This window comes from Niastella soli (assembly GCF_017742245.1).
In the GTDB taxonomy this organism is placed as follows: domain Bacteria; phylum Bacteroidota; class Bacteroidia; order Chitinophagales; family Chitinophagaceae; genus Niastella; species Niastella soli.
On sequence record NZ_JAGHKO010000024.1, the window covers coordinates 1 to 57,671 of the forward strand.

The 57,671-nt window shown below is 44.5% G+C and carries 39 protein-coding genes (1 of these 39 running past the window's edge); 18 read left to right on the forward strand and 21 right to left on the reverse strand.

All coding sequences use genetic code 11. The annotated features are described in order from the left end of the window. The first annotated feature begins 165 nt into the window (after nt 1-165). The gene (locus J7I42_RS32885; protein WP_209144390.1) at nt 166-1,989 is read left to right on the forward strand and encodes a RagB/SusD family nutrient uptake outer membrane protein; all 1,824 of its coding nucleotides are present in this window, start codon (nt 166-168) and stop codon (nt 1,987-1,989) included. Nucleotides 1,990-2,084: 95 nt separating this feature from the next. Next, nucleotides 2,085-3,737, forward strand: coding sequence for a sialidase family protein (locus J7I42_RS32890; protein WP_209144392.1), 1,653 nt, complete (start codon nt 2,085-2,087; stop codon nt 3,735-3,737). A gap of 67 nt (nt 3,738-3,804) precedes the next feature. On the opposite strand, the gene J7I42_RS32895 is transcribed toward J7I42_RS32890, so the two are convergent. The 6 genes from J7I42_RS32895 to J7I42_RS32920 all read right to left on the reverse strand — a co-directional run bounded on the left by J7I42_RS32895 (nt 3,805) and on the right by J7I42_RS32920 (nt 15,604). Continuing rightward, entirely contained in the window at nt 3,805-5,148 is a 1,344-nt protein-coding gene (locus J7I42_RS32895; protein ID WP_209144394.1) for an alkaline phosphatase family protein, read from the reverse strand. Between the two features lie 189 nt (nt 5,149-5,337). Beyond that, nucleotides 5,338-5,709 (reverse strand): DUF4870 domain-containing protein, encoded by a 372-nt coding sequence (locus tag J7I42_RS32900; protein ID WP_209144396.1) that lies wholly within the window; start codon nt 5,707-5,709, stop codon nt 5,338-5,340. A 121-nt stretch (nt 5,710-5,830) separates the two neighbouring features. Next, on the reverse strand, nt 5,831-7,153 hold the full coding sequence (locus J7I42_RS32905) for a RagB/SusD family nutrient uptake outer membrane protein (RefSeq protein ID WP_209144398.1): 1,323 nt from the start codon (nt 7,151-7,153) through the stop codon (nt 5,831-5,833). A 24-nt stretch (nt 7,154-7,177) separates the two neighbouring features. Continuing rightward, on the reverse strand, nt 7,178-10,129 hold the full coding sequence (locus J7I42_RS32910; RefSeq protein WP_209144400.1) for a SusC/RagA family TonB-linked outer membrane protein: 2,952 nt from the start codon (nt 10,127-10,129) through the stop codon (nt 7,178-7,180). 488 nt (nt 10,130-10,617) lie between these two features. Next, entirely contained in the window at nt 10,618-13,044 is a 2,427-nt protein-coding gene (locus tag J7I42_RS32915) for a TonB-dependent receptor (RefSeq protein ID WP_209144402.1), read from the reverse strand. A gap of 187 nt (nt 13,045-13,231) precedes the next feature. Then, entirely contained in the window at nt 13,232-15,604 is a 2,373-nt protein-coding gene (locus J7I42_RS32920; RefSeq protein ID WP_209144404.1) for an ABC transporter permease, read from the reverse strand. Nucleotides 15,605-15,838: 234 nt separating this feature from the next. Here J7I42_RS32920 and J7I42_RS32925 point away from each other — a divergent pair, with 234 nt between their 5' ends. Further along, nucleotides 15,839-16,747 carry an NAD(P)/FAD-dependent oxidoreductase gene (locus J7I42_RS32925; RefSeq protein ID WP_209144407.1) on the forward strand — a complete coding sequence of 303 codons (909 nt, stop codon included), beginning with the start codon at nt 15,839-15,841 and terminating at the stop codon, nt 16,745-16,747. Between the two features lie 157 nt (nt 16,748-16,904). Then, on the forward strand, nt 16,905-17,693 hold the full coding sequence (locus J7I42_RS32930; RefSeq protein ID WP_209144409.1) for a polysaccharide deacetylase family protein: 789 nt from the start codon (nt 16,905-16,907) through the stop codon (nt 17,691-17,693). On the opposite strand, the gene J7I42_RS32935 is transcribed toward J7I42_RS32930, so the two are convergent. Further along, the gene (locus tag J7I42_RS32935) at nt 17,623-17,973 is read right to left on the reverse strand and encodes a hypothetical protein (RefSeq protein ID WP_209144411.1); all 351 of its coding nucleotides are present in this window, start codon (nt 17,971-17,973) and stop codon (nt 17,623-17,625) included. The genes J7I42_RS32930 and J7I42_RS32935 overlap by 71 nt on opposite strands. Between J7I42_RS32935 and J7I42_RS32940 the strand changes: the two genes are divergently transcribed. Continuing rightward, nucleotides 17,972-18,145: a hypothetical protein gene (locus tag J7I42_RS32940; RefSeq protein WP_209144413.1), complete on the forward strand. Its 174-nt coding sequence runs from the start codon at nt 17,972-17,974 to the stop codon at nt 18,143-18,145. The genes J7I42_RS32935 and J7I42_RS32940 overlap by 2 nt on opposite strands. A 13-nt stretch (nt 18,146-18,158) precedes the next feature. Here J7I42_RS32940 and J7I42_RS32945 read toward each other — a convergent pair whose 3' ends face one another. The 6 genes from J7I42_RS32945 to J7I42_RS32970 form a co-directional block, all read right to left on the reverse strand. Beyond that, nucleotides 18,159-18,500 carry a hypothetical protein gene (locus J7I42_RS32945; RefSeq protein ID WP_209144415.1) on the reverse strand — a complete coding sequence of 114 codons (342 nt, stop codon included), beginning with the start codon at nt 18,498-18,500 and terminating at the stop codon, nt 18,159-18,161. Between the two features lie 7 nt (nt 18,501-18,507). Beyond that, the gene (locus tag J7I42_RS32950) at nt 18,508-19,461 is read right to left on the reverse strand and encodes a hypothetical protein (protein WP_209144417.1); all 954 of its coding nucleotides are present in this window, start codon (nt 19,459-19,461) and stop codon (nt 18,508-18,510) included. Nucleotides 19,462-19,607: 146 nt separating this feature from the next. Then, on the reverse strand, nt 19,608-20,441 hold the full coding sequence (locus J7I42_RS32955) for a CheR family methyltransferase (RefSeq protein WP_209144418.1): 834 nt from the start codon (nt 20,439-20,441) through the stop codon (nt 19,608-19,610). Between the two features lie 12 nt (nt 20,442-20,453). After that, nucleotides 20,454-24,041: a response regulator gene (locus J7I42_RS32960; protein ID WP_209144420.1), complete on the reverse strand. Its 3,588-nt coding sequence runs from the start codon at nt 24,039-24,041 to the stop codon at nt 20,454-20,456. Nucleotides 24,042-24,068: 27 nt separating this feature from the next. After that, nucleotides 24,069-25,316, reverse strand: a complete 1,248-nt coding sequence (locus tag J7I42_RS32965) for a sensor histidine kinase (RefSeq protein WP_209144422.1) — start codon at nt 25,314-25,316, stop codon at nt 24,069-24,071. A gap of 4 nt (nt 25,317-25,320) precedes the next feature. Beyond that, a complete protein-coding gene (locus J7I42_RS32970) occupies nt 25,321-25,776 on the reverse strand; it encodes a response regulator (RefSeq protein WP_209144424.1) in 456 nt (151 codons plus the stop codon). Nucleotides 25,777-26,088: 312 nt separating this feature from the next. Between J7I42_RS32970 and J7I42_RS32975 the strand changes: the two genes are divergently transcribed. Continuing rightward, nucleotides 26,089-26,730 carry a SanA/YdcF family protein gene (locus tag J7I42_RS32975; RefSeq protein ID WP_209144426.1) on the forward strand — a complete coding sequence of 214 codons (642 nt, stop codon included), beginning with the start codon at nt 26,089-26,091 and terminating at the stop codon, nt 26,728-26,730. Here J7I42_RS32975 and J7I42_RS32980 read toward each other — a convergent pair. Beyond that, nucleotides 26,717-27,541, reverse strand: a complete 825-nt coding sequence (locus J7I42_RS32980) for a glutaminyl-peptide cyclotransferase (protein ID WP_209144428.1) — start codon at nt 27,539-27,541, stop codon at nt 26,717-26,719. The two genes, J7I42_RS32975 and J7I42_RS32980, sit on opposite strands and share 14 nt — an antisense overlap. Nucleotides 27,542-27,718: 177 nt before the next feature. Here J7I42_RS32980 and J7I42_RS32985 point away from each other — a divergent pair, with 177 nt between their 5' ends. The 10 genes from J7I42_RS32985 (at nt 27,719) to J7I42_RS33030 (ending at nt 44,797) form a co-directional block, all read left to right on the forward strand. After that, a complete protein-coding gene (locus J7I42_RS32985) occupies nt 27,719-31,786 on the forward strand; it encodes a hybrid sensor histidine kinase/response regulator transcription factor (protein ID WP_209144430.1) in 4,068 nt (1,355 codons plus the stop codon). Nucleotides 31,787-32,413: 627 nt separating this feature from the next. Beyond that, the gene (locus tag J7I42_RS32990; protein ID WP_209144433.1) at nt 32,414-34,825 is read left to right on the forward strand and encodes a glycoside hydrolase family 95 protein; all 2,412 of its coding nucleotides are present in this window, start codon (nt 32,414-32,416) and stop codon (nt 34,823-34,825) included. 351 nt (nt 34,826-35,176) lie between these two features. After that, the gene (locus tag J7I42_RS32995) at nt 35,177-38,956 is read left to right on the forward strand and encodes a response regulator (protein WP_209144435.1); all 3,780 of its coding nucleotides are present in this window, start codon (nt 35,177-35,179) and stop codon (nt 38,954-38,956) included. A gap of 14 nt (nt 38,957-38,970) precedes the next feature. Then, nucleotides 38,971-39,384, forward strand: a complete 414-nt coding sequence (locus J7I42_RS33000) for a response regulator (protein ID WP_209144437.1) — start codon at nt 38,971-38,973, stop codon at nt 39,382-39,384. Continuing rightward, nucleotides 39,374-40,186 (forward strand): CheR family methyltransferase, encoded by an 813-nt coding sequence (locus J7I42_RS33005; protein WP_209144439.1) that lies wholly within the window; start codon nt 39,374-39,376, stop codon nt 40,184-40,186. Before J7I42_RS33000 ends, J7I42_RS33005 begins: the two co-directional genes overlap by 11 nt. 10 nt (nt 40,187-40,196) lie before the next feature. Continuing rightward, entirely contained in the window at nt 40,197-40,790 is a 594-nt protein-coding gene (locus J7I42_RS33010) for a chemotaxis protein CheB (protein WP_209144440.1), read from the forward strand. After that, nucleotides 40,784-42,271: an ATP-binding protein gene (locus tag J7I42_RS33015; RefSeq protein WP_209144442.1), complete on the forward strand. Its 1,488-nt coding sequence runs from the start codon at nt 40,784-40,786 to the stop codon at nt 42,269-42,271. Before J7I42_RS33010 ends, J7I42_RS33015 begins: the two co-directional genes overlap by 7 nt. Nucleotides 42,272-42,287: 16 nt before the next feature. Further along, the gene (locus J7I42_RS33020) at nt 42,288-42,743 is read left to right on the forward strand and encodes a response regulator (protein WP_209144444.1); all 456 of its coding nucleotides are present in this window, start codon (nt 42,288-42,290) and stop codon (nt 42,741-42,743) included. A gap of 3 nt (nt 42,744-42,746) precedes the next feature. Further along, the gene (locus J7I42_RS33025; protein WP_209144446.1) at nt 42,747-44,222 is read left to right on the forward strand and encodes a hybrid sensor histidine kinase/response regulator; all 1,476 of its coding nucleotides are present in this window, start codon (nt 42,747-42,749) and stop codon (nt 44,220-44,222) included. A 251-nt stretch (nt 44,223-44,473) separates the two neighbouring features. Next, nucleotides 44,474-44,797, forward strand: a complete 324-nt coding sequence (locus J7I42_RS33030) for a hypothetical protein (protein ID WP_209144448.1) — start codon at nt 44,474-44,476, stop codon at nt 44,795-44,797. A gap of 47 nt (nt 44,798-44,844) precedes the next feature. Here J7I42_RS33030 and J7I42_RS33035 read toward each other — a convergent pair whose 3' ends face one another. Then, complete coding sequence (locus J7I42_RS33035) at nt 44,845-45,531, reverse strand: alpha/beta fold hydrolase (protein WP_209144450.1); 687 nt, start codon at nt 45,529-45,531, stop codon at nt 44,845-44,847. 403 nt (nt 45,532-45,934) lie between these two features. Here J7I42_RS33035 and J7I42_RS33040 point away from each other — a divergent pair, with 403 nt between their 5' ends. Further along, nucleotides 45,935-46,273: a hypothetical protein gene (locus J7I42_RS33040; protein WP_209144453.1), complete on the forward strand. Its 339-nt coding sequence runs from the start codon at nt 45,935-45,937 to the stop codon at nt 46,271-46,273. A gap of 5 nt (nt 46,274-46,278) precedes the next feature. On the opposite strand, the gene J7I42_RS33045 is transcribed toward J7I42_RS33040, so the two are convergent. From J7I42_RS33045 to J7I42_RS33060, 4 genes are all read right to left on the reverse strand, one after another. After that, nucleotides 46,279-47,709: a RagB/SusD family nutrient uptake outer membrane protein gene (locus J7I42_RS33045; protein ID WP_209144455.1), complete on the reverse strand. Its 1,431-nt coding sequence runs from the start codon at nt 47,707-47,709 to the stop codon at nt 46,279-46,281. Between the two features lie 10 nt (nt 47,710-47,719). Then, a complete protein-coding gene (locus J7I42_RS33050) occupies nt 47,720-50,971 on the reverse strand; it encodes a SusC/RagA family TonB-linked outer membrane protein (protein WP_209144457.1) in 3,252 nt (1,083 codons plus the stop codon). A gap of 537 nt (nt 50,972-51,508) precedes the next feature. Continuing rightward, the gene (locus tag J7I42_RS33055; RefSeq protein ID WP_209144459.1) at nt 51,509-52,753 is read right to left on the reverse strand and encodes a FecR family protein; all 1,245 of its coding nucleotides are present in this window, start codon (nt 52,751-52,753) and stop codon (nt 51,509-51,511) included. A 147-nt stretch (nt 52,754-52,900) separates the two neighbouring features. Further along, nucleotides 52,901-53,503 (reverse strand): RNA polymerase sigma factor, encoded by a 603-nt coding sequence (locus J7I42_RS33060; RefSeq protein ID WP_209144461.1) that lies wholly within the window; start codon nt 53,501-53,503, stop codon nt 52,901-52,903. Between the two features lie 797 nt (nt 53,504-54,300). Here J7I42_RS33060 and corA point away from each other — a divergent pair. Then, nucleotides 54,301-55,275, forward strand: a complete 975-nt coding sequence (gene corA, locus J7I42_RS33065; protein ID WP_209144463.1) for a magnesium/cobalt transporter CorA — start codon at nt 54,301-54,303, stop codon at nt 55,273-55,275. Between the two features lie 26 nt (nt 55,276-55,301). Here corA and J7I42_RS33070 read toward each other — a convergent pair whose 3' ends face one another. Together J7I42_RS33070 and J7I42_RS33075 are read right to left on the reverse strand one after the other, a co-directional pair. After that, nucleotides 55,302-56,882: an ArnT family glycosyltransferase gene (locus J7I42_RS33070; RefSeq protein WP_209144465.1), complete on the reverse strand. Its 1,581-nt coding sequence runs from the start codon at nt 56,880-56,882 to the stop codon at nt 55,302-55,304. Continuing rightward, a protein-coding gene (locus tag J7I42_RS33075) for a lysylphosphatidylglycerol synthase transmembrane domain-containing protein (RefSeq protein ID WP_209144467.1) crosses the window boundary here: on the reverse strand, nt 56,863-57,671 show its 3' portion. It continues 115 nt past the right edge of the window; the window shows 809 of its 924 coding nt (coding positions 116-924); its start codon lies off the right edge, out of view — the gene reads right to left on this strand; its stop codon occupies nt 56,863-56,865. The genes J7I42_RS33070 and J7I42_RS33075 overlap by 20 nt, the downstream gene beginning before the upstream one ends.

Below are 57,671 nucleotides of genomic sequence, written 5' to 3' on the forward strand. Positions count from 1 at the left end.
GAAGGCAGAAGGCAGAAGGCAGAAGGCAGAAGGCAGAAGGCAGAAGGCAGAAGGCAGAAGATTTTTGACGACGCAAGATAGTGATTAATCTCAATAATCGCGAGCCTACTCACAACTCACAACTCACAACTCACAACTGACCACTCACAAAAAACATCTTGACAAATGAAATACAACTATATAATAATATTCTTACTGACAACCATAACCGGTTGTAAGAAAGCATACTTCGATGCAGTGCCCAAAGACCTTGTTTCAACGGGTGCTATTTTTAAAAACAAAACAGAAACAGAGAACTGGCTGGCTTCGGTATACAGCTTCCTGATTGATCCCTGGTCAACAACAACTGGCTCGGCACGTTATTGGGCCAATTATACCGAAGAACTGGAGCCTGCCAGCGCAACCCTACAGGCAAGTGGCAGTCTTACTGGCGTAAATGCAGTAAACCTCTGGACGAACCATTACCAGGGAATTCGCATGGCCAATATTTTTATAAAGAACATTGAAAATAGTGAGACCAATCTGTTAAAGGAACCCAATGGCAAAGAACTGATGGACCAGTATAAAGGCGAAGCCCGTTTTTTACGTGCCTACTATTACTGGAATTTAATGAAGCTGTACGGGCCGGTTGTTCTGGTGGGAGATGAGCCGGGTAAGTATAACGATGATTTCCAAATACCCCGCAACACCTGGAAAGAGTGTGTTGATTATGTGCTGGCAGAAATGGATGCTGCTTATAAAGTGGTTCCCGATAAATACCTTACGACTGTTGGCACAGAAGATGCCACCCAGTCTGGCCGCATCAACAAACTGGTGATAGAGGCGGTTAAATCACAGGTGTTATTATTTGATGCCAGTCCGTTGTACAATGGCAATCCTGATTTTGCCAACTTCAAAAATAATGATGGCACCCTGTTGATGAATACGGCGTATGATGCAGACAAATGGACCTTAGCAGCCGAGGCTGCTAAGGTGGCAATAGATCATGCAAAGGTCAATGGCAAGAGTATTTTCGTAATGAAGAATGCCGATCCGTTTGTAGCCGCTATTACTTCCTATCGGGAGTTGTTTCTTAATGGTTGGGCCACAGAAGGCATCTGGACCCGTGCCAATACGGGCTATCAGGCCTGGGAAGCCGAAGCAGCCCCACGGGCGGTGAATGGTACCGGGTTTAATGCGTCGCTGGCTGCAACACAGGAAATGGTTGATAAATACAGAATGAGTAATGGCAAGGCCATAAACGAAGCGGGCAGCAATTACAATGCAAACGGTTTTACAACTACGGCCAAAGCCGGATATTATGTGGCTGGTACCTCGAATATGTATGTAAATCGCGAGCCGCGTTTTTACAACTCTATCACCTTTAATGGCGCTACTATTCCGTTTGTGGCCAAAACAGGACAAACCTATGTACAATTCTGGCCAACGGGTAATTCGGGTAATGCGAATGGTGCTGAAACAAAATTTCCCAAGACCGGTTACCTGGTGCGTAAGCATACCAATCCATCGCGGAACTTTTCGAGCACTTCCGGTAATGTGGCGCGTCCTGCCATGTACATTCGTTTGGCAGAATTATATTTGAATTACGCAGAAGCATTGAATGAATCAGAGCCCGTTAATAAGTCAAAGGAAATTCTTGATCATTTGAATGCCATTCGTGTGCGTGGCGGTCTTGCAGAACTTTTGCCAGGGTTGTCACAAGCAGAAATGCGTAAACAGATCCAGACAGAAAAATGCATCGAGATGGCGTATGAGGGCTGTCGCTTTTTTGATCTCCGCCGGTGGAAGATCGCCAATACTTCTGAAGGCAGACAGGGCGGAGATTTTACCGGTATGAATGTGTACGATGGGGCCAGTTTGTCAGATCCGGCATTTTATGTGAGAACAAGGATCTCCACCCGGGTATGGGATAATAAATATTATATTTTCCCCATCCCGCAGGGTGAATTGAATAAGAACTTTGCGATGGTGCAGGCTCCGGGGTATTAAACCAGTTACAGGTTACAGGGTTTTAATTGGTCTGGCACTTGTAACCTGAATTGAAACATCTTCTTTGTTTACGTATGAAAGTTGATAGGAAAAATATGCTTATTAGCAAGTTGCTGTTATTTTGTTTGATGCCTGTTCTCGTATTGGCGTCTCCAGGTGACAACGTGTTCATCACGCAACAACATTACCAGGTGCCCATCTTGTTGCAGAAGAAAGACAATCCGGTTTTGCGCATTCACTTACATAACGGAAGCGATAATAGTTTGCAACTGACGGAAATGACTTTCAGCACTACGGGAACTACGGACTGGAAAGATTTAAAACAGATCTGTTTGTATTATGCCGGTGCCGATTTGGGAATGCGCAACCTGGGCAGTGTAGAGAAAATACAACTGGTTGGCAGTGTAACAAAAACAGGGGAGCGGTTATTGATAAAGGGAGCGCAGGCATTGCCTCCGGGCGATCATTATTTCTGGTTGTCTGCTGAATTAAACTCCGGTGTTCCTTTAACGCATGTCATTATTATAAATGCTACCAAAGCGGTATTAAACGGCAGGATAAACAATATTGAGGGTGCCATAAAATTTCAACAACGCATAGGTGTTGCCTTGCGGCAACATAACCAGGACAGTGTACATACTTATCGCATCCCGGGCTTGTCAACCGCCAAAGACGGTTCCCTGCTTGCCGTTTATGATGCGCGCCGCGAAAGCGCCCGCGATCTGCAGGGAAATATCGATATCGGGTTGAGCCGGAGTATTGATGGCGGTAACACCTGGCTGCCGATGCAGGTTGCCATTGATATGGGAACATGGGGCGGGTTGCCTGAAAAATTCAACGGCGTGTCCGATGCCAATATCCTTGTTGATAAAAATACCGGCGCCATTTTTATCGCCGGTTTATGGATGCATGGCGTTTTGAACGAACAGGGTAAATGGACAGAAGGATTGACCGACACCAGCACCAACTGGAACCACCAGTGGCGGGATAAAGGATCACAACCCGGTTTTGATGTTAAACAAACGGCCCAGTTTATGATCGTGAAAAGCGAAGACAATGGAAAAACCTGGAGTAAACCGGTAAATATTACCCAACAATGCAAACAGGAAGCCTGGTGGCTTTGGGCGCCAGCCCCCGGTGCAGGGATTACGCTGCATGATGGTACTTTGGTATTTCCTACCCAGGGCCGTGATAAAAACGGAAAGGCATTTTCAAACATTACTTACAGCAAAGATGGCGGCGCTACCTGGCATACCAGCAACCGGGCTTCAAAAGAATCCACCACCGAAAATATGGCGGTGGAGTTGAGCGATGGAACGGTAATGCTGAACATGCGTTGCAATAAAAATAAAACAGATACTGGTGACACCAATGGCCGGGTAATTGCCATAACCCATAACCTGGGTGTGGATTGGACTGAACATCCAACCAGCCGTGGTGCTTTACACGAACCCGTTTGTATGGCCAGTATTTTACGGCATGACTATATAGTAAAAGGGAAAAAGAAGCCGTTGCTGTTATTTGCGAATCCAGATTCAAAGACATTGCGGCATCACATGACCATGAAAGTTAGTTATGACGATGGGCTTACCTGGCAAGCCAGTAAAAAAATACTGCTCGATGAATGGAAAAGTCGCGGCTACTCCTGCATGACCAATATCGATGCGGAAACAATTGGCATTGTATATGAAAGCAGCCAGTGTGACCTGGTTTTTCAACTGGTGAAAATAAAGGAACTATTGCCTTAATATTTGCGTAACAAACAAGGCCGACCATTTGGTCGGCCTTGTCAATGATCGAAGAGCGGGGGTAAAGTTATTTTAATAATCCTTCCAGCAACACGCCATCACCAGCGGGCATGTTCAGGTTTAATAATTTGCTGATCAATGGGGCAATATCAACCAGTCCCATTTGTGGTATCACCACTCCTTTTTTAATGCCATAACCAAAGGCAACAAAACCGGTTTGAATTTCTTTAAAGTCAGGGTAAAAACCATGGGTGCCGCCTTTGCCGGCGCGAATAAATTCACCCTCGGTAGCGCCTGAGAACGCATAACCCTGTTTAGCGGCCAAGGCGAGCGTGGCAGAGCCATCGGCGCCTATGGCATCCATTTCTTCCCTTGTTTTTATCGTGAACATTTTTTGTTGGGCTGCAGGCAGGCTGGTCAGCAATTGCAGTACTTTCTCTTTGGTTTGTTTGTCGTTTTTGTCTTTTAACTGCAGAAATGACGCACCACCGGATTGATGAAAATAAGCCTTCCAGTTTTCTGTTTTTTTCGGATCGTATAAACCGGCTTTTACCAGTAGTACATTGGGAGCAATATTTGTATGGATATCAACGAATCCGTGGTCACCCACAATGATAAAGGTGGTTTTATCGGCAATGCCGGCTTTTTGCACCGCTTCTCTGATGCTTTTTACAGCTCTGTCAACCCCGGCAATGGCAGCGCGTACTTTATCGCCATCACGGCCTTGTTCGTGTTCAAAATGGTCAACTGTAACCAGGTGAACGGCCAGTAAAGCTGGTTTGTACTGACGAATAAGATAGCAGCTCATGCGGGCCAGGTTTTCATCCATACCCAGATAATCGCCATTAAAATCAAGCTCCTCCATTTTGCCGGTGGCATGTTGTTCTACCTCTTCATACAAACCGGGTGGGGTCGCGTTTTCCTGCAGGGCTTTTGACATAACACGGTCCTGACCTTTTTCTTTGGGCAGGTACCAGTATTCGGGAATGTTGTAGGTAGCTGGTCCGCCTACAGAAACGGGCCAGAAGACAGCCGCTGTTTTTAATCCTTTTTCTTTGGCCACGCTGAACAGGGTGGGCACTTTAATATTTTCATATTTCCACAACCAATTGCCGGTTACACCCAGTGGCTCTGAAGGTGTATTATAATAAACACCATGTTTCAGTGGTTTTACGCCAGAGATCATAGTGGTATGAGATGGGTAGGTAACAGTGGGGAAAACACCGTCTACACCATCTGCATAAGAACCCGATTCCATAGCCTGGCGCAAGTGTACCATATTCCAGGATGGGTCTTTGTAAAATTCAGGTCGTAAACCATCGATACTGATAAGCACTACATGCGACTCCTGCGCAGTGAGTGTTGACTGACATAACAGTAACGTGCAGATACCAAAGAGGAATTTCTTCATAATGAGCGCGAATTTAAATGGTCCTGTTTGTGAGTAAAATGAATTTTATGTTATGATTTTATTTGTGCCTGGGTGTTGCACCAGCCGAAACTATAGACTGGTAAAGTGTCTGGTTGGTACTATTTGAAAATAAAAAAGTCTCCCCGGCGGTACCGTCGGGGAGACTTTCATTTATTGGTCACAATTGGTTTATTTGATCAGTCTAAACGCAAACGGATAACGGTATAATTTGCTCTCGCTGGCCTTTACGGTAGCCACAATTACAAATACCAGTATCAAGATGCCCAGTATCCATACCAGCAGGATGCCGATAATAGTAATGAAAAGAATGATGGCGATGATGGTGGCCGTGAGCTGAAAATTCAATGATTCTTTAGCGTGTTCAGCCACAAATTTCGAATCATCTTTTTTGATAAGATAAATGATCAGTGGTGGAAAGATCCAGAAAAACAAGGTCAGTACATGACTGAGAATAGCCAGTGTTCTTTCATCACTTGTTGGTGTGTAAGCTGGTACCGACTCGGTGCCCAGGAAAGAATTAGAAGGGTTGCTACTTGTCATTTTAAGGTGTTTCCATGAAATTATCGAAATAATGTCAATTAATAAATTAGAAAGACCTGCAAGGGGCGCGCCTTACAGGTCTTTTTGATATATTACAATTGTTTAATGTTCGCCCGAAACATCAATTCTCTGTGGCCGGTCTTGGGAACTGTACCCATACATCATCGCCGGGCCTGTCGATAGGTAATTGATTTAAACGCTCATACCGGCGCATGTCTATCCAGCGGTGGCCTTCGCCAAACAGTGAGTAACGCCGTTGAAATAATATTTCTGTAATAAGTGCGCTTTGCGTGATCGCTCCGGCATAAGGAGGAATTCCGGCCGCGGTACGAATTCTATTGATGGCTAAAATGGCATCAGGAAAACTGTTTTGCTGCGCTTTCACTTCTGCCAGCAGCAGCACCAGTTCTTCGTTACGGATAACAGGAATAGGTGCCACGTTAGTGGTATACACAAAAAAGTCATAATCGCTGTTCAGGCCGTCCTGTGTGGCAGTGGCATCGCGTTTGGGTGCTTTGTTTAATCGGGTATCGCCTGGTATCGCATCCGTGATAAAAGAGGGGTGTGCTACCCGTACTTCGGCAGGTGGGGTGTTGCGCGGAAAGTACAACGGGTTTAACAGGTCGCCGCCGCCCGTTGAGAACAGATAGTATGAACCATCGGTAAGGCTGCCGGTAAGGCTCAGGAACGATTCTGAAAGGGCGGTGTTGGCCAGCGGCCAGTCTTTACGGTAAACAGCCACCCTGGCTGCCAGCGCCCGGTTCAATTTAGAGAAGTCACTGGCTTTATTACTATACAGTGTTGTGGTGAATGGCAGTGTAGCGGTATTGCCCTTTAGATCATTGTTGGCGTCATTCAACAGGTTTTGAATGGCATTCAACGATTCTTCCTGCGAAAGAAAGGGGCCCAGTTTGTCAGGGTCTGCCACATCAACCCGGATGCCATTCCCATACTGCTGGTTGAAAACCATCAGCAATTCATAGGCTTGTATTGTTTTGGCATATGCGATCCCGGCCTTTCGCTGTGCGTCGGTAATATCTGCCTTTGTATTTTGTAAAGCCTGTATAAGCACATTGGTGTTTTTCACATCCCGGTACCGGCCATCAAACGGGTTGGTGGTATAAAAAGTATTGTTGTCGAGTGTGGCGCCGCCTTTGCCCAACAGGTCGCCGGTTACCCGGGGGTCTGAAGCGGCAAAGCGATAATATTCCCGGCCTATCATACTAACGTTATCGAGGTAGGTGCCTAAATAAATTCTCATTCCTGCTTCGGTGCCCACTACCAGGTTTTGTAATTCTGCCAATTGGGCATTTTGCGTAAGACCGCCCGTGCTTGGGTTATTGGGGTCAAGAATAGGTTCCACTTTACAGCCCGTCCAGCCCATAGCTATTACAAACAAACCAGTGATCGCAATAAGCTTTTTATATTTATGTTGATATTTCATAATTGATCTTTTGGGGTTGACTGATTAAAAAGTTACTGATACATTAAAATGGAAACTCTTGGCCGATGGATAGGGGGTTACATCCACATTGCTGGAAATAGCATCGACACCAAAGTTGGAGACTTCCGGATCATAACTGTTATACTTAAATGCATTGATCAGGTTCCTGCCGGAAAAACCTAGTTTTACCCGGGCAATATCCTTAAACAACTCTTTGGGTAATACATAACTCAATCCAATTTCCCGCACCCTGAAGTAAGAGGCATCCTCAACAAACGGGCGGGCTGTTTTGCCATACGAAGATGCCCGGTAGTCGCCATTTGACAATTGTCCTTTGGGGTCAAGGTCCCTTTTATCATAGTCGGCAGTAGTACCGGCAAAATCACCCAGTAAAGGGGTGAGGTTGATGTTGTCGCCGCCTTGTTTCCAATGCATCAGCACATTCAATTCAAAACTACGCCAGGTGACGTTGTTGTTGAATGACAGGTTGAAATCTGGTTCTGAATTCCCGAATACAGCCAGCTTGGTCACGGGATCAACTTTATCAAGATCATCGCCAATGCCCACTATCTGCGTAGCGCTTTTGCCTTTTTCAATCCGGTAGGTACCCAGGGATGCGCCAAAAGCGCCTACGTTAAAGGCCGGTACGTCTAACCGGGTTACTTTAGAGGTGTTCTTCCACCAGTTTACCTGCGCATTCCAGCGCCATTCTTTGGTGAGTACCGGAACGGCGCTTAAGCCAATTTCCACCCCTTTATTTTCAATGGCCGCTACATTCTTCCAGCCGGTTGCAAATCCTGTTGAACCTGGCGTTTGCACTTTCAGGATCAGGTCTTCCACATCCTTTTTATACCAGGTAAATTCCACGCCAACGCGATTATTCAGAATGCCGGCGTCCACTCCCAGTTCCAGTTCTTTTTGTCTTTCCGGTTCCAGGTTGGCGGCACCCCTGGTAACATCCACTATAGAACCGGTGGTACCATTGAAATTAATAGGTACCAATGGGGAATAGATAGCACCAAAAGGAGCAAAATTGCCTGCTTCGCCATAAGCCCCGCGCACTTTCAACAGACTTAACACTTTTACATCCATGAGTGGCAGGATATTAAAGGCCAGTGAAAATTTGGGATAGTAATACAATTTATCCGCATTGCCATTCCGGCTCGATTTATCGCCTCTGACACCCACGGTTCCTATCAACATGTCTTTATAATTCACTTCTTCCTGCGCAAAAAAGCCGCGGTCTTTTGAGATGATCCGGTTTTCTTGTACCTGAATAGCGCCGGCCTGATCAAGGTTGGTTTGGGTACCTATCAATTGGGTGGCAGTATTTACTACCGTATTGAGATCATTATTGAGGGCATTCACCCCGGCCTGGGTAGTAAAGATGAAGCCGTTATTGGGGTTTAATTCATATACTGCCAATGCAGAATAATTATCATTGTGAGTAACGGTTGTTCCATAGATCAGGGCGCCATTGGTACCGTTCCCATTTTTTTCAAACTGTAATACAGCGGGGAAGATGCCTTTTGTATTGAGGGTATAATAATCAATACCACCTAATGCAATTATCTTCAGGTCGTGCTTGTCGTTTTTGAAGACTTTCCAGGTCGCTCTTCCGCCCAGTAACGTGCGGTTTACCTTTTCATTATTGGTCGTTAGGTCGCGTGTTTGCATCCAGTTGGAAGGCGCCAATGGGTTATTGGGGTAGTTGCCATTGGCATCGGGATATAAACTCACCCAGGAAGGCGTTGATACATAGGCTACGCCCATTGAGGTGCTGGTATTGTCGTTATTGAAATAGCCGCGGTCGGCGTTCGATTCAACATAATTGGCATTTACCGAGAGGTCAAGGAATTTGGTGAGGGCCTGCTCGAGGTTCATGCGGATAGAAGTTTTGCGGTAACCGGTGTTTTTAACGATCGCGTCATTGTCCTGGTAAGTCATACCGGCATAATAAGAGGTTTTTTCACTTCCGCCGCTTACAGATACCCTGGTATTGTTCATGAACCCATGAACGCCATATAATTCATCTTCATAATTATAGGTCTTGCCACCGTTCGCATTATAGATGTTAAGGCCGTTGGCGCCATAGGATGCCCGTACTTTGGCCGTATCCCAGGAGCGCATACCCAGCTTGTGCAATTGCATCTGCCAGCCAATAGACTGACCCAGCTCAATTTTAGGTTTCCCTGTTTTTCCTTTTTTGGTAGTTACGATCACCACACCGCCTGCCGCTCTGGCCCCATAAATGGCAGCTGTAGAGGCGCCTTTCAGAATTTCAATGCGGTCTATGTCTTCGGGGTCAAGGTCAGCCACCCGGTTACTGGGGTTCTCCTGAAAATTGGTACTGCCCTGATTGGCTGCCTTTGAAATAAAATTCTGTCCGCTATTGATGGAGGAGTTGTCATAATAAACGCCATCAACAATGAACAACGGTTGGGAGTTACCCACCAGGGAAGTGATACCCCGCATTTTTATAGAGATCCCGCCGCCGGGAGCGCCGGAATTGGAAGAAACGGCTGCGCCGGGGAATTTGCCATAGAGGGCGGCATCCACCGTAGCCTGAGGGGTGGTACCCACCAGTTGTTTGGCCGAAACCGTACCTACCGCATGGGCCAGGTTAGCACGTTTGGTAGAAGAGGCCAAACCGGTCACCACCACTTCTTCCAGGTGACCTACGTCTTCCTGCATGGTGATAATAAGAGAAGTTGTTGGGGCGGTTACATTAACAGAGGTAGCCTTGAAACCTACGAAGGTAATATCCAGTACCCCGCCTTTGCCAGGTATGGTTAAACTGAATTTACCATTGGCATCTGTAGAAGTGCCCTGGTTGGAATTCTTGATCTTTACGGAAGCGAACTGTATGGGATTATTCTTACCATCTAACACAGTTCCCGAAACACTTACTTGCGCAAATAGCCATACAGGAGCAGATAAACAGATTAAAAGTAGCAATCGTTTGTAGTTTTGCATTCTGGAAATTTTGATGTGAACAATAATAGGTTGGGCTCGGGATCAGCAGCTATGACATACCAAATACCAGGATAACTTTCATAAGGAATGGATTAATGACACAAGGATATTGCGGATGTTTCATGGGCGATTTGCCAAATCTTGTCAATCAGTAGGTTACAGTTGAAAAAGGTTGCAGCTTACAAGGGAGACAATTGCCCCCCATTAATTGCTGCATAAGGAGTTAGAATGCGTTTTTATACTTTCCGGGAACGTAATTTGTGACAAAAAAATTACACTGATAGCTTAAAGCAGCCAGTTAATATTTAAAAATTCCGGACAATACTATGCAAAAAAAACGCACGGCATGCCTCCTGCAACACTAACGGATAACGAAGAACGCCCCAAGCGGATTGCGCGGGGCGTTTTACTAAGTTAAGCGGTCAGACTTACACGTTAAACGGTCGGTATCAAGGATGGGTACTCGATAATTTTAAATGATATTGCGATTAGAATTTTATAGTCACATTGGCCGTAAAGGTTCGCGGCATTTGCGGGCTCAACGTACCCTGACCTGCAAAATACAATTCATCGGTTGCGTTATCTACTTTCACCCCAAGCCGGTACCAGCGGGCGTCATAAAAAATGGTCCCGTTTAATAATGTATATGAGGGCAGTGTGAACACGCCGGTGGCGGCTGAGTTGGCAGTCAGGTGTTTGTCAACATAGTTGCCACCAACACCGGCGCCCAGTCCTTTTAATTTCCCGGTTGGCAGGGAATAAGTGATCCAGGCATTGGCCAGATTGGCCGGTCCGGCAAAAGCAGGACGTCGGCCATCAATTGCTGCAGATGCTTTGGTCAATTTGCTGTCGTTATAGCTATAGCCTGCCAGTATGTTCAGGCCATTAACGGGGCTTGCCTGTACTTCCAGTTCAAAGCCTTTGCTGTATTGAGTGCCATCCTGCACGTTGATGTTATAGCTTTTGTTATCGATGATAGTAGGTTCGGCCCGTACCATGTTGGTGGCGCTGATATCGTAATAGCTGGCAGTAACATTCAATTTATTATTCAGCAATTCGAGCTTTACCCCGCCTTCAAACTGATTGGCATGTTGCGGTTTCATTACACCGGAAACAGTCCCGGTTGGTATGGCTGGTTGAGCTATGGGTTGCAAATAAATAAAGCCGTTCATGTAATTGGCAAACAGCGATACTTTATTTCTTACCAGTTGATATAACAAGCCGTATTTATGGGAGAAGCTGGTTTGTGAATATCTGGTGTCTTTAATAATGGTATCTGCATAGTGGTTGCGGGTCCCTTTGCTGTCGAAACCATCAACGCGCAGGCTGATCATGGCAATCAGGTTATCGGTCAGGTCCACTACATCCGATATATATGCACTGTAGAGATCAGTTGAGGTGTGGTTTCTGGTAGCGCCATCTGTGGCAGCGGCTATCTTCTGGTCAACCGCATATTTAGAGATCTTTCCATAGTTTTTATCCAGGATGTCTGTACCATTTACAAAGTCAAAGACCACCTGGGTAGAAAGGTCATTGTTCATTCTGGTGTGCACATAGTCAAGTCCTATCAACAGGCGGTGTTTAAGAGCGCCGGTATTGAAATTACCGGTAAAGTTCTGCTGAATATCCAGGGCGGTGTTGATGGTATTATAAATGCTGATGTTACGTTCCAGGGAGTCATCCGTATTCTTGCGAATGAATTCATACTGGTAGTAACCATCAGATTTTCGCGTATTGCTGCTAAGAATAGTTTGAGAGGTCCAGTTGTTGGATATTTTATAAGTAGCATGCGCCCGCATATTGGTAGTGGGCGTTTTCATGGTGAGGTCGTTGGTGGTATAAGAACGCTTCCAGTTAAAACCCAACTCATCGGGGGTATGCGCTACAAATTGACGGGTACGGTTCAGGAAAACAGTAGAAGGACTGGTCATTTCTGCACTATAGAATTCTGCGTTCAGATTTATCCTGAATCTCGAATTGGCGCGGATCTCAACAGCCGGTGCGATCAGCAATGATTTTCTGAAACCGGCATCCTGCCAGCTTTGTTGATTTTGGTAAGCCGCATTCAGGCGGAAAAATACATTGCCTTCTTTATTGGCAGGGCCATAAATATCAGCCGTAAAACGGTTCAGGTTGTAGCTGCCGGTGCTATAGGAAATTTCACCTCCCAGGGTATCGATAGGTTTTTTGGAAATAACGTTGATCATACCGCCTAATGAGGTAACAGCACCGCCATATAAGGTTGTAGAGGGCCCTTTCAGCACTTCAATCCTTTCTACGTTCACCGGATCAAATTCACCATTGGTTTGTGAGGGAACGCCATCTACCATTGATACTTCCGTTCTGAACCCACGTACGGTATAAGAAGAGGCTCCATCTGTATTGATTCCACGGTTGCTTTGGATCTTGTATAGACCAGGAGTATTCTTCAGTACATTTCCAAAATCGGTAGTGAGCTGTTCTTTGATCAGGTTGTTGGAAAGGGAGGTATATACCTGGGGATTTTCCAGACGGCTCAATGGCATTTTAGCTACGGTCTCACTGCCAATGGTAGTTGAACGCTTACTGGCAGCGATCACCACTTCCTCTAAGGTGGCGTGGTTTTCAGTCAGGATAAAATCGGTCACTAAAATTTCCCCGTCGTTAAGGGTAATGGTTTTGTCAACGGGTTTCAGTCCAACTGCTGTAATGCGAATGGTGTAAGCGCCGGGTTTAATACCGGTTAATTTGTATTCGCCCTGCTGATTGGTAGCGGTTGCCCATCTTTTGTTGGCAATGCCTACCGTGATGCCTTCAGCCGGTTTGCCATCGGCGGTGGTCACTTTTCCCTGCAAGGTGCCTTGCTGGGCTATCAGGACAGTTTGCAAACCGGTGACAAGAAATAATAACAGGGTGAAACGTAAAATGATCTTCATTTTTTTTCATTTAATAAGTACAAATGCTACAGGGCGTCGTATGTGTATTTAATCTAAAGCGAATGGCGCAAAGAAAGGAGAGGAAGGTTGCAAACCATTTACGCAATCAGGAAATCGATTTACGAGAATAGTAACTAACGGATGAGGGAAAGTTGTTATAGGTGTTTGTTATTTGAGGCCGGTTAGTTTATTCACTTCGTAAACTCTTTACCGGATTTTTAATTGCAACTTTAACCGCCTGGTAACTTACGGTAAGTATGGCAATAAGTAAAGCAATAAGTCCGGCAACCACGAACACCCACCACTGGATGGTTGTGCGGTATTGATAGTCCTGGAGCCAGGAATGTAATGCCCACCAGGCAACAGGAAAAGCTACTATACAGGAAAGACAAACCAGCTTTAAAAACTCGAATGATAAGAGTCGGGCCAATGAACCAACAGAAGCTCCCAAAACCTTGCGGATACCAATTTCTTTTGTTCTTCTTTCTGCGGTATAAGCCGTGAGGCCAAATAAGCCCAAACAGGAAATGGCTATAGCAAGTACAGAAAAAACAGCAGACAGTTTACCAACCAGGGTTTCACTCTCGAATATTTTATGGAAGGCTTCGTCTACGAATTTATATTCAAACGGGTAGCCAGGATAGCTGGCTTTCAGTACCTGGTCAGTTGTTGCCAATGCAGCTTTCAGGTCAGCGCCAGGTTTGTACCGGATGATCATAAGATTTGTCATCCGCGGAATGCACAGAAGTACTGCGGGACCACAGGGCGCATACATGTCATTAAACACGAAGTCCTCCGTTATACCAACTATCTGTGCCCTTAAAGCAGTGCTTTTCCTGGAAATATAAGCTCCAATCTTCCCCGATGCACCCATTAATTTTGCCAGCGATTCATTTATAATAACGCTATTGCTGTCAGCTACCTGTTGAAGATAAAAATCTCTTCCGCTTTTTAACTTCATATGCATGGTAGCCAAATATCCAGGGCTCACCCCCATGTCATAGATCTCGATTTTGTTGTTAGATGATTTGCCTGCCCAGGTATATTCGTTTGATGAAGTAAATATATACATAGGATCACTCCAGGTGAGTGCAACATTTTCTACCAGCCCTGATTGTAATAATTCGTTGCGGATAGCTAAAAAATGTGCTGGCAAACTATTCGGTATTGATAATTGGATCGTGTTGTTGGTCTCATATCCCAGGTTCCTTGATTTTACATGCTGTACCTGCTGGTAAATAATTATGGTGGAAATAATAAGCATGATAGAGATGGAAAATTGCGACATAACAAGGCCCTTCCTCATGAAAACAGCTGCGCTGCTGTTATTTATTTTTATTCCTTTCAACACCATTACTGGCCTGAACGAGGAAAGGTAAAATGCAGGGTAGATACCCGATAGCAGACCGCATATCAGCCCAATCGCGAACAGAAAAACAAGATGAGTGGTATTAAAAAAATCAGCATGGAGTTCTTTACCTACCAGACTATTGAAAGCAGGAATTGCAAAAGCGATCATTATTATGGCCAGTACAACCGCAAGGAATGACATGACTAATGATTCACCAATAAACTGCCGGATCAGTGCAAGCCTGCCGGCGCCAGATACTTTTCGAACACCCACTTCTTTGGCCCTCTTTTCTGACTGTGCCGTGGAGAGATTCATAAAATTGATACACGCGATCACAAGTATGAGGAAGGCGATTATGGAAAATAAATAAATGTATTGAATTTTTCCGCCATCCGGTTTTCCATCAGTGAAGCGGCTATATAAATTCCAGTCGTTCATGGAGAAAAGAAAGGTTTGTAACGTGGAACCTTCCACTTTTTTCGCCATATAATGCTTCAGTTGTTTATTAATATGGGCAATGTCTGTTAACGGTTCCGTTTCCAATAAAGTCTCCGTGAAAAAGTTCCATTTATTCAGCTCAGGAGGCGCCAGATTTTCAAAGAAGGTATAGGACGAGATCCAGTTAAAATGATAAGAACAATTGACGGGCAGATCTTTATAGACCCCTGTTATGAGATAATTCCCATCTCTGCTGAAAATTGATTCACTTTTTGTTGTCAGTATTTTCCCCACTGGGTTATCATTGGCAAATAAAGTCCTGCTCATTGATTCGCTGATAACGATATCCTCCGGTGATTGTATGGATGGATGCGTGCCATAAATAAAAGTAAGGTCCAACATGGAAAGGATAGCCGGATCAATATACCGGCCGGAGATATTAAAGCTCCTGTCACCTAATATAAAAAGCTGTTTCAATTCCCAACTGAAACGGGCTGTATTCTTTATGCCCGGAATAGTTCTTTTGATCTCCTCTGGCAACGGCATCGGACAATCCTCGATAGTAGGATTTTCACCAACTGTCGTTAGCTTGATGGTGAAGAGGGAATTCCTTTTTTTAAAATTATGGTTAAAGGACAACTCATGCTCCACCCATAAAAAAATAAAGCAGGCACAGGCGATCCCGATAGCCAAACCAAAAATATTGAGGAAGCTGTATCTTTTGTTTCTCAAGGCATTCCGGAACAATACAAGCAGTTGGTTGTGCAGCATGGCAACGCGTTTATATTGTTATAAGATGGAGAACTATCAAACCCTGTACGAAACGTTCCTAATAGAGTGCCAGGTAACATATTATTGAAAAGTAATACATTACAAAATTAGGCTAAATAAACCTGTACGTTATTGATACAATCAGTTGTCCGGTTTTAAGACACCCCTTGCAACATCGTTGCAAAATGTAAAACATTCCCTACATTTGTGCCACACTAATTAAAAGTCAATTCAATGGCAGGAAATAACAGGTACGATGTGATCATCGTAGGGGGAAGTTATGCGGGTTTATCAGCCGCCATGTCCCTGGGCAGGTCATTAAGAAAGGTGCTTATTATCGACAGCGGCTTACCCTGTAACCGGCAAACCCCGCATTCTCATAATTTCATTACCCATGATGGAGAAACGCCGGGTGCCATTGCCAATAAAGCCAGGGAGCAGGTGTTGAAATACGAAACTGTAAGCATTCAGCAGGGCATCGCGGTGTCGGCCACCAAAAAGGAGGATGGTTTTGAGCTGGCTACAAAAGACGGGATGGTCTTTTCTGCCCGCAAATTGTTATTTGCTACCGGTGTAAAAGACATGATGCCGGCTATTCCCGGTTTTGCCGAATGCTGGGGTATTACGGTTATCCATTGCCCTTACTGTCATGGATATGAAGTAAAGCAGGAGAAAACAGGTATTATGAGCAATGGCGATATTGCATTTGAATTTAGCAAGCTGATCAATAACCTGACGAAAGATCTTACTCTTTTTACAAATGGTCAGTCAACTTTATCATCAGAGCAACGGGAAAAACTGCACACTCGAAATATTGAAGTGGTAGAGACGGAGATTGCCGGTTTTGAACACAGCAATGGTATCCTGCAACGGGTGCTGTTGAAAGACGGTTCCGCTGTTCCGTTAAAAGCGATGTATGCGAAGATCCCGTTTGTGCAGCATTGCGATATCCCCTTACAATTAGGATGTGCATTGACCGAACAGGGTTATATAGCTGTTGATATGCTGGGGCGCACCAACGTTGCGGGTGTGTATGCGGCAGGAGATAATACGGTCATGATGCGGGCTGTTTCGCTGGCTGTAGCAGGGGGAGGGATGGCAGGTGCCGGTATCAATAAAGAACTGGTAGATGAATCGTTTTAAATAAGCAGGGAGGCCATCCGCCGGCTGGCGGATGACTCACCCTTTCCGTATATTGATGATGTGCCACCATCATTCGCCATTTTGTTGACTAAATGACTGGGTCTGGTTTATGCTATATATAGTATATAATCATCAACAGTCATTTAATCCAAACCAAGTGGGAAAAATCTATTTTACCTGTTCATTCGACGATGGCCATGTGGCCGATCTGCGCCTCGCAGAATTGCTTGCCAAATTTAATGTGAAAGCGACGTTTTATATTCCCCGCTCCTGTGAGTGGTGTTCTGCAAGCCTGGCTGAAAATGAGATCCGTACGCTTTCCAGTTTTATTGAAGTGGGTGGACATACCATGACCCATCCCATTTTAACAAAGGTCTCGTACAAGCAAGCCCGAAACGAAATTTTCGATTGTAAACATTGGCTGGAAGATGTAACCGGCAAAGCTATTCGCTCTTTTTGTCCGCCAGTAGGGCGATTTAACAAAGACCATGTCTCACTGCAACGCGAAGCCGGATTTACTTCCATGCGAACTGTGGAAATGCTTACCCATTCAATGGGCAGTGTAAAGAAAGTACGTGATTTTGTAATTCTGCCTACTACCTGTCAGGTGTATAATCATTCCAATATCTCGTATTTGAAGAATAATGTGAAGCGCATGAAATTCGTAAGCTATATCTCCGCGTGGCGCTTATTCGATGCTAACTGGGAAACCATGAGCAGGAACTTTCTCAATTATTTGTATTCCATGTCACTTACCCAACAGCAAGACCATTATTTTCATTTATGGGGTCATAGCTGGGAGCTCAGCCAGTTTTCGTTATGGCAGTCATTAGAGCGTTTTTTTGCATGCTTACGCGAAGTGGGGGGCTTTGAATTCATTGACAACTCCACGTTGGCAGAAGTAGTAAGACAGGGGAGGCAGGAGGTGGCGTTGAATGCGTATTGATCAGGAAATTGATGTTAATGTGATCAATTTTTCTTTCGTGCTCCCAGATCACACCACCCGGACCATTTTCAATCCAAAGAAAATAGTCCGGCAGATCAATAGCCGATTCAATCCGCCATTTTCCATGACCTACTGTTATGCCATTATTGATGATGTCGTACTGGTAATTGCTGTTTAAATGAACAAGGCAGTTATTACAAGGCTGTCTATCCAGGTTGATCAGTCTGTAATCGCCCAAAAATCGCTGTGCCACATGTTCCGGGACTGAATTCCTGTTCATGAAGCTGGCTATTGCCCATATCAAAAGTCCCAAAAACAAAACGGACAAAGGAATGGAGATCATCAGGCGTTTTCTATATCTCACGATCAGGTATAGCATACTCAGGAGAAACAGGAAAAACGCTCCAATTAAGATCATTCCTATTGCGAGTGCAGGCCCGGCCATAAAATAGTATTCAAATGGTACTATCTAAACTCTTTTGTCACCTCAATCACGCCAACAATGTTATCATTGAATTCTTCCAGCTCTTCAGCAGGCACCCACAGTTCATTATGAATTTCACCACCCACATTTTGAATATCGAACTTGCTTACGTAGTTGGTGTTAACGGCGAATTTGGTCACAAAACCGGAGCCTGAAGCTGGTACATTCCAGTCTCTCGCAATTTGAATGGCATAGGCTTCATTCATTACCGGATAAAAAATAGGTTGTTCGGGGAGGCGTGGAGGAAATCTTTTCCAGCCCGACTGTTCTATTAAAACCAATTCCTGGGGGCCTACAGGTCTGTAGAGGATGGTAGTTTCCATTGTTCAATTATTTGATCTTGATGGTATGTGCCAGGCTTTTAAAGTCGGCTATGTTTTTATCGAAGTTATCTTTGGCAACGCCCTGCATACTGATAACATTATCGCCATTGGCAATTACGCACTGATACATAATGCTGTTTTTGTCGTGCATTTGACCATGTACTTCTGCTTCGTAGGCATCATAGCCATTGATCCTTTCCGACGAGGCATTTTTTATTTGTGTATGCGTGAGCCCATAGCCTTCCAGTTTGCTCAGCATCATATCGCCCACATTTTTGGCATTCATGCCTTTTTCAATCGGCATTTGTGTGAGCACTAAAAACGGGGCGTCCGGATCATTCTTATTATCCATGCCTCCTACGGTATATACGTACATATTGGTAGAGAACTGGAAGAATTTGAATTTTGATTGACTATCGTCGAGGGAAAAGGCTGCTGCTGCAAATGGATCTATCTTTTCGTTTTTGTCATAATAGATCGTGTTCAGTGCACTCAGTATTTCTTTTCCTGAAGTTAGATCTCCGACAGGATAAACGCCCATGACCATGGTGGAGAAACTGCTGTCGCCAAACACCAGCCAGTACATGCGGGCATTGGCATCGCCCTGTAGGGAAACGTATTTGGCAGGATATCCGTTTACTTTTATTTCCTGAAACTCGAATGTTTTTATTCCGCGTTGTACAAACCCGGCTTTGTTAAAGCTGGCCGCATTGGTATAATAGTTTCCGTTTACCAGATCGGTGACCGTGATCCCGGCAGTTTCTCCTTTTCGCAAACCGGCCGGCGTTTGGGATACGGTGTAATTCGCCGGAGGGACCATATACAATCGGGTACCGGGAATATTGACGTGTTTGGTAGTTTTTGTATTCTGTATGTTGGTGTTTATTTTGTCGCTGGCAGGTGTTTTTTGTTTACAGGCTACCAGGGCAATCAAAAAAACAGATAGCAATATTTTATACATGATTTCCTCGAATTGGCCCCAATGTTACGGCATTTCTTCCCAGTAAACAATATATTGAGAATTCTTTCTATGAGTGGAGCGGTGAGGTTATAAAATGAATGGTGGCAGCAGGAATTTGGGCTGGTGCTGCAATGTTGTCTGCTATATTACGGTTTATAGCTTGCTGCGGCGTTCGTTTTTCTCCATATCTTTTCTTTGGGTGCCCATTGGGTGTAATTGGGGGCCACCGTTGAAAATCGCAGGTTTTCTTTTGAGCCCAAAATTAGAAATCCCAGTTTTTCCAGGCTGCTGTCGAATAAATTATATACTTTATCCTGAAGCGTTTTGTCGAAATAGATAAGTACGTTGCGACACAGGATGAGTTGAAACTCATTGAACGATCTGTCAGATACCAGGTTGTGTGTAGCTACTACCATTTTTTCCTTCAGCCGGTCGTGAAATTTGGCCCATTCGTATTTGGCGGTATAATAATCTGAGAAGTCTTTTTTGCCGCCACTGGCAATGTAATTTTCAGAATATTGTTTCATTTGTGCCAGCGGGAATATACCCCGTTTTATATTTTCTATTACAGTCGGATTAAGATCGGTTGCATATAACCGGGATTTGTGTAATAAATTGGCTTCTTCCAGCAAAATGGCCATGGAATACACTTCCTCCCCGGTGGAGCAGCCTGCATGCCAGATGCGGATGAACGGATGCGTGGCCACTACGGGCAATATTTGTTCCCGGAGGGTCTTAAACAGGGTAGGGTCCCTGAACATTTCCGTAACATTCACCGTTAACTCCTGTACTATATGGTTGCAATAAGAGGCATCGGTCCTTACTTTATATAAAAGTTCGGCAAAACTGGGGAACCGGTCTATTACCATTACCCGGTTCACTCTTCTTTTAAAAGAGGCCCGGGCGTAATTGCTGAAATCGTACCCGTATTTTTCAAACAATTCAGTTATTAACAGGTCCAGTTCATCCTCCTTGATCATAATTTATTTTGTTTATTGATACAACCACACGCGCAACAGCGAGATCAACTGATCAACATCAACTGGTTTGGTAATATAATCGGAGGCACCTGCTGCAATACATTTTTCCCGGTCGCCGGTCATGGCTTTTGCGGTAACGGCAATCACAGGCAGGCTTCGGTACCTGGGCATTTTTCGCAACTGCCTGGTTGTTTCATAACCATCCAGTTCGGGCATCATCATATCCATTAAGACCATATCAATTTTTGCATCGCCTTCCAGTTGCTTCAACGCCTCTTTGCCATCGATAGCTGAAATAGTTTGCATGCCATAACTTTCCAGTGATTTGGAGAGCGAGAAAATGTTGCGTACGTCATCGTCCACGATCAGCACGGTTTTGCCTTTTAGTACTTCGCCTGTTTCCACTTTGCGGTTACGGCGGAAGGCGCGGGCATCCTGCTGATTTTCTTCTACGAGGTGAAGGAACAACGATACTTCATCGAGTATGCGTTGATAGGAGTGGGCCGTTTTTACAACAATGGAATCGGCATATTGCCTGATCTTTACTTCCTCGCTTTGCGACAGGTTCTTACCGGTGAATACGATAATGGGAATGTCTTCCAACCCGGGTGTTTTTTTCACTTCGTCCAGCGTGTCGTACGAGCGTTGTGCCGGTATTCCCATGTCGAGTATAACACAGTCTATTTCTTTCTGGGTGAGTGATTGAATGCCTTCTTCCACGGTGTTCTCAATTTCAGAAGCAACATTGTAATTGCTGAGGAAGTATGCCAGTGCTTTGGCGTGTTGGGTGTTTTCTTCCACTATCAATACTTTTTTGGGATGACGGTTCAAGGCGTTCTCAATCTTTGAGAACATTTCTCCCAGTTTATCAAAGGGCACGGGTTTATTGATAAAATCAACCGCACCTTTTGACAGGCTCCTGGTTTTAACCTGGTAGGCCGACATCATATGCACCGGGATGTGCCGGGTGTTATTGTTTGATTTCAGTTCATCCATTACCTGCCACCCACTCATTACAGGCAATTGCACGTCAAGTAAAATGCCCACAGGTATATATTGTTTGGCCAGGGCAATGCCCTCGTCACCACGGACTGCCACAATACCCTTATATCCCTTCGCGCGGGTATAATCGAGCAGCGAACGGGCAAATACCGTATCGTCTTCCACTATCAGGATCGATTTATCGCCATTGGCTATGGAAGCACGGTCATCCTCAATCGGTGAGGGAATAACCGGGGAGATGTATTGGTTGTCGCCGGTGCTGACCAGGGTTGCTGGCTTTTCAATGGGTTCCCGTTGTGCTGTTTGGGTAACAGGCAATGGCGTTTTAGGCGCTGTAGTGATCTTTGTAATGGGAAGGGTCAGCGTAAATACACTGCCTTCGCCTTCTACACTGGTCAATACGATCTCACCGTTCAGTAAATTGGCCAGCTTCTGACTGATGCTTAGTCCCAACCCGGTTCCGCCAAATTGCCGGCGGGTACTGCCATCGGCCTGTTGAAAGGCTTCAAAGATGATGCCCTGTTTTTCTTTTGAAATGCCTATACCGGTATCCTTCACAGAAAACTGGCACTCGGTCCCTTTCTTTTTTATACTTAGCGCTACCGATCCTCTTTTGGTGAACTTGATGGCATTCGAGATCAGGTTGCGTAAGATCTGGTTTAACCGCAATCTGTCCGTCTCGATGGTAAGCGGAACATCCTGCTCTTCTTCAACTGTAAAGGCAATGCCTTTTTCCTGTGCCAGGGGCGAGAACAGTGCCTGTAATTCATTTACGATCTCGGGGATGCGCACATCCGTATATTCCAGTTCCATTTTACCGGCCTCAATCTTGGAGAGGTCGAGTATTTCATCGATCAATGTCAACAGTCCTTTGCCGGATGTTTGAATTACGTTGGCATATTCTATTTGGTCGCTGGTTAAATTATTCGTGTGGTTCTCATTGAGCAGGCGTGATAAAAGCAAAATGGAATTAAGTGGGGTGCGCAGTTCGTGGCTCATATTGGCCAGGAACTCCGATTTGTATTTGGTGCTCATGGCCAGTTCTTCGGCCCGCGCCTGTATTTCCAGGTTGCGCTCTACGATCATTTCATTCTTTTCTTCCAGCATCCGGCTGCGTTCTTCCAGTTCCTGGTTGGCATGTTGCAGTTCTTCCTGCTGAACCCGCAGTTCCTCTTCGCTGGTTTGCAAACGTTCGGCCTGTGCTTCCAGCTCGGCATTGATGTTTTCCAGTTCAGTATGCTGGGCCTGCAATTCTTCAGATTGGGCTTGTGTTTCAGTCAGCAGTTCCTGCAGGCGTTGGTGTTCGCGCGCACTGTGAACAGCCAGTCCAATATTATAACCCGCTTCCCGCATATAATCCAGCATAATAGGGGTGAAGGGTTGTACCGAACTAATTTCCAGTACCCCTTTTAACCGCCCTTCATAAAAAATGGGAATGGCCAGGATGCTGGCGGGTTTTATGGAACCGCCTGTATACTCGATGGTGATCTGTGTTTCAGGAATGTTCTCCAGATGGACCACGTGCCCTGATTGCGCACACCGGCCTGCGATACCTTCACCAAAGGAAATGTCGGTTTTGGCGGCTTTATTGTTGATGGCAACACCGGTTGCCAGGTGAATGAGGTCTTCATCTGTTCGCAGGTAGATAGCGCCCTGGGCAGAACCGGTATAGTTGGTTATAAATTCTATTACGTCATAGGTGAGCAGCTCCATTTCTTTTTTGCCGATCATGATCTCGTTCAACTGCGCAATACCGGTCTGTAGCCACTGCTGGTCTTTTAGTTTGGAAAAAGAGGTATGCAGCGAGTCTGTCATTCTGTTTAATGAAACGGCTATGCTGGCGAGCGAGTCACTGCCGGTATCTTCCACTTTAATGGCATAATTACCACCTGAGATCTCCGTGGCCACATCGTCGATCAGGTCCAGTCTTTTCGAAATTTGTTCATCTTTTTCCTGTAAGGTCTTTTGTAAGGCGGCCCTTTTTTCATGATCGCTTAACACCCTGATAAATGAAATAATGGTCACCAGGATGCCCAATATACAGGCGATAATAATTAGGGTAGGGGTACTGGTAGAAAACCGGTTCATGGTTTGCGTTCTGATCTTCAGCAGTCCTTCTTCTCTGTCACGCATCCGGTCAACAATGATACGTACGCTGTCCATTTGTTCTTTACCAACGATCAGCAGACTATCGGGGATGAGATCACCATTGCGCTTTTTTTGTATTGTTTCATTCAGGAAGTTCAGCCGGGCAGTGGTTTGTTCCCGCAGCAGATCACAATCCTGTTGTTGAATGATGTTATCGGTTGTAAAGGCTTTTAATTCGTTCAGCAGGTTATCGGTTTTTTGCCTGGCGCCATTGAAGGGCGCAAGAAATTCGTCGCGGCTTGTAAGCAGGTACCCACGTTGTGCAGTTTCGGCATCAACCAGCACTGAGAGCACACCATTTACTTTTTTGCCCACCTCATTTGTATGATTCACCCATTGGGCACTGCTAAGCAGGTTGTTGATACTGATATACGACGCTACGGCGCTTACAATCAGCAGTAATAACGAAATGCCATAACCAATGATGAGGTTGCGTTTGAAAGCATTCATCTTAAAATACTATTTTATAGATTAATGTTAATTCGTGTTATTGTTTTGCTTTAGCGGAAGTACAATGGTAAAAGTGGCGCCTTCACCTTCATGGCTTTTCACCCCGATGAGCCCATTGTGTTTTTCAACTATCTTTTTTACAATGGCCAGGCCAATGCCTGTTCCTTCATACTGTGTTTTACCATGTAACCGTTGAAAGATCACAAATATTTTATCTATGTATGATTCGTCGAGCCCAATCCCATTGTCGCGCACATGTATGCGTATATAATTGCCGGTATTTACCGATGGCGCATCCAGCGACAGTTCATTGACCGGCTCGCTGGTTATTTTTATTTCCGGTTGTGTGGTGGTCTTGGAAAACTTCAGGGCATTGCTCAATAAGTTCTGAAATAGTTGCCGCATTTGTGCGGATATGGCTTCTACTTCGGGCAGGGTACTTACCAGGATACGGGCTTTTTTTTCTTTTATCGGTAATTCCAGGTCGGCCAATGCATCTTTGATAACATCATTTAAGTTTACCAATGTGTAATACGAGACTGATGACAGCTTTGAATAGCTCAGCAGGGCATTGATCAGGTTGCGCATTCTTTCAGAGGAAGTGATCACTTTGGTCATTTCCTCTTTTGCTTCCGGGATACCTGCCAGGTATTTTTCGTCAATGATCTTTATAAAGGTGATTATTTTGCGAAGTGGTTCCTGCAGGTCGTGCGAGGCCAGATAGGCATATTGCGCCAGTTCTGCATTGCGGTTTTCAAGGTCTTTATTCAATTGTGTAAGGTCCCGCGTTCTTTCTTCTACTTTGAATTCAAGCAATGAGTTGATCTGTTCTATTTCCTGTTGTGATCTCTTACGCATTTCAATCTCATGCCGCAATGCGTCTTCCACCATTTTCAATTCCTTTCGTTGTTGGTACAGGCGGTAAAAAGTCCTTACTTTCAATAACAGCAGATCGTTGTCGAATGGTTTGGTGATATAGTCGACCCCGCCTGAATCATATCCTTTGGCAATAAAACGTTTGTCAATATTGACTGCTGACAGGAATATAATGGGAATGTCCCTGGTCTTATTCAAACCCGAGATGGCCTCTGCCACTTCGTAACCGTCCATACCGGGCATTTGCACATCGAGTATTATTACGGAATACTCGTTCTTTAAGATCTTTTTGAGCGCTTCCTCGCCAGAGGCTGCCGTATCGGTTTCGTAAGCATATAATTGCAACAGTGTTTTTAACGAAAACAGATTTTCGTATTTGTCATCAACGATAAGAATCATAGTGTTAACAAACTATAAAACAGCTTATTTCTTTTTCTAACGATTGCAAGGTTTGCGGAAGTTTTGAAATGGGTGAGTGCGCAATGGCTGATAGTAGCTTTTTTAATTCATTAACGCCCCAGGGCTTGGTTATAAAGGCCAAGGCGCCATGCATCATAGTATCTTCAATATCGGCCGATTGGGAAGAGGTAGTGTACATGAGCACCGGAATATGTTTCAGCCTTGAGTCCTGTTTCAGCAGCTTCAAACATTCTTTGCCATCCATGCGGGGCATATTGATGTCCAGAAAGATAAGACTTGGTAAATTGGGGTTGTTTTCAATAAGCAGATCAAAGGCGTCTTTGCCATTGTTAACGTAGAAGAACCCTATTTTGTCATCTACTTTCTTCAGGGTTTCCTGAAAAATAATAATGTCGTCAATGTCGTCATCGACAAGCAAAAAACTACGGGGCTGAGTCATATTAACTTTCCTGTATTAGTAATAAAATTTTATTATTTGTTGCTGGATTCCCTTGCATGCAAAGTATGTATACATGCATCCCATAGATTAACTTAGTATATTTCCGTGCAATCCACATTCCACAGGGTCTCGGGTAAAAAAGTCTACAAAAAAACAGGAAAAGCCTCAGAAAATGTTCTCTGTCAAATGCTTTATAATCTGATTTTAATGCCATTACCCACATACGTAAAGACTGATCTTAATATGATGCTATTAATAGCAAGGATACTGTTATGATTTTTTTCTATTTTTAACTTTGCTATTTTAACCCTTATGCGTAAAAAGGTCCTTTTATACAGCCTCTTAGGCTTGATACCCATTTGTACTATAGCTGTTATTTGGTGTAATAATATTATCAACAATACGGCCAAAGGAAAGCTATATAACAACGTACAGTCTATCCCTTACAATAAGGTGGGACTCTTGCTTGGCACTTCAAAACATCTCCCCACAGGTTATCCCAATCTGTATTATACGTATCGGATAGAGGCGGCGGCCAGCCTGCTGAAAGCCGGTAAAATAAAATACCTTATTATCAGTGGCGATAACAGTAGAAAGGAATACAGTGAACCCGAGGACATGCGTGCCGATCTGATGGCTGCCGGAATTGATTCTGCTGCTATTTTTCTGGATTATGCAGGATTCAGGACCTTTGATTCCATGGTGCGGTTAAAAGAGATCTTCAGTCAGGACTCGGTGACCATTATTTCTCAACAGTTCCATAACGAACGCGCGTTGTATATGGCCAGTAAAGAAGGGATCTCTGCTGTTGCATTCAATGCTGCGGATGTTCAGGCCCGCCAGGGTATTCGGGTACAGATCCGGGAAAAACTGGCCCGCGTAAAAGTGTTTGTCGATTACTGGTTTGGTAAAAAGCCAAAATTCCTGGGCGATAAGGTGCCTATTCCTGCTTAGCTTCCCCTGGTTGTGTAAGTTTTAACTGATGTATATGCGGCCACAGCTTTCCGGTCACATAGATATAATCGGTAGTGGAGTCGTATGCAATGCCATTCAGCACATCACCCGCAGCGTTGGTCAGGGCCGCTTTGAATGCGAGTGGGCTCAGGTCAAGCCTGGCAACCACTTTTCCATCGGCGGGATCGATCTTTACGATGTTATTGGTTTGCCAGATATTGGCATAGATATATCCTTTGATATATTCCAGTTCATTTAAACTGTCGCGTTTGGCGCCATTTTCGGTTACCGCTAGCTTTTTATAAATGCTGAAATTATCGTTGTTTATATAGTTCAACGTGTCGGTGCCATCGCTCATGATCATACTGGCGCCATCTGTTGTTAATCCCCAGCCTTCTTTTTGAATGGGGAATTGCCCTATCTTTTTGAAAGACTTTGCGTCATAGATAAATCCAAGGTGATTTTTATAAGTAAGCTGGTATAGCTTGTCTTTGAAAAACACAATCCCTTCACCGAACAAGCTGTCTTCGGGAAGCGCTACCTTTTTTATAAAGCTGCCTGTTTTCAGGTCATTTATTCCAATAAGCGATTTTCTGCCTTTGTCGGGCGAACCTGTGCTTTCATATAATTGTCCGTCGTGTAGTAACAGTCCTTCGGTAAACAGCGTGGTGTCGTGCAGAAAATAATCGACTTCTTTATACTTGATGGCCGGGGTAATAGGAGCCATAACGGCAGGGTCTTCCTCCTGTCCGCTTGAATGGCAACCTGATAACAGGACAATGGTTAACAGGGTAAATAAGATTGGCTTCATGGTATTTTAATGGTCAGCAATAATAGTAAGAATATTGCATTTTTTTTGCAGCAGGGCCGTCAAAAAATATAACCAGCTAAATGCTTTTAATGCCGGTGTTCTTTTAGTATACTTGCTACTGGTATGTCGTCTGCTTTGAAATCTTTGACCAAAACCCTGGTTTTACTTCCTGTCTGTATGTGTTTGGTATTGCTGCTTTCTGCGCGGCAGCCCACAGCATGGCATTTTGCACATCTTGATTTTAACCAGGGCCTTTCAAATAACCAGATCAACTGCATTTACAAAGGCAAAAAGGGGTTTATTTGGTTTGGTACCATGAGCGGATTGAACCGTTTTGATGGTTACAACTTCAAGATCTTCCGCCATAGTATAAAAGATACCACCTCCCTCTGCGACGATTATATTGCAAAAATTGCAACTGGTCCCGATAATAAATTATGGATAGCTACCCGCACCGGTTTTAATATCTATGACCCTGCCACGGAAAAGTTTAACCGTCAGGTTGACAAATATTTGCAGGAACGCAAGCTGCCTGCTTATGGATTAACAGATGTGCTTCCGGCGGGGAATGGGTTTTTGTTTGTGTATCGCGACCTGGGTGTATATTATTATGAGAACAATAAACCGGTATTGCAGCTAACAAAAATACAAACGACCGGGATCAATATCATTGCCGATGTAAAAACAGATTCAAAAAACAATGTCTGGGTAGTCTATTGCAATGGATTGATAGAACAATATGAGGCATCTTCAAAAAAGCTGATCAGCAATTCCGGCATCCTGCAACAAAAACAAGGTACCTCTTCTTTATTATACCGGCTGTATATTGATTCGCAGGACGAGTTATGGGTTTTTGGCAGCGGTCTTGTCAATGGCCTGTATCAGATCAATACCAAAAAGAATACCCTGCAGCAAATAGCCAACAGTGAAGGCATTGCCATACTCAGTAGTAATATCATAATGAGTGTGGTGGAAGATAATAAGGGCTTATTATGGATTGCCACCGACCATGGCGGTCTTAATATCCTGAACAAAAAAGGGTACACGGTACAGGTACTTCAAAATAAACCAAACGATAATACCAGCCTGGCCCAGAACAGTCTGACAGAATTGTACAAGGATGACCAGGGGATTGTTTGGGTGGGTACCTTTAAACAGGGGATCAATTATTACCACGAAGGCATTATTCAGTTTCCATTTTATCACCACGATGAAGCCAATAAAACCAGTTTGCCTTATAATGACGTGAACGAGTTTGTGGAAGATGGCAAAGGCAATCTTTGGATAGGCACCAATGGCGGCGGCCTGGTATATTTTGACCGGGATGCGCATTCCTATAAACAATTCCGCCATAACCCGGCCAATAACAACAGTCTTTGCAACGATGTAATTGTAAGTCTTTTTATTGACCATACCAATACATTATGGATTGGTACTTACTTTGGCGGTCTTGATAGTTACGATGGCAACACCTTTACCCATCACCGCCATGCGGCCAATGACAGTTTAAGCCTCAGTGATAACCGGGTTTGGGAAATATACGAAGACAGTAATAATGATCTCTGGATCGGTACCCTGGAGGCTGGCCTTGAAAAATATGATCGCGTCAAAAACCAGTTTATCCATTACAAACCCCTGGCGCCAAACTCCGTGCATACGGGTTATATTTCTTCTATAACCGAAGACAAGAAAGGAAATTTATGGGTTGGTACTTCTTATGGCATTGATGTAAGGAATAAACAAACCGGCGTCTTTACCCAATTACTGGGGCGCGAAACAAAGCTCAGCAACGATAACATCATTTCCATTTACAACGACAGCCGTGGGAACACCTGGGTGGGTACCCGCGATGGATTGAATGTATACGACCCGCAACACAACAGTTTCCAGGCTTTCAGAAAAGAAGATGGCCTTCCCGATAATACCATTTTGAATATACTGGAAGACAATGCCCATAACCTGTGGGTGAGTACCCTCAATGGCATCAGCCGGGTAAGCTATTCCCAGTCGCAACAGGAAGGGATCCGTGTCAGCTGTATCAACTACGACCGGTTCGATGGGTTGCAGGGCGTAGCGTTCAATGAAAATGCTGCTTTAAAAACCAGACGTGGAGAGCTTGTTTTTGGTGGCCCGAATGGGTTCAACCTGTTCGATCCGGGGAAGATAGCCATCAACACTACCATGCCGCGGGTGCTGTTAACCGGTTTGCAGGTATTTAACCAGCCTATTGAAGCGGGCGATACCGTACGTAACCACGTTATCTTACAAAAAGCCATTTCGGAAACAGATGCCATTACCCTGCGATACGATGAAAATATTTTCTCCATTGAATTTGCAGCCCTGGGTTATATCAATAATCATAAGACCAGGTATGCCTATCGGCTGAAGGGGTTTAACAATAACTGGTTGTATACCGATGGCAATACCCGCAGGGCCACTTATACCAACCTTGATCCGGGAAAATATACTTTCTACGTAAAGGCTTCAGATGAACGGGGAACATGGAATGATCAGGCGGTTGCCGTGAGTATTATAGTATTGCCGCCCTTCTGGTTGTCACCGCTGGCTTATGTGTTGTATGTTTTAATAGCACTGACCCTTTTGTATTTTGCACGTCGCAATGTTATTCAAAAAGCAAGGATGCGTTTTGCTTTGGAACAGGAACGAAAGGAAGCAAGTCGCATGCGTGAGCTGGATCTGATGAAGACCCGCTTTTTCACCAATGTGAGCCATGAGTTTCGTACACCGCTTTCCCTCATACTTACGCCGCTGGAAGGCATGATAAAATCGGCCGGGGGCACGGCGCAACGCACGCAATACCTGCTTATCCATCGAAATGCCCGGCGCTTGCTGAACCTGGTAAATCAATTACTCGATTTCCGTAAAATGGAAGTACATGAATTGAAATTACACGCCACTGAAGGCGATATCATTCAATTCATCCAGGAATCGGCGGGCTCGTTTACCGATATTGCTGAAAAGAAACAGATCCGGTTTTCTTTTACAACCGCATTGAACAACCTGCACACCCTGTTCGACCACGATAAACTGGAACGGATCATTTTCAACCTGCTTTCCAACGCATTTAAATTCACCTCCGAGAACGGCACTGTTGCAGTAGCATTAGAATCATTGAAGAAGGCAGGGAATACCTGGCTTGAAATAAAAGTAACAGACACCGGCATTGGCATACCGCCTAACCGGCATGAAAAGATATTTGAACGGTTCTTTCAACATGAGATCCCGGGCACGCTGATGAACCAGGGCAGCGGTATAGGTTTGGCCATTACCAAAGAATTCGTAAACCTGCTTGGCGGCAACATCAGTGTGGAAAGTGCAGAAGGCAAAGGCTCCACATTTACGGTGTTATTACCGGTAAAGGAAATTTCACCAGCTGTTATTATGCCGGCAGTATCAGAAATTGTCCCAGCTATCCAGGCCCCGGCTAGCCCAATAAATCCAGATAGCTCAGCCAAGGAGTTCACCATTCTGCTGGTAGAAGACAACGAGGACTTTTTATTCTACCTGAAAGACAACCTGCGTGAATATTTCAATATTGCCGAAGCGGTGAATGGGCGGGAGGGCTGGCAGAAAACACTGTCGGTACATCCCGATATCGTGGTGAGCGACATCAACATGCCTGAAATGAACGGTATGGAGCTGTGCAAAAAGATCAGGCTAGACCAGCGCACCAGACATATCCCCGTTGTTCTATTGACCGCTCAAAATTGTGAAGAGCAGCAATTGCGGGGTATTGAGACCGGCGCTGCCGATTACATGACAAAGCCCTTCAATTTTGAGATCCTGGTAAGCCGCATAAAGAACCTGTTGCAACAGCAGCAGTCCATGAAACAAACGTTCGCCAAACAAATAGCTGTAAAAACTACGGATGTTGAATTGGAGAACCCGAATGAAAGGTTTGTGCAGGAAGCATTGACCATTGTAGAGAAGAATATCTCCAATGCAGATTTCTCGGTAGAGGAACTAAGCCGCGCTCTTTTGCTTAGCAGAGCCGCCGTATACAAACGGTTATTCGTTTTAACAGGTAAAACTCCTATAGAATTTATCCGAAGCGTTCGGTTGCAACGGGCTGCCCAGTTGTTAACTAAATCGAAAATGTCGGTGGCGGAAGTAGCTTATGAAACGGGGTTCAACAATCCCAAATACTTCTCAAAATACTTTAAAGGGGAGTTTGGAAAACTACCCTCTGCCTGGCAGGCAGACGCCAAAAAAGGGGAGAATTGACAAATTATACCATTTTTATAGACTGTTTTTGTTCACCGGCAACATTTTGATACCCTCATTTAGACAATCTGATACCATACCTGTTACCAACTGCGACTAATTTCACGCCGTCAAAAAAAGCTACCTGCAAAAAGGGAAAACGGTTTTGATGCGATTTGTACGATCAATGTTCAGGGTTACTACAAACAGTAAAAGGTAGTTAGTTATACAAAGCTGGTAGCTTTACATGTGATAAAATGTAATATAACACAGGAGACAAACTTTTTATACGGGTAGCCATCTTTTAATTGGAGGTACAGAAACACTAAGGATCAAGATTGCTCTGGAAACAAACCGCCTGGTTGCAACCGTTGGGGTACATTAAACGGGGGCGGTCTTGTTTTCGGGCAAGCATTAGAGGGCAATGGGGAACTCGCCAATTTCAGATGAACTATTACTGATGAAAAGGAAGAAGGCAGAGAGAGGACTCGTCAATTCGGGATGAACTATGCACAGCAACTCCTTAAACGCTTGTCAAACTGCGTTGATGCTCTCTGCCTTTTACCTTTTTGCCTGAATTTAATCGCGAGGCTAAAATTGCCTATTGCCCATTGCCTCCATGTTGTTATCTTCCCGAAAATTTACCAGATGCCACGCTGCTTGTCATTACTGATATTTTCCCTTCTTATTATAAACGCCCATGCTCAACAACATCCATTACGGCTTTGGTACGATGCACCGGCTGCCTATTGGGAAGCGAGTGTTCCATTAGGTAACGGACGATTAGGAGCCATGCCCGATGGCGGCCTGGTAAATGAGCACATCGTTTTAAATGATATTACGCTCTGGTCAGGGGCGCCACAAGATGCAGACCTGCCAGGCGCTTACCAATACCTCGATACCATTCAGCAATTGTTGTTTGCCGGAAAGAACGTAGAAGCACAGGAAGTAATGGCCAGTCATTTTATTTGTAAAGGAGTCGGGTCGGCACGGGCAAAAAGCGCTGATCAGCCATACGGCTCCTACCAGCTTTTAGGCAACCTGGGTATTCATTATGATTATGGTGTTGACACCGCCAATTTGCAACCCGTGAATTATAAGCGGGAATTATCGCTCGATAATGCCATTGCCACCACCACCTTCGCCATTAATAAGGTTACCTATAACCGGGAATACTTTACCAGTTTTGATGACGATGTAATTGCCATCAGGTTATCGGCCAGCCAACTGCAAAAAATAAACTGCATACTCACCCTCAACCGTCCCGAACGGTTTGAAACAAGCGCTATAGGAAATACGCTGCAAATGGTTGGGCAACTAAACAATGGTACAGATGGCAAAGGGATGTTGTACAAAGTGAAATTACAGATACAGGCTAATGGCGGACAGGTGATCGCCGCCAACAACAGCCTTCAAATAAAAAACGCCAATTCCGCCATTATTTATTTGTCGGCCGGCACCAATTACAAAGCGCCAGCATATGCAGCTACAATAGATAAACTGTTGGCAAAGGCGTTACAAAAGAACTATACGGCACAACGGGCAACGCACATTAATAAATACCAGCAGTTGTTTCAACGCGCTTCCCTGACTATAGAAGGTAACAACAAAGACAATTTGCCAACTGATAAACGACTGGAAGCTTTTGTGACCGACTCAACCGATAATGGCTTGCCTGTCTTGTATTTTCAGTTCGGCCGGTACTTGCTTATTGGCAGCACACGCGCCGGTTTATTGCCACCCAACCTGCAGGGCTTATGGGCTAACACCATACAAACACCCTGGAATGGCGATTACCACCTGAATATAAATATTCAAATGAATCACTGGCCACTGGAAGTAACGAATCTATCTATGTTGAACGATCCGTTCTTTGGGCTGGTGAAACGCATGATACCGAATGGCGAAAAAACTGCCCAGGCTTATTATAAGGCTAAGGGCTGGGTCTCGTTTGTGCTAACCAACATCTGGCAATTCACTTCACCCGGCGAAAACTATAGCTGGGGTTCATTCAATACCGGCTCAGCCTGGCTTTGCCAGATGCTTTATAACCATTATGAGTTTACCCAGGATACGGCGTATTTGCGTAAGCTGTATCCGATCCTAAAAGGGTCGGCGGAGTTTTATCTCAGTACGCTGGTAAAGGAACCATCGCAAGGGTGGTTGGTAACGGCACCTTCCAATTCGCCGGAAAATGCGTTTGTATTACCTGATGGAAGAAAGGCCAATGTGTGCGAAGGCCCAACAATGGACAACCAGATCATACGTTTTTTATTTACGGCTACTGCGGATGCATGTGACCAGTTGCACATCGATGCCGACTTCAAACAGGCCTTGCAAAAAACGATCGTACAATTACCACCCAACCAGATAGGTAAAGACGGAAGGCTGATGGAATGGCTGAAAGAATACCAGGAAGCCGAGCCACACCACCGACATGTATCCCATTTATGGGGTCTGTATCCCGCGAGTGAGATCAATATGGGCACACCGGCGCTGGCGAACGCAGCCCGGGCCACCTTAGTGGGAAGAGGGGATGAAGGTACTGGCTGGTCATTGGCCTGGAAAATGAACCTGTGGGCGCGTTTACACGATGGCGATCATGCGTTCCTGATACTCCAGAGACTGTTGCGCCCGGTTCGTGGCACTAAAATGAATTTCACCAATGGTGGCGGCACTTATGCCAACCTGTTTTGTGCCCATCCGCCTTATCAGATCGATGGGAATTTCGGGGGAACGGCGGGAATAGCAGAAATGCTGATACAAAGTCAGGATAGCACGATAGAATTGTTACCAGCCTTGCCACACGAGTGGAAAAAAGGCCATTTTTCCGGATTGTGCGTAAGGGGCGGAGCGGAAGTATCAGCTGCCTGGAACGACGGACAGGTGCGCGAAATGACCATTTTGGCAACAAAAAACCGTTCTTTCGTGATCAGGAGACCGAAATCAGCCAAAATTGTGCGGATTAAAAAAAATAATAAAATATTAAATACGAGTAACGATACCATTCGCGTTAATATGCACCCTGGCGAAACTATTCAACTTTTTTTTGAAGTTTAGGTTTATGTAGAAAAAGAGAGGCCTCCCGATCCGTCGGGAGGCCTTTTTATTTTGCCTGCTTGTAGTCTACACATCTTGCGATCTTTCTATAAGTTTATATTACAACAAATTATTAATTCAGTTGGTTTGCATAATTTTCGTAATTTTCGCCAGCCCAACAGGTTACGTGTTTGAAGTTTATCGTAAGATCCTGACAGTTCACCGGATTTTTTAAGATTCCTGATAAAAAATTTGGCGCTCGCTGGTATATTAAAGGCAGTGACCAGCAAAAAAATTAACAGGTTAGGTCTGTAGTAGCAATTTATATCCGCAGCAATTACAAGTGTAATGCTGTTGTTAATCACTATTGCTATGAAGTTTATCCAGAACCTGTCTATCAGGAACAAATTATTACTTGTCTCCCTCGTGCCCATGGCGGCCCTGCTGTACTTTCTTGCTACTGATGTATCGGATAAAATTGACAGACATAACAACTTACGCCGGGTCCATAATTACGTACTGGAAATTGAAAGAATTGCCGACATCATTTATAGTGTGCAGGAAGAACGTGGTTACGCCATCGGTTATGTGAGCAGCAATGGCAGGGAAGAGAAATCAGAAATGATTGACCAGCGGATGCAAACTGATAAAGCCATTGCAGCACTCTCCCAATTATTCAAAGAACAAAAGAAAGCCAGACAGTTCGAAACAGGGAACACGCTTGGCCAGATCCGTAATGGTATAGATCAGTTCAACCTGGATCTGGATACAATGGCCAATGCGTATACCCGCATAAATAATCAGTTATTAGATGAAGTGAATGCCAATTATCGCAGCGCACAGGACCCCGAGATCAGGAATTTGACAGAGGCACATTATTATCTGTTGAACGGAATTGGTTTTTTGTCGCAGCTGCGGATGCACCTGCACCTTACTATTTTAAATAAAGGGTTCCGCGGCAATGAATTTGCCACGTTTGCCAGTCTAAAGGGTAAATATGAGTTAAAGCTCGACCGGTATTATAAAAATACAACACCGGCACAGCGGGCTGCATATGATTCACGCACGAATTATCCCGCAGTTATAATGGCAAGGGCCATGATAGATTCGGTCTTCAATAACCCCGGTGCAGCGGTTACGCTTCCGGTTAATACCTGGCGGGTAAATACCTCCACTTTTCTGAATGAATTAAAGGGACAGGAAGATCTTTCAACCGTGGAGATAAGACAGCTCGCCGATGAGAGACTGGCGGCTGTTTCAGCTGCCCTCATCAGGAGTGTGACCGTGGTGATTGCGGTGATCATGCTTATTGTAGTATTGCTGATCTTAGTGATCCGGTCAATTGTAAAATCCATAACGGTTATAAAAACTGCCGCCGATCGCATTGTTTTAGGAGAAACAGCCATTAGCATTCCTGTTACCTCCAAAGATGAGATCGGTAAACTGGCCGCCTCCTTCAACAGGCTGGTGGATGTTTCAAAAGAACATACCATTGTAGCAGACACAATAGCCCGTGGTGATTATTCGCCGGTCATTAAAGTACGCAGTGACGCTGATCTGTTAAGCAAGGCGTTAAAGAACATGAAGCAAAGTCTGCAAAAACTGTCGCAGGAAAATGAGGCGCGTACCTGGGTGCTGACCGGCGCTGCGGCATTGAACAATATACTAAGGGGCGATAAATTAGTCACGGTGCTTGCCCAACAGGTGGTCAATATGCTTACGCCCTATTTAAAAGCCCAGATAGGCGCCATTTATATAGCAGAGAATGATCAGTTGGTGCTGGCAGGCAGTTATGCTTATTCATTCCGGAAGGAAAATGCCAATAGCATTCAAATAGGGGAGGGCCTGGTAGGGCAGGCGGCCAGCGAAAAGAAACCCATCCTGTTTACTGATATTCCTGAAGATTATATAAAAATAAACTCCGGCCTGGGTAAGGTAACCCCAAAAAATATCCTGGTTTACCCATTTATGTTCGACAGTTACCTAAAGGGTGTACTAGAAATTGGAACGGTACATGCCATTACTGACTCCGATAGGCAACTGTTGAAGATCGTTTCAGAAAGTATCGGCATCGCCATTAACTCAGCACAGGCAAGGACCCTGCAAAAAGAATTGTTGGAAGAGACCCAGCGTCAATCGGAAGAACTGGAAGCACAACAGGAAGAATTGAAACAAACCAATGAACAATTGAATATGCAGACCGCCATGCTGGAACGCTCAGAGGCTGAGTTGAAAGCCCAGCAGGAAGAATTGCAGCAAACCAATGAAGAACTGGAAGAAAAGGCCTATTTGCTCGAAGAACAAAAGGAAAAACTGGAGCTGGCGAAAATAGAGGTGGAGGACAAGGCCCGTGAACTGGAATCGACCAGTAAATACAAATCGGAGTTTTTGGCCAATATGTCGCATGAGTTGCGGACACCGCTCAACAGCATCCTGATCCTGTCACAATTACTTACAGAGAATAAAAACAAATCGCTTTCTCCCAAGGATATAGAGTACGCCACAAATATTTATAATTCCGGTTCCGATCTGTTAACGCTTATCAATGAAATACTCGACCTGTCGAAAGTAGAGGCCGGCAAAATAGAGCTTGAGATCAGTGAGGTACCGCTAAATGAATTGATCAACAGCCTGGAACAACTATTTACCGAGGTTGCAAAGAGTCGGAACATCGGGTTCAGCATCCAGGGGAATGAAGATAAATTCCGGTCGGCCCTGCAAACCGACCCGCAACGGCTGGAACAGATCTTACGGAACCTGCTTTCCAATGCCTTCAAATTTACCGAGCGGGATGGAGAAGTATCCGTATTGATCGATGTGCAACAACCCAGCGCCACCCTGAGCAATGAAAATTTGAGGAAGTTGCCCGAGGTAGTGGTGTTTTCGGTTAGCGACACGGGTATTGGAATCCCCGAAAGCAAGCAGGGTATTATTTTTGAAGCGTTCCAACAGGCAGACGGTTCCAATAAACGGAAGTATGGTGGTACCGGTTTAGGGCTGTCAATAAGCAGGGAACTGGCCGGCGCCCTGGGTGGGGAAATACACCTGAAAAGCGAGGAAGGAAAGGGCAGCACATTTACACTGTTCCTGCCATTGAAATTTGATACAGCAAACGTGACCAAAGGAGAAAGAAACATAGAAATACGCAAACCTGCTGGCAATACAGTATTGCCGGTTGTACCACCGATTGTGTCATCGGCCCAAAAACAAACGGCGAACGACCCGCATCCAATCATGGACCAGGATAAACCCATCCTGATCATTGAAGATGATGTGACGTTTGCGCTTACCAACGAAGCCGTTCACGGCGCCATTGACCGTATGCAGGGTTTTATAAACCGTAAGCTGAAAAAACTACTGGTGGTGGAAGACAATCCGCAACAGAATAAAGCCATCCGGGAGCTTATTGGCAATGGCGATGTAAGGTCCTTTGCCGCCTATACGGGCCAGGAAGCATACAACCTGATGCAGGATGAACGGTTCGATTGTATCATCATTGATCTGGGACTGCCCGATATGACCGGCATTGAATTGATGGAGAAGATAAAGAAAAGCGAACAGTTGAACCACATCCCCATTATTGTATATACCGGCCAGGACATGAACAAGGAGGAAGCGCGGAAGCTGGAAAAACTGGCCAATACCGTTGTGTTGAAAACCTCCGATTCCAAGGAACGGCTGTTAGATGAAACAGCATTATTCCTGCATGCGGTGGAATCGAAGCTGCCCGGCGAAAAGCAGCAGGTCATACGTAAACTCCACCGTACAGAAGAGATCCTGAAAAACAAAAAAGCGCTGATCGTGGATGACGACATGCGCAACATATACTCCCTAACCAATGTGCTGGAAGAAGAAGGCATGAAATGCCTGGTGGCGGAAAATGGCAAGGTAGCCATCGATACACTGGAAAAACAACCCGATATCGACATCGTTCTCATGGATATCATGATGCCCGAAATGGACGGGTTCGAAGCTACCATGGCCATCCGTAGAAAGCATAAGTTTAATAAACTGCCCATCATTGCATTAACGGCAAAGGCGATGAAAGGTGATCGGGAAAAATGCCTGGAAGCAGGCATGAGCGATTACGTTTCCAAACCGGTGAACATAGAACAGCTGCTGTCGCTGATGCGTGTATGGCTCTATAGCTAAAAACTTACAATCACATGGGGGAATCCGTATTGGCACACAGGCACATTTTGATCGTTGATGATGATGTACGCAATACATACGCGCTGGTTAGTTATCTGGAAACGCACGATATGGAGATCTATACGGCTGGAAATGGCTATGGTGCACTGGAAATGTTACAGCGATACCACGAAATTGAATTGGTATTAATGGATATTATGATGCCCGGTATAGATGGCTATGAAACAATGAGAAGAATTAGGAACAATCTGCTAATGGTTGAACTGCCTATTATAGCAGTTACTGCCAACGCAATGATCGGCGACCGCGAAAAATGCCTGTCGGCAGGGGCCACAGATTATATTTCCAAACCCCTTAACCTGAAAGCGCTTTTGGAGAAAATGGAACAGCTGGTAGGCATACCCAAAAACAGTATGAATGATCGCTAATGAAGAATACAGACAGTTCCTGGAATCTGTCAGGTTTGTATATGGGTACGACTTTACCGAATATGCAGAAGCTTCTGTTATTCGAAGAATTAGTGCATTCATGGATGGCAAAAAGATCAACAGCCTGAAAGACCTGGGTAAGATGGTGTTGAAAGATGAGACTGCCTTTGAGCATTTTATTCAGGAGATCACGGTGAATGTCACCGAGATGTTCCGGGATCCGTTCTTTTACAAAAGCCTGCGAAAGAATGTGATCAACCGGCTGGCAACCTACCCGTTCATAAAAATATGGATTGCGGGTTGCAGCACGGGGGAGGAAGTGTACTCCATGGCCATATTATTCAGGGAGGAAGGCTTGCTGGAAAGAACAATAATCTATGCCACTGACATTAACCAGGATGCTTTGCAGAAAGCTCGTAATGGCATTTCTTCCATCACCCACATGAAAAGTTTTACCGAAAACTATTTGAAAGCAGGTGGTAAAAAATCCTTTTCCGATTATTACAAAGCAAAGTACAACGCCGTATTATGGGATAAATCGTTACGGCAGAACATAGTTTTTTCGGCACATAACCTGGCAATGGATAGGTCGTTCAATGAATTTCAACTGATCCTTTGTCGTAATGTGCTCATTTATTTTAACCAGAGCCTCCAAAATAAAGTGATCAGCCTTTTTTATGAAAGCCTTTGTCCGTTTGGCTTTTTAGGACTGGGGAATAAAGAATCGTTGCTGTTTTCTGAAAAACAAAAGTGTTTTGAAGAAGTTGATAAAAGAGAAAAAATATTTATGAGAACTAAATAGGCCTTAACAATTGAACCCTGACCAAAAAAAGTATGATGCCATTGTGATCGGTGCTTCGGCAGGCGGATTATATATTATGATCCGCATATTAAAACTATTACCTGCCAATTTCAATATACCGATAATAGTGGTGCAGCACCGGGCGAAAGATGAACGCACCTTACTGGAGGAAGTGTTGCAACAGAAGTGCAAGGTGAAAATAAAACAGGCCGATGAAAAGGAATTGATACAACCGGGTAACGTTTATTTTGCACCACCCGACTATCACTTGCTGATCGAGAACGATGGCACCTTTTCATTAAACTGTGATCCACCCGTCAATTACAGCCGGCCCTCCATAGATGTGTTATTTGAAACGGCGGCTGATGTATATAAACAAAGATTATTAGCTATCATATTGACCGGGGCCAATAAAGACGGCTCGTATGGTATAAAGAAGATCGCCCTGCAGGGCGGCACAACCATTGCCCAGCTGCCTGAAACCGCTGATTATCCTGAAATGCCACGGGCTGCCATTAGCACCGGGCATGTGCAACTGGTTTTAGATGCGGATGCCATTGGGCAATTTTTGTTGAACACTATGAAAAATCAAGATGTATGTTGAAACAGCCTGAAGACCAAATATTGATCGTAGATGATAAAGTCAATAATATCTATGCCCTGGAACAGATCCTGGGCCAACCCGGTCGTAACCTCATCAGCGCCACCAATGGAAATGAGGCGTTAAAAGTGGCCCTGAACCAGGAAATTGATTTGATCATACTCGATGTGCAAATGCCCGGCATGGATGGCTTTGAGGTGGCCCAGATCCTGAAATCAAACAAACGTACCAGCGAAACCCCCATCATTTTTGTGACAGCCGAGTTGAAAGATCACCGGTTTGTGATGAAAGGGTTTGAAGAAGGCGCCATCGATTACCTGTATAAACCACTCAACCCTGAGATCACCGAAGCCAAAGTATCGGTGTTATTACAATTACACCGCCAGCAACGGGAACTGCTGGAAAAGAACCTGGCGCTTGAAAATTATGCCCTGCTTATTAATAACTCTGCTGATCTTATTTGTATTATAAATGCCGAAACTCTCTTGTTCGAAGAAGTAAATAACGCCGCCTTTTCTTTGCTGGGTTATACGGCCCAGGAAATGAAAAATTCTTCTTTGTTGGAATATTTATCAGAGGAAGGCCAGTCAAAAATTAAAGAGCTGTCCGTCGAATACCAGTCCACCTTTTCATTTGAAACGTTGATGTTCACCAAGAATGGCGAGCACCGGTTTGTTAGCTGGAACATTGTTCAGAAAAAGGATTGCTGGTTTGCCAATGGCCGCGATATCACCAGGCAAAAGAAGGCCGACTTTGAAATAAAACAGCTGAACATAAACCTGGAAAGAAATGTCGCCCAGCTGCAGCTGATCAATAAAGAGCTGGAATCATTTTCCTATTCCGTATCGCACGATCTGCGGGCGCCGCTGCGCAGTATCAATGGCTATGCCCAAATGATCCAGGACGATCATGCGCAATCGTTAAACGAAGAGGCCAACCGCATGTTCAATGTGATCAGGAAGAACGCTACAAAAATGGGTACGCTCATCGATGATCTGCTGTCGTTTAGCCGCATGGGGCGTAAGGAAATTACCCGGGTGCCCATCGACTTCAATAAACTGGTTGAACCCATTGTTGCCGAACTAAAGCAAACCGCACCGGAAAATATAATTTTCACCATACACCCATTGCCAGGTACACAGGGCGATCCGTCACTTTTATCACAGGTGTTCGTAAACCTTATTTCCAATGCCATAAAATACTCCGCTAAAAAGGAGATCCCGCATATTGAAATTGGTGCTGAAATAAGAGACGAAGAGCTGGTGTATTATGTAAAAGATAACGGCGCCGGATTTGATATGCAGTATGCGCATAAATTATTCGGGGTGTTTCAACGGCTGCATGGCAGCGATGAATTTGAGGGAACAGGTGTGGGCCTGGCTATTGTACAACGGATCATTGTGAAACACGGTGGTAAAGTGTGGGCGGAAGGAAAATCCGGCGAAGGCGCCACTTTTTATTTTTCATTACCAAAGACCAATTAATATAACCCCTTTTTCTATGATTGAAAATGTAAGCCATGGTAAAATTGATATAATACTATGTGAAGACAATGCCAACGATGCCGAGTTGACCATCCGGGCCTTGTCAAAACAAGGGTTGTCAAATTCCCTTATCCATGTAAAGGACGGTGAAGAACTATTGCAATATGTTTTCTGTGACGGCCCCTATATGGGCCGTAGTGTTGCCAATCAGCCCCGGCTGATCATTCTTGACCTGAAAATGCCTAAGGTAGATGGGCTGGATGTGATCCGGAAACTGAAATCAGACGACCGTACCAGCATGATCCCGGTAGTATTGCTCACTTCTTCAAAAGAAGAAAAGGACATTATGGAAAGTTATGCGCTCGGTGTAAACAGTTATATCGTAAAACCCGTAGAATTTGAAGGTTATGTAAAGGCCGTAAGCACCATGGGCCTTTACTGGTTAATATTAAATCAACCCTATCAATCTTAAGTTATGGCTACTGTGAAACCAATTAAATTGCTGATCCTCGAACACGATGAGAACGATCTTGAATTACTGTTGTATGAATTAAAAAAAGGTGAATTGGATTTTGACCCCCGCATTGTGGGTACAAAAGAAGGGTTCATTGCTGCATTGAACAGTTTTGAGCCGGATGTTATTCTGTCCGATTATTCATTGCCGGGGTTTGATGGCATTTCTGCCTTTCACTTCAAACAACAGATCTGCCCGGATGTGCCTTTCATCATTGTCTCAGGCACCATTGGAGAAGAAAACGCCGTAGAGCTTATCAGGAATGGTGTGACTGACTATAGCATAAAAGACAAACTGTTCACCGTGATCCCCAAAATAAAACGGGCTATCAAAGAAGCGAACGAACGGCGGGAGAAAGTGTTGGCAGAACAAAACCTCCGCAATAGTCAGCATCAACTGGCCGAAGCTCAGCGCATTTCTAAAATAGGCAGTTGGGAATTAGGCCCAGAAGGAGAGATGATATCCTGCTCCGATGAATTGTATCAGATTCTCGATCTGGACCTGGACACGATCTTGTCTTTTAAGACATTTATGCAGTTTGTACATGAAGACGATAAACCTATTATAATGAAAGCCCGGGAGAATACGGTTGCCACCGGTATTACCGAGGTTGTTCAATTTCGTCTTACCAGCCAAACCGGCGTCGAAAAATACATTGAAGCCAGGGGCACCCGGCGCCTGGATGAAAATGGCATCAGTTTTATGGGCACCTGTCAGGACATCACAGAAAAAGTTACCGCCGAAAAACAACTGGCCAATTACTCAGAGCAAATTGCCCGCGAGCGGCTGGAACACCAGCGTAAGCTCGTTAGGGCCTCTATTGAAGGACAGGAGCGCGAACGGGCAGAGATAGGTCGTGAATTGCATGATAACATCAACCAGATCCTGGCCGTAACTAAAGCTTACGTAGAGGCTTCCTTACAAGAAAAAGACATGCAGGAAGAACTGACGCAGCGTAGCATCAATAACCTGCAGCTGGCCATTAATGAGATCAGGAAGATCTCCAAATCACTGGTGCCGCCGGTGATGGATAAAAATGGGCTCGTCGATTCTGTACAGGACCTTATCGATAACATCAGGGTGGTAAATCCTTTTGCCATCAAGTTTATGTATGAAAAGGAACAACTGCGCAATATCACCCCTCAGCAACAACTGGCCTTGTATCGCATAGTGCAGGAGCAGTTCAATAACATCATAAAGCATGCGCAGGCGCATAACGTGAACATAGAGCTGTTTGAAAAGAACAACTTTATCGATCTCAATATCCAGGACGACGGCCAGGGTTTCGATCCCAAAGAAAGAAGGAAAGGAGTGGGGCTCAGCAACATCCTCAGCCGCATAGAGCTGTTCGATGGCAAGCTGGAAGTGATCTCCTCCAAGGGGCATGGCTGTACCCTGAAGGTGCATGTGCCTAAGATGAATAAAGAGGTGGCATAGTTCTGAAACTGGGATTTATGGGATGGAAGGATTGCTGGGATTTAAGATATAAGGATTTGGGGAATGGGGGAATTGCTGGGATAATAAATTTGAACACATGGAAGCTGGTTATTCGCAGGAGTAACCGGCTTTTTATTTTGATATTTTTTGTAAATTGGTACTTCTCTTAGCATATATCCTTCACTGTTAATGCTCCCTCTATAATTAGCACAAAGCAAAGGCCATATTATAAACCAAAAACCGAATAAAGTATGAAAAAAATGATCGCCATTTGTGCGCTCGTATGCGCCTTTTCTTCTGTTTCTGCCAATTTTGGTGCAAAAACAAACGCTTTTGTTCAGCCCTTTAGTAAATCGTACGCTTTAGGTTACGGTGACTACCTTTGGTTTACCGATGAAGAACTTACCAACCCAACTGGAACTTATTGCGACATTTTTTATGAAATCAACAGATTGAGCACTTATTATCCGGGCTATTTGTTTACTCATGTTCCATATGGCCCTCTTATGCCTTTTGAATATGGTATTGGAGATCCCTGGTTATACGCTGTTATTTATAGTGATTTAAAGCGATAATAGTTAATTCAAATGAAAGCCTGGCTGCCAACTTGGTAGATCAGGCTTTATTTTATAAACTTTCTTATCATAAACGCCAAAAGCGACAAGTTTACCTGTTCAAATGCATGCGGTGTGGCGGGTAGTACTCCTAACTGAGCATTGGGTAATTGTTTATAAACGGCCAGGGTTTCCTCGAGGGTAACCATTTTATCGCGGTCGCCCAGGAGTACCAGACAGGGGGTATTAATACCCGTGTAATCTTCCAGTTGCAATGTGTTGTTTGTACCTAAGTTGATCAATAGTTCCTTTGTTTTATCAAGGAGCGAGGTCCAGTTAACGGGCGCATGCCGTTGTTGTAATTGTTCCGCAAAGGCAGGTACTTTTTCCTGTATGGTTTTACTATCTAATAGCTTCACTTCTTTCGACGCAGTTTTCTCATCCCAATGAAATTTTGTTGCGAGAGTTACTACTTTAGTGATAGTATCTGGCATTTGTTGTGCTAAATACATAGCAATATATCCACCTAAACTGTAACCGAAGACATTTACGGTTTTAATATTCATATCTTGAATGTATCTTGCAACATGTTCACTGAACGATTGAATAGTGAATGCGGACCCAGGAAGTGGTTGCCCACCATGACCACTTAAGTTGAATGTATGGACCTGGTAAGTATCTTCCAGTAAATGCACGAGCGGTTGAAACTGGTCTTTGCTGCCCAGGGCGCCATGTAAAAGAAGGAGGTGTTGCATGGAGGATATATTATAAGTTTCAAATATACGTGATCAATAACAAGTGTAAACCATAACAATAACCTGTGACGAGAAGATGACACCATTCATCTATGTGTATGAACGACTATTAGTCAATGGGTTTTATGTTGTGAGTTCTTTTCATTTGGGGCGCTATATTGAGGTGTTTTTTTGTCAAATCAATTAGTGCGTTGTATAATATTTAGGGGGTGTTTGTCGGATAAACTCCCCTGTAAGCACAAAAATGAATCGCTTAGCCATATGTAACCACCTGCCTTTTGCCTGTTGCTGGCTCAAAGGTATTCCATACCCTTTTACGGGGATTGCTTTATCTGCGTTACATATCATGCCATGCGGAAATACTTTGTCTCTTATTGTTAACACCATAAAAACCTGATCAGTTATGAAAAAAATGATCGCAGTGTTCGTTTTAGCCTGTACGTTTACTGCTGCTAGTGCTAATATAACTGCTAGCACAACTATCGCTGAAAAATCAATGGCATTCACACAGCCTTTCAATCAGTCATATGCATTGGAAGGGCAATACCTTTGGTTCACCGATGAAGACCTTACGAACCCAACTGGATCTTATTGTGACATTTTTTATGAGATCAATAGATTGAGTTCCTATTATCCGGGTTATTTATTTTCTCATGTTCCCTATGGGAATTTGACAAATTTTGAATACGGCGTTGGAGTTCCCTGGTTATATGCTACTATTTACAGCGACCTGAAACGGTAGATCTTTTATTCGTATCCCGGATTTTGAGTCAGGGCGCGATTGCGTATTCGTTCATCATTCGGGATCGGCCAAAGGGCAGCGGTGGATTTCCAGGTAGCAGGCCGTAAGGCGCTCATGACCTCGTCTATACGTTTTTTGCCGTCTGATGCTCGTGCCGGCCAGCGTTTGAGATCAAACCAACGATGGCCCCATTCAGCAAAAAACTCCATCCGCCGTTCCTGCTCTACTGCCGCCAACACCTGGGTTTGTGTTGATATAGTTGTAAGATTTTGTAACCCCGCTCTTTTCCTGATCGTATTAAGATCATTCACTGCTTCGGGCAGTTGATCTAACCGGGCACGGGCCTCCGCACGAATACAATATTGTTCTGCCAGGCGCAGCACCATATTGTATTCCTCCCGCGGAGTAGTAGCCGTGTTTTGTTTGTATTTATAAGGAGATCTGTAGAGCTTTGTGCTTACCGTTACGGTCCTTATCCATGCCTGCCGAAGATCACCCACCTCAATATATTTTAACAGGGAATCACTCAGGACAAATGCAGGCCGGCCAGTCGGCACAACTGGTACAAAATAGCCCCCTTCAGCAGTATTATATCCAGGGGTCACCGGCATGAATTGCAGAATTGCCTCCCGGCTGTTATACCGGAATGTTTGCTGCAGATCAGTTTCCAATTGATAAATACCTGATTGGATCACTTCCGTTGAAGCATTAATGGCATCTTCCCATTCTTCACGATACAAATGAATTCTGGCCTGTAAAGCTTTAACCGCTAACCTGTTCACCCGCACCCGCGCCGATGGGAAATCGGGGGTGGAGGCATAGGTATTGGTTAAAAGGTCCTGCGCTTTGTTAAGGTCTGCGATCATTTGATCATAAACGTCCCTTACCTCAGATCTGGGGCGGTTGTAGTTTTTAGTGTAATCTGTTGTTAAAACCAGGGGAACATCGCCATATAAATTAACCAGGTAAAAATAGGTAAAGGCCCTTAGAAAATAGGCTTCCCCCGTCAGTTGGTCCCGTAAGGCGGGTGTTACTGCGTGGTTATCCGTTAGTCCTAATATCAGGTCATTACACTGGTAAACATATAAGTAGAAGTTGGTCCAGATATATAATGTTGTACTGTTATCAGAAGGGAGGCTGTTTGACAGGAATGGGGTGTCTTCCAGTAAGACACTGGTCCGGTTTAGATCATCCGATGACAACCCGGGATAACGGCTCATATAACCATTGAACGGCCCAAAGGTTTCCATCATTTTATAATAGATCCCAATTAAAGCTGCTTGTGCCATAGAATCGTTGGCATATACCTGAGGTGTGACCACTTTATTACTAGGTGATCCGGCGTCCAGTAATTTATTACAACCGGCTATCAGGGTCGGTGCTGTAACCAATACTATTAAAACAAACCATTTATTAAATAACCTGAACAGAGGCATGTTGTACATTTTATAAGGTTATTTGTAAACCCACCGTAAGTGTTTTTTGTAAAGGCAAACTAAACGGATTCTGTAACTCCGGGTCAGCTCCCTTGTAAGGGGTTATGGTAAATAAATTTTCCGCACTGGTATAAACATTGGCCGCTTTTATATGCTTTTGCTTACAAAATTTCTCTGGCAACGTATACGTCAGTTGGGCAACTTTCAACCGGATATAGGACGCATCCACCAGTTGCGCATCAGAGGTTACCCAGTTATTAATGGAATTTTTTACAGGACCATTAGTTAAGGTACTCACTTTTTGCCAGGACGCTTCATCTCCTTTTTGTCGCCAGCGATTGAGTAACTCAGTTGGCAGGTTGGTAAAGAAAACATCATTGGTTTGACCCGGGGGCAGATCCCTGTAGAAATAATATAAAAAATGGGGGGCCTTTTGCTGACGGAATTCAAAATAGGTGCTTAATTCAAACTGCTTAAAACGAAATGAGTTTCGAAGACCGCCAAAGAAGGAGGGATCCATTTTACTGGCCAGTAAGGCATTGGGATCTTCCACCCTGAACAACCCACTATCCGCGTCAACGCCCGTGTAATGCGGGCCTATCGCAATATTGAGTGGCTTGCCAATCATCACATATTTAGAATAGCTCGTATTCTCCAGGTCGTCAAACTTTACCAGCTTGTTTTGGGGAATGGCCAGGGTTAACTTGCTACACCAGGTAAAGGCGCCCCAGCTCTTTTTTACCGCTATATCGGCCTCTATGCCCGTATTTTGGATGATGGCAGGGAAATTCTGTACCACGCTTCCAAACCCCGTTTGAGCAGGCAACGAAGATGTTATGACCTGGTTCTGGCTTCGGTTATAATAACCGGCTATAGTCGTTGTAAAGATGTCGTTAAACCGCATCTCAAGCCCGGTTTCCAGCTTCCGGGTAATTTCCCATTGATAATAAGGGTTAGCTAATCCGGTAGGATAAATGCCATATAAACCCTGGTAGGCCTGTGCCGCCTTACTCCAGGTGTTCAAATAGGCATAATCGCCGATCTGGTCATTACCGGTAGAACCATAACTGGCCCTTAATTTGGCATAACTGTTATCTCCATTTTTAGTCCGCTTTTCCCAGAAGATCCAACCGGCGCCAATAGCGCCAAAGTTGGCATACCGGTGTTCAGGGCCAAAACGGGAAGAACCATCGCGGCGTGCCGTTAAACTAAGAAAATACTTATCCCTGAAATTGAGTTTTACCCGGCCAAAGGTCGAAAGGAATAAATACCTCGATTTGTCTGACGTATTGGTTATTGTTTTTGCAGCGGAAGGGATCCCCAACAGGCCATCATCAAGATAACCCCCATACGAGTTTTTCCACTGTTCGTTTGTTTGGGCCGACCAGAATGCACCCAGTACGGCTTGCACCTGTATTTGCTGCCAAAGTGAATCGGTATAGTGCAAACCAGGTTCCACCATCCAGGTAGTAAACCGGTTGCCCGCTTCAGTATAATTGCGTTCTACAGTCTGGTCCGGGTTCTGTGCTATGGCTGGCAGCTTGCTTTTTTCTTTCACATAGATCTGCTGATAACCTACAGAGGTTTCGAGGCGCAGCTTTCTGAGCAACCTATATTGCAGGTAGGTATGCAGCGAAGTATTCTCTGTTTGAATATTATCGGTCTTTTGAAAAAAGCTTAAGGGGTTCTTGAAAGAGGCGCCTTTTTCTTTCCACACCAGATGCCCCACACTATCGGTAAAATCAGGGGCATTGGGCGCCAGCAAAGTGGCATACATCACGTTTTCGGTTAACCACTTGTTTTCGGTAGTGGAGCGATAAGCGGAGACCCCGGTTTTTAATTTCTTGTTTTTTGACCGGTAATAAAAATCTGACATTAATGACCAGCGTTTGCCGTAAATATTGGAAGGCAGGGTGGCATTCTGGCTGCTGTAACCACCATTTAATAAAAACTGAAACAGGGAGTCACCCTGGGAAAACGAAAAGTGTTCGTTTAAAATATTGGAGGTGCCGCCCAGTAACCATTTATTCATATCCCTGTACCTGGTGGTGTCCCATGATAACAGATCGGGTGCTTTGGCCGCTGTAAGTACTATTTTATCATTGGCAAATGCCTCCCGCCGCATGTCCAGGTACTCTGAGGTGTTCATCAACGACATAACGGGGAGCGACTGACCCATGCCGTATGACATAGATACCGTTAACTGCGGTGTTTTGGAGACCCCTTTTTTAGTAGTGATCAGAATAACGCCATTGCCCCCGCGCGCCCCATATATACTGGTAGCTTCTGCATCCTTCAACACCGTAATGCTTTCTATATCCAGTGGGTTCATGGTAGTAAAAGGATCAAAGCCAACAGCGGACACACCAGGAGCCTGGGGTGTCCCTACCATGGTGCTTAATTGGTTTACCGGGCGCAGGGAAGGAGCCCAGGGAATACCATTTACCACAAATAAAGGGCTGTTTGATGGGCGATACAATATTGCTGCATTGGGGCCAATAGACGTAGGCCCGCGGAATTGAAATTTATGGGTGGCGCCAAATAAACCACTGGTCGGTGGTGCTAATACGCCTGAAATATTTTCTTGAATGATCTTCAATACATCTCCATTCGGCGTAATACTGGGCCGGATCTGCGATACGCCTGCGGTATTTCCTCTGTCTCTGGTGGATGAATATCCTTTTACGATCGCAACCTCCAGGTTAGGGTCCTGCAGTTCCATCCGGACAACCAACTGTTTGTGGCTGTTTTGCCAGGGAATTATAACCGGTTTATAATTAACGTAAGTGATCTCCAATGTATCATTGAGGGTCCAGATCAGGCTAAACTCACCCTGATTTTTACTGTCGTTAACATATTTGCCAGATCGCAATTGTACGGTGGCGCCAGGGAGCGGGTTAGCCGAGTCGTTCAACACAATACCCGTAATGCGATACTGAAAATGTTCGCGGCTGCTTTCGATCTCTGCATTTTCCTTTTGGAGAATAGCCAGGCGGTTGGCTATGATGCTACATTTTAAATAGGGCTGTTCTGCAAATATCCTTTGCAGTAAACTATCATTTACCGGGTTCAGGGGTATATATACAGGCATAGCCCATTTCATGATCTTGGGATCATAAACAGCTTCTTTGAATACGCCTTTAGATCTTAATATTTTTAGTGCTTTTTCAAGGGAATGAACTTTTCCACCAGGATCATCATCCTGCCCCCTTGCCACACTAATACAACATACCATAACCAAATAACCAAGAATCTTTTTCATACGGTGTGTTATTTCCGATAAAACGCGTTCAGTTAAAAATCCAGGATTAGCGCATAACAATCAGGCTGGTACGAATAATAAATACTATAATGTCTGGTTGTGCGTGCGTAACTGACACCTGGTTTGGTTAGATATCAGTCATGAAGTTATAAAAATGATTGTTTTTTAACTGTTCTTTTTTCAGAAATGGGGGTAGGGGGTTAAGCAGTTTACGGGCACACATACATGTAATTTTTCAAAATGTAAAGTAAATAAACAATGCCCGCACTTGCCAGAAATATTTTCATGGCACGGCAGGCGATAAGGTTGCATATTAAAAAAGTGTTGTCAACTATCTGCGAAGATAGCAACCGGTGGGAATCTGGTTGGTTATGGGTGGTAAAAATAGGATTGCTGAGTAGCTTTTACAAACTACTCAGCTTATTGATGCTTAATCTCAAAGGTGGTTTAATGGGACCTAATGGTATTCTCTGCGAAGTACAGCCTAACTATAAGATTTTTATTAATAATTTTTTTATTGTGTGTTTTAAGGATTAATTATTTATTTTTTTCTTTAGCTACCACTGTGTGGTCTTGAAGAGTAAACCGAACACTCAGGTTCGTATTTAACAGTTCAAGCACTTTGCTTAATGGTTGCGATCTTTCAACAGTACCGGTTAAAATGGAAGTGGTTTCTGTAGTACCAGCTTCTATTTGTGTGTCAACATTGTACCAGCGTTTTATTTGCTCCAGGATCGACTTCACCGATTCGCCTTCCAGGTTGATCAGGCCATTTTTCCAGGCCAGTGCCTGCAACATCTCCTGCTGGTTCTTATTCTTTACCGCTATATTATCCCCTGAAACAATTGCCTGCTGATTGGGCTTTATAGTCGTTGCAGCAGCGCCATGTTGTACGGCTACAGCGCCGGTTACCAGGGTAGTGGTTACCTGTTTATCGGTCTCATACGCCCTTACGTTAAACTTTGTACCCAGTACTTTTACTTCAGTACCATTTGCCATTACATGGAAAGGCTTTGCTTTATTATGGGCCACTTCAAAATAACCTTCCCCTATAATTTCAACAACCCGGTCATTGCCTTCAAATGCGGTTGGATACTTCAGTGATGAACCGGCATTTAACCATACTATTGAGCCATCAGCCAGGGTGACTTTATATTCGCCACCATACGGTGTGGTTAACGTATTGTTCAATGCTTTGGCACCCGTTCTATGGGCTGATACTTTATATACGATCTGGTTATCTTTCTGTTTGTTGATCTCCATTTGCTCCTGATAAGCGACCACACCGGCTGGCAGCGTCTCCAGATCGATCTGGCTGTTATCTGCCAGGGTCAATACCGCACGTACTCTTCCCGGCTCAATGGCTTTCTGGGCAACAGCCATACCCTGTGTTGGTACAACGTTATGCTTATCGTTATTGATAAATTGGTAAAGGGCGTATACGCCAACAATACTCGTTGTTAATACGGCTGCAGCGAGCATCCAGGTACGTCTTCCGATCCTGGCTGTAGGTTGCTGCAGAACCGGGATTTCCTGTTGGGCCGACTGCGTCAGGGAATGAGCTGCCTCAATACTTTCCCATACTTCGTCTTTTTTGCTTTCCAGTTTATTATAAAGTCCAACGTATTCCAAAACGCGGGGATCGGTTGCATCTACTTTCATTAATTCTGCAGCTTCGCCCGACGTCCACTCCTCACAAATTTTTTGTTCATCATTGGTCAAAGGCACTTCATCGCTTTTCCCAAATGCTAGTTGGGTAATTTTTTCAGATAGTGCTTTCATTTTGTTCGATTTGTAAGGTTAATTGGTAATAAGGTTTAATTAATGTGCTTTGCTGTTCCCCTAAAATCAGCGTGTTTTTCTTCTCTCTATCTATAAAACAACGAACACCTGCTGAACATTAAGAAATTGCGAAACATTTTTTTATTTCTACCCAAAATAAAGTTTACAGAGTATCATCAATAGGATAATTACGACAGGCACACCGTACTTGCCACCGTTCTGTTCAATATACTCACGTAACCGCGAGATGCCTTTCGATTTCTGCGTATATACCTGGTTTGGACTAATATTCAGTGTTTTAGCTATCTCATCAGGTTGCATGTTCTGCATTGTTAACCTGATGACCGCAGCGCATTGCTTTTCCAGTTTGCCCAATCCCGCTTCAATCAGCCGGCGCAAATGGTCCATTTCATATTTTTTATTAATGCTGGGATCTTCGGCTATTGGTAAATCGTCAGATAACTTCTTACGGAAAGGATCATCCTTTTGTGCAGTTCTTAAATAGTTTAAAGCGCCATTCCTGGCAGAGATGTACAGATAAGCCTTTAATTGCTCTACTGCATTGAAGGTGAGCTTTTTGCTCAATAATTTTGTAATGGCCGAGATGGCGATATCTTCCGATTCGTCTTCATTATCGATCATGCGATAAACGAATACCGTTAGGTCTGCAAAAGTTGTTTTGAATAACTCCGCATGGGCAGCCGGTTCGTTATTGTTTAACCTGAGTAGAAGATCGTTCGTGATATGCATGGGCATTCATTTTTTAATTACACCTGTTTAGGGGGAAAAGAACAGCTCCTGAAAGAATATGCTTTATGCAAAAAGCACGCTCTTTTCAGCGGGAAGAATTACACGAACCTTAGGGGGAAATAAGGTTTTGCGACGCAAGTATAAAAAAACTTTTAATAAGATGCAAACAGCCGTTTGTATAAATTTATTTTTAAAGCGTGATGGGGGCATTCTGCCGGGATTGCTCCGGTTTTGCTGCGCGCCTTGTTCGGACTTTGTTCGGACTCTCCCTGGGAATGTTCGGGTGTACTCAGGGGAAATGCGAAGAAAGTCCGAACAAAGTCAACGGTAATACCGGCACAAGACCGGAGGAATAGGGAAGCAGGGCTGAAATGTCTTGTTTTGGTCTACATCCGGTTTGCACCCTGTTTTGTTCTGGCCTTGTTCGGCTTTTACCGAAGAAAACAGGGTGTTTTCCTTAGAGAGACCCGAAGAAATCCCGAACAAATTGTAGTATACTACATCGAGCTCTCAAATAATAAACCTCCACTATATAATTCCGAAAGTAATAGTAACAGGTTGTAGTAGGTTTGTAGTGGAGTTGTCTAAGTGTTGTCTATCTATTGTCTGGGTATTGTCTGGTGCGCAGTAGGATCTCCAGTACTATTCCAGGCAATTTCCAGAGCAGTCCGGTGTCTTTATGCTACCATACACCATACATCTGCAACGGCAAAGCACTTGTTCGACCGAATTGACATAATATAATTATTCACGAACTTTCGGGTAGGATTTCCAGGTTTTACCCTAAACATATGTTTATGAAAGAGATTGTCAATTGCGCCGCCTACTCGGTTGGCCGTAAAACCGTAGATATTGATCTGGATAAAATACACGAAGCACTGAAAGACCCCAACCAGTTTGTGTGGATAGGTTTGTATGAACCATCAGAAGCGATCCTGGAGCGGGTACAGCAGGAATTTGGTTTGCACGATCTGGCCGTTGAAGATGCCCACCGGGCGCACCAACGGCCTAAAATTGAGGTATATGGCGACTCCCTTTTCATTGTTCTTCGAACAGCGCAAATGGAATCGGACTGTCATATTAGATTTGGCGAAACGCATTTTTTTGTAGGGCCCAACTATATTTTGGTGGTGCGGCATGGCTCATCAGTAGCTTATACAGAAGTGCGGAGCCGCTGCGAATCGATGCCCGAATTGATGAGCAAGGGCCAGGGTTTTGTTCTATACGCCATTATGGACTTTATAGTCGATATGTATTTTCCAGTGGTAGAGCAATTGGAAGATGCGCAAGTAGACCTTGAAGACAATATCTTCAGAAAAACCCCCAGCCGCGAAACTACAGAAGAAATATACAATCTAAAGAAAGACCTGCTGGAAGTGAAACGGGCAGTATCTCCTTTTATAGACATTTGCAACCGCCTGATGCGATTTGATATTAAATGCATTTCACCGGAAACACAACCTTATTTCCGCGACATTTACGACCATGCCCTTCGGCTGAATGAGATCGTAGACAATACCATGGAATTGCTGAATACCGCATTGGACGCAAATTTTTCCCTGATCTCCATCGATCAAAACGATACATCGAGAAAATTCGCGGCCTGGGCGGCTATTCTTGCAGTACCTACTTTGATAGCGGGGTTTTATGGGATGAATTTTAGCTTTATGCCGGAATTGCACTGGAAATATGGATATCCCCTGGTTATTTGTTTAACCATTTCTATTTGTGCAACTCTTTATTATTTATTCCGCAAGGCGCATTGGTTATAATTTTTATTTTACGAACAACTTATTGCTTACTTTCCACTGATCAGCACGGTGCTGGCGGTTTCAAACAGGTCCCGTTCTTTTGCTACCAGTTTATAGGGCACGCTTTCCAGATCAGGTAAATGGCTTTCGCGGGAAATTATAATAGCATGCGGATTGGCGGTTAAAAGCCGGTTCACGGCTGCCGCATCATCCAGCATTTGAATGGGTTTATCCAGGTAAAAGTTATATGCTGCATTGTAAATCTTATACGAATATACCTGTTCGTTGGCGGGTATCAGGGGCAGCGTTTTCGTAACCGGGTTATGTTTGTAAACAGCCGGGTACCCTATGGCCAGGAACAGCAGGTTAAAAACCGAATAACCGCCAATGATCACATGCATGGCTTTTTTCAAGCCTTCTTTTTTAAAATACCACCAGCTGGCAGCAGCAGTGATCACCGGAATTATAAACAATAACGCCCACCCACGAAATGGCTGGGTAGCTGTTTCTAATCCCAGTCCGACAAAGCCAGCGGCCAACAACAGTACGTTCAATGCCAGTAACAGCCACAACGGATATTGCTTTACCTGGTTTTGCCCTGTTATTACTTTATTGATGAAATACCCCAGCAATATGGCCACGAATGGATAGCAGGGCATAGGATAGTTGGGCAGTTTGGTGCCCGATACACTAAAGAAAACAATGAATACAATGGTCACATACATGCTCAGTCTAACAAACGCATTTGTATGGAATGATCTTACTTTTTTTACCAGTTCACCCGTAAATACCGAAACCGGTAATAATCCCAGTAACACGAAAAGGGGCACCATGATAAACAAACCGCCATGGCCTTCCATCGGTTCGCCAAAGCGATTGAAGTTGTGTTCAAAGAAAAATATGCGGGTAAATTCACCCTTGGTCGCCTGGTGAACAATAACATACCAGGGTAGGGCAACCATGGCAATAACGGCAACGTACAACCCCATTTTCCACGAGAACAACAGGTCATATTTCTTTTGTGAAAGGGCCCACCAAACCAATACGGCACCTGGTAATGCCAGCGCCACCGGGCCTTTGGCCAGGGTAGCCAGGGCAGCGGCCACTGCAGAACAGATCAGCCATTTTAATTTTCGCTCCTGGGCATAGGCATAAAAGCAAAGTATTCCGGCGGTTATAAAAAAGATCAGGTACGGGTCGGGCACCGACATGCGGAATTCAAACAAAAAATGGGTGCTTACCAGCAGTACCGCCACCGTCCAGATGGCGGTGCCATAACTTACAAAGCGCCGGGTAAAATACCAGGTGATCCATAAAGTTAACCACCCAAATACCGCTGAAAAAAAGCGGGCCGCAAATGCGTTCACTCCAAAGGTGCGGTATGCCAGCTGCATAAAATAATAATGCAGGGGCGGTTTATGTGCGCGCAATTCTCCATTGAAGGTGGGAACAATCCAGTCGTTGCGCTCCATCATTTCCCGGGCAGCCTGAGCATTACGGGCTTCATCCAGTATATACATGGGTGTAGAGCCAATTCCGGTAAATAACAAAACAGCAGCAATGATAAATAACCAGGTTATTTTATTGGTGCGCAAATGCAGGAGAATATTATTCCATTGTTGTAACATACGGCTGTGGTGCAGGTTTTGGCGTGTTGGTTTTTAATGGATCTATAAAAATAAAAGGTAATCCGGGTAGGGAAGAAGCGACCGTAGCGCCATAGAAGAGGAGGCTGGCCATTACAGATACGGTATGGTCGAGACCAAAAATATGCGCCCCCCACAAAAATACAACTTCCCGGGCACCCAATCCACCTATGGTAAATGGCAGTACGGCCACTACAGATGAGATCAGAAAAATGAGCATGTAGTGTTCGGTATGGGTATGAATATGTAAAGCCTGTAAGATCCAATACATACATACCACCTGGAATATTTGCACCGCAAGCCCCCAGGTAAAAGTGGGAAAGAAGCCAGGCAGGAAATAAGGAAAGAATATTTTTATCAGGAAATAGAAAACAGGAATACCTAATAAAATACCAGCCATCAACCAGGCACTGTAATAACCGCCTTTAAAAGCAATGATCCAGAAAATACCCAGTAAGATTCCCAGGGCCAGCAAACCGCTGAAGCGATCGAGCAAAACTGCTGCCGTTGTTTTTTTATACGCTACGTTATACTCTTTGGTAAGCCGTACTACTTTGTAAGCATCGCCACTGATGGAGCCAGGCAGAAATAAATTGTAGAACATACCCAGCCAGTACAATTGAATGTTTTTCCACTCAGGCAAATGAATGTCGATATTGCGGAAATAAACATTCAATCTGATTGATGACAATAGTTTGGAGAACATAAATGCGCCAATAGACAAAACGATCCATAATGGATTGGCCAAGGCCAATACGCCGGACAATTTCT

Bases quoted from the DNA above. Each gene is read 5' to 3' on its own strand.
- J7I42_RS32885 (WP_209144390.1), top strand. From the start codon at position 166: ATGAAATACAACTATATAATAATATTCTTACTGACAACCATAACCGGT.
- J7I42_RS32890 (WP_209144392.1), top strand. From the start codon at position 2,085: ATGCTTATTAGCAAGTTGCTGTTATTTTGTTTGATGCCTGTTCTCGTA.
- J7I42_RS32895 (WP_209144394.1), bottom strand. From the start codon at position 5,148: ATGAAGAAATTCCTCTTTGGTATCTGCACGTTACTGTTATGTCAGTCA.
- J7I42_RS32900 (WP_209144396.1), bottom strand. From the start codon at position 5,709: ATGACAAGTAGCAACCCTTCTAATTCTTTCCTGGGCACCGAGTCGGTA.
- J7I42_RS32905 (WP_209144398.1), bottom strand. From the start codon at position 7,153: ATGAAATATCAACATAAATATAAAAAGCTTATTGCGATCACTGGTTTG.
- J7I42_RS32910 (WP_209144400.1), bottom strand. From the start codon at position 10,129: ATGCAAAACTACAAACGATTGCTACTTTTAATCTGTTTATCTGCTCCT.
- J7I42_RS32915 (WP_209144402.1), bottom strand. From the start codon at position 13,044: ATGAAGATCATTTTACGTTTCACCCTGTTATTATTTCTTGTCACCGGT.
- J7I42_RS32920 (WP_209144404.1), bottom strand. From the start codon at position 15,604: ATGCTGCACAACCAACTGCTTGTATTGTTCCGGAATGCCTTGAGAAAC.
- J7I42_RS32925 (WP_209144407.1), top strand. From the start codon at position 15,839: ATGGCAGGAAATAACAGGTACGATGTGATCATCGTAGGGGGAAGTTAT.
- J7I42_RS32940 (WP_209144413.1), top strand. From the start codon at position 17,972: ATGAAGCTGGCTATTGCCCATATCAAAAGTCCCAAAAACAAAACGGAC.
- J7I42_RS32935 (WP_209144411.1), bottom strand. From the start codon at position 17,973: ATGAACAGGAATTCAGTCCCGGAACATGTGGCACAGCGATTTTTGGGC.
- J7I42_RS32945 (WP_209144415.1), bottom strand. From the start codon at position 18,500: ATGGAAACTACCATCCTCTACAGACCTGTAGGCCCCCAGGAATTGGTT.
- J7I42_RS32950 (WP_209144417.1), bottom strand. From the start codon at position 19,461: ATGTATAAAATATTGCTATCTGTTTTTTTGATTGCCCTGGTAGCCTGT.
- J7I42_RS32955 (WP_209144418.1), bottom strand. From the start codon at position 20,441: ATGATCAAGGAGGATGAACTGGACCTGTTAATAACTGAATTGTTTGAA.
- J7I42_RS32960 (WP_209144420.1), bottom strand. From the start codon at position 24,041: ATGAATGCTTTCAAACGCAACCTCATCATTGGTTATGGCATTTCGTTA.
- J7I42_RS32965 (WP_209144422.1), bottom strand. From the start codon at position 25,316: ATGATTCTTATCGTTGATGACAAATACGAAAATCTGTTTTCGTTAAAA.
- J7I42_RS32970 (WP_209144424.1), bottom strand. From the start codon at position 25,776: ATGACTCAGCCCCGTAGTTTTTTGCTTGTCGATGACGACATTGACGAC.
- J7I42_RS32975 (WP_209144426.1), top strand. From the start codon at position 26,089: ATGCGTAAAAAGGTCCTTTTATACAGCCTCTTAGGCTTGATACCCATT.
- J7I42_RS32980 (WP_209144428.1), bottom strand. From the start codon at position 27,541: ATGAAGCCAATCTTATTTACCCTGTTAACCATTGTCCTGTTATCAGGT.
- J7I42_RS32985 (WP_209144430.1), top strand. From the start codon at position 27,719: ATGTGTTTGGTATTGCTGCTTTCTGCGCGGCAGCCCACAGCATGGCAT.
- J7I42_RS32990 (WP_209144433.1), top strand. From the start codon at position 32,414: ATGCCACGCTGCTTGTCATTACTGATATTTTCCCTTCTTATTATAAAC.
- J7I42_RS32995 (WP_209144435.1), top strand. From the start codon at position 35,177: ATGAAGTTTATCCAGAACCTGTCTATCAGGAACAAATTATTACTTGTC.
- J7I42_RS33000 (WP_209144437.1), top strand. From the start codon at position 38,971: ATGGGGGAATCCGTATTGGCACACAGGCACATTTTGATCGTTGATGAT.
- J7I42_RS33005 (WP_209144439.1), top strand. From the start codon at position 39,374: ATGATCGCTAATGAAGAATACAGACAGTTCCTGGAATCTGTCAGGTTT.
- J7I42_RS33015 (WP_209144442.1), top strand. From the start codon at position 40,784: ATGTTGAAACAGCCTGAAGACCAAATATTGATCGTAGATGATAAAGTC.
- J7I42_RS33020 (WP_209144444.1), top strand. From the start codon at position 42,288: ATGATTGAAAATGTAAGCCATGGTAAAATTGATATAATACTATGTGAA.
- J7I42_RS33025 (WP_209144446.1), top strand. From the start codon at position 42,747: ATGGCTACTGTGAAACCAATTAAATTGCTGATCCTCGAACACGATGAG.
- J7I42_RS33030 (WP_209144448.1), top strand. From the start codon at position 44,474: ATGAAAAAAATGATCGCCATTTGTGCGCTCGTATGCGCCTTTTCTTCT.
- J7I42_RS33035 (WP_209144450.1), bottom strand. From the start codon at position 45,531: ATGCAACACCTCCTTCTTTTACATGGCGCCCTGGGCAGCAAAGACCAG.
- J7I42_RS33040 (WP_209144453.1), top strand. From the start codon at position 45,935: ATGAAAAAAATGATCGCAGTGTTCGTTTTAGCCTGTACGTTTACTGCT.
- J7I42_RS33045 (WP_209144455.1), bottom strand. From the start codon at position 47,709: ATGCCTCTGTTCAGGTTATTTAATAAATGGTTTGTTTTAATAGTATTG.
- J7I42_RS33050 (WP_209144457.1), bottom strand. From the start codon at position 50,971: ATGAAAAAGATTCTTGGTTATTTGGTTATGGTATGTTGTATTAGTGTG.
- J7I42_RS33055 (WP_209144459.1), bottom strand. From the start codon at position 52,753: ATGAAAGCACTATCTGAAAAAATTACCCAACTAGCATTTGGGAAAAGC.
- J7I42_RS33060 (WP_209144461.1), bottom strand. From the start codon at position 53,503: ATGCATATCACGAACGATCTTCTACTCAGGTTAAACAATAACGAACCG.
- corA (WP_209144463.1), top strand. From the start codon at position 54,301: ATGAAAGAGATTGTCAATTGCGCCGCCTACTCGGTTGGCCGTAAAACC.
- J7I42_RS33070 (WP_209144465.1), bottom strand. From the start codon at position 56,882: ATGTTACAACAATGGAATAATATTCTCCTGCATTTGCGCACCAATAAA.